A 56633-nucleotide genomic window follows, 5' to 3' on the forward strand; every position below is an offset into this window, starting at 1 on the left:
CTCGAAAAACCCGTGATCGCCGCCGTGGACGGCCCGGCCTTCGGCGCGGGCCTGAGCCTGGCGCTGGCCGCCGACTTCGTGCTGTGCACGCGGCGCGCGAAGTTCTGCGCCGTGTTCGGCCGCATCGGCCTGGTGCCCGACCTGGGCGCCATGCACATGCTGCCGCGCATCGTGGGCCTGCAAAAGGCCAAGGAGCTGGTCTTCACCGCGCGCACCGTGCAGGCCGAGGAAGCCAGGTCGCTGGGCATGGTCTACGAGATCGTGGAAGACGGCGAGGCCCTGCAGGCCGCCGCCGTGGCACTGGCGCGGCGCTTCGGCGAGGCATCCACAGCCGCCATCGGCATGGCCAAGACGGCCATGAACCAGGCCTTCGAGCTGGACGCACGCGCCATGGCCGAGCTGGAAGCCTATGCCCAGACGATGTGCCGTGGCTCCGACTACCACCAGGAGGCGGTGCAGCGCTTCAAGGACAAGCAGCCCACGCGCTTCGACTGGGACCGCGCGCCATGAGCGTGCTGTCGCCGGACGCCCTGCAAGAAAGGCTGCAGGCCCTGATCCGCCCCGGCGACACCCTGTGGTGGGGCCAGGCCACGGCCGAGCCTCTGACGCTCACGCGCGCCGTGGTCGCGCAGCGCCATGCACTGGCCCGGCACGGTGGCCAGGGCCGGCTGCGCGTCTTCGTGGGCATGGGCGCATCGGACACCCTGCAACCGGCGCATGCCGACGCCATCGACTTCTTCGGCTACGCGGCCGGCGGCCCCCACCGCGCGCTGGCGCAGGCCGGAGTGCTGGACATCCTGCCCAGCCACTACTCCCACCTGCCCGGCCTGATCGACGAGGGCCTGCTGCCTGCCGACGTGGTGCTGCTCCAGGTCTCGCCACCCGATGCACAAGGCCGCTACAGCCTGGGCCTGGTCCATGAATACCTGCCGGCCGCCATACGCAAGGCGCGCGTGCTGATCGGCGAGGTCAACCCCGCCATTCCGTGGACGCACGGCAGCCTGCACCTGCAGGCCGGCGACTTCGCCCTGCTGGTCGATGCCGAACACCCTCCGCTGGGCCAGGCGCGCAGCGCGCCCGGCCCTGCCGAGCAGGCCATTGCCGGCCATGTGGCCGCCCTCATCGAAGACGGCGCCACGCTGCAGGTGGGCGTGGGCAACCTGCCCGAGGCCGTGCTCGCCGCCCTGCACGGCCACCGCGACCTGGGCCTGCACAGCGGCGCCGTGGGCGACGGCATTGCAGCCCTGGCCGAAGCCGGCGTGCTGACCCACGCGCGCAAGAGCCAGGACCGCGGCGTGGGCATCGGCGGCATCCTCATGGGCGGCGAATCGCTCAGGCGCTGGGCCCACCGCAACCCCGCCCTGCAACTGCGCGAGACGCGCTACACGCACGACCCCGAGGTGCTGGCCGCCAGCCACCGGCTGGCTGCCATCAATTCGGCGGTGGAGGTGGACCTCACGGGCCAGATCAACTCCGAGGTGGCAGGCGGCGTCTACGTGGGCGCCGTGGGCGGCGCCGTGGACTTTCTGCGCGGCGCGGCACGCAGCCGCGGCGGCCTGCCCATCATCGCCCTGCCCGCCACGGCCAGGGGGGCCACGCGCATCGTTGCGCGGCTGTCCGGCCCCGTCAGCACGCCGCGCAGCGACGCCGGCCTCATCGTCACCGAACACGGCGTGGCCGACCTGCGCGGCCAGACGCTGTCGCGCCGCGTGAAACGGCTGATCGACATCGCGGCGCCGGAGCACCGCGCCGACCTGGAACAACAGGCACATACCCTGCTGCGCCAATGCGGCGCAGCCTTTTCCTGATCCACTGATCCACTGATCGACTGATTCCCAAGGAGACAACACCATGCGCAGAGCCGCCATCGTCACCCCCCTTCGCACGCCCGTGGGCACCTTCGGCGGCAGCCTGCGGCCGGTATCGGTCGAGGAACTGGCCGCCACCACGGTGCGCGCCGTGGTCGAGAAAAGCGGCATCGACCCCGCACGCATCGACGACGTGGTCTTCGCCCAGTCCTACGCCAGCAGCGAGACGCCCTGCGTGGGCCGCTGGGCCGCGCTGCAGGCCGGCCTGCCGGTGACGGTGCCGGGCATGCAGCTGGACCGGCGCTGCGGCGGCGGCCTGCAGGCCGTGGCCACGGCGGCCATGATGGTGCAAAGCGGCGCCGCCGACGTGGTGATCGCAGGCGGCGTGGAGAGCATGAGCAACATCGAGTACTACAGCACCGACATGCGCTGGGGCGCGCGCTCGGGCAATGTGCGCTTCTACGACCGGCTGGACCGCGGCCGCGAGCGCTCCCAGCCCGTGGAGCGCTTCGGCAAGATCTCGGGAATGATCGAGACCGCCGAGAACCTGGCGCGCGACTACGGCATCAGCCGCGAGGCAGCCGACGCCTATGCCGTGCGCAGCCACCAGCGCGCCGCCGCCGCCTGGGAGGCGGGCCGCTTCGCCGACGAGATCGTCCCCGTCAAGGTGCCCCAGCGCAAGGGCGACCCCGTGCTGTTCACGCGCGACGAAGGCTTTCGCGCCGACGCCACCACCGACAGCATGGGCAAGCTGCGCGTGCTCATGCCCAATGGAACGGTCACGGCCGGCAACGCCAGCCAGCAAAACGACGCCAGCGCCGCCTGCCTGATCGTGGCCGAGGACAGGCTGGCCGAGCTGGGCCTCACCCCCATGGCCACCCTGGTGGGCTGGGCCGCCGCAGGCTGCGAGCCCTCGCACATGGGCATAGGCCCCGTGCCCGCCGTCAAGAAACTGCTGGCGCGCCTGAACCTCACGCTGGACCAGATGGACCTGGTCGAACTCAACGAAGCCTTTGCCTGCCAGGTGCTGTCCGTGCTCAAGGGCTGGGAGTGGAACGACCAGGGCGCCATAGACCACAAGCTCAACGTCAACGGCTCCGGCATCTCCCTGGGCCACCCCATAGGCGCCACCGGCGTGCGCATCCTGGCCACCCTGCTGCACGAGCTGGAGCGCCGCAAGGGCCGCTATGGGCTGGAGACCATGTGCATCGGCGGCGGCCAGGGGATTGCGGCGGTGTTCGAGCGGGTGTGAGGAACCCGTCATGTCGACACGTCCAGTGAATCTGAGCCAGCAACAACATCGAATCGTTGAAGCTCAGACCCAAGCGACCAAGCTGGAAACGCTACGGCAAGCGGCTATGCGGGGGTGGGCGGATGTCGCCTCGGGTCACTACATTGACGTGCCGGATGAAGACTTTGACCTCTTTATCGCGGATCTGGGAAGGCAGGCAGCCAGCCGAATCAAGGCTGGTGCCTGACGGCGGCCTCCTCAATCCGCCCGCGCCCCCGACGCCTTCACGATCTCTTCCCACTTGCGGGCCTCGGCCTGGATGTAGCGCGCGAACTCGGCGGGCGTGGAGCCCACGGGCTCGGCGCCCAGGCGGCGGTATTGCGCGGCGATCTGGGGTTCGGCAAGCACGCGGCGGGACTCGGTCCACAGTTTCTGCACCACGTCCTGGGGCGTGTTCTTCGGCGCCCACAGTCCGTACCAGGTGCTGGTGCGAAAGCCGGGCATGCCGGCCTCTTCCATGGTGGGCACATCGGGCAGGGAGGGCGAGCGACTGGCCGAGGTGACGGCCAGCGCACGCAGCCGGCCCGAGGCGATGAAGGGCATGGCCGAGGGCATGGAGTCGAACATGAGCTGGATCTGCCCGCCCATCAGGTCGGTCAGGGCCGGCGAGCTGCCCTTGTAGGGCACATGCTGCATCTGCGCGCCGGTCTTCAGGCGGAACAGCTCGCCCGACAGGTGCTGTGACGAGGCATTGCCGGCCGAGCCGAAGTTCACCTGCCCGGGATGGGCCTTGGCCCAGGCGATCAGCTCCTGCACATTGCGCACCGGAAGCTGGCTGCCCACGACCAGCACCAGCGGCACATCGACCAGCTGCGTGACCGGCTCGAAATCGCGGAAGGCGTCGTAGGGCGCGCTGGCATAGACGTAGGGGTTGATGACGTGGATGGAGGCGTTGACCAGCAGCGTGTAGCCGTCGGCCGGCGCCTTGGCCACCAGGGCCGCGCCGACCATGCCGCTGGCGCCGGCCTTGTTGTCCACGACCAGCGGCTGGCCCAGCGCCTCGCCCAGCCGCGTGGTGACCACGCGCCCGACCACGTCGGTAGGCCCGCCGGGTGGATAGGGCACGACGACGCGGATGGGCGCCTTGGGATAGCCCTGGGCCCCGGCGGATGGCTGCGCGCCCGCCGTTCTCCATGCGGCCAGCGCCGCAGCGGCGCCCAGCAGGGTGCGGCGGGAAAGCGCGGGGCCTGTGCGTTGCGTTGTCATACCTTGTCTCCTTGAATGGCGAGTGCGAGCTTGCCGGTCACATTGCGGCCGTGCAGCGCATCCAGCGCAGCCGGCAGTTCATGCATGGCGAAGACCTGGCTGACCTGGGGATCGATGCATCCCCGGGCCGCCCAGTCGAGCAGCGTGGCAATGACGGGCTGCAGCTGCGCCGCGAAGGCCTGGCGCTCATCGGCCGGCGTCCAGCCGATGTAGCGGCCGTAGAAGAAGCCGTGCAGCGTGAGGTTCTTGACCAGGGCCAGGTTCATGGGCACGGCGGGAATGGCGCCGCTGGCGAAGCCCACGCTCAGCAGCTGCGCGTTCTGCGCGGCCGCGCGCAGTGCCTGCAGCAAGAGATCGCCCCCCACGGGGTCGAAGACCAGGGAGGCGCCCCGGCCCTGCGTGGCCTGCTTGACCTGGGCGGCCAGGTCCTGCGGGGTGACTGCCTGGTGCGCGCCACGGCGCAGCGCATCGGCGCGCTTGGCCTCGGTGCTGGCGCAGGCGATGACCTGCACGCCGGGCGTCTGCCGGGCCACTTCCACCGCCGCAGCGCCCACGCCCGAACCGGCGCCCAGCACCAGCACCACATCGCCTTCCTGCAGGCGCGCGCGCCAGTGCAGGGCCGTGTAGGCCGTGCCGTAGGACAGGGCAATGGGCAGGGCCTGCAGCCAGGGCATGCCCGCAGGCAGGCGGTAGACGGTGGACGCATCCACCACCGTTTCCTGCGCAAAGGCACCCCAGTCGGCAATGAAGGCCACGGCATCGCCGGGCTGCAGGTGCTGCACCGCGCTGCCGCATTCCAGCACGCGCCCCACGCCTTCGGTGCCGGGCACGAAGGGCAGCGGCGGGCGCCGCTGGTAGCGGCCCTCGATCAGCAGGCCCGTGGCGTGGCTGACGTTGGCGTAGGCCACGGCAATCCGCGCCTGGTGCGCGCCCAGGGGCTGGCCGGGCCGATCCATGGACTGCAGGCTGACCACCTCGTGCGGCGCGCCGAATTGATGGCAGACCAGGGCCTGCATTGAGGTGTCCGGGCAGGTGTCCGGGTATGTGTCCGGAGAGGTGGGTGTGAACGTGGATATGGAAGCGCTCATGCCATGACCTCCTGCGCGCACTCGTGCACCACGCCGCTGGCCATCCATTGCTCCATCTCCTGCGGCGTGCAGCCGGCCTCGGCCAGGATCTGGCGCGTGTGCTCGCCCGTGCGCGGCGCGGCGCCAAGGGATGCACCGCAGGCTGCTGCGTCTGCCGGCCAGGGTGAAGCCGCATACAGCAGCGGCCCGAACCCGGGCTGCGCCAGCGTGGCGAACGATGCGCGGTGCACGGCCTGGGGATGCGCCACCACGTCGGCCAGCGTGCGCACGCCCGCATGCAGGGCGCCCTGCGCTGCCAGGCGCTGCTCCCAGTGGGCGCGCGGCTGCTGCGCCAGCAAGGCCTGCAGCCCGGCATGCAGGACATGGCGGTGGGCCATGCGGCCCGCATTGGAGGCAAAGCGCGCGTCCTGCAGCCAGTGCGGCAGGTCCAGCGCGCGGCACAGCCGCTCGAACTGGTCGTTGTTCAGGGCCAGCACGGTGATGAAGCCATCGGCCGTGGCGAACACGCCGTTGGGGGCGCTCACGCCTTCGGCGGGCAGGCCGCCGCGCAGCGCGTCTTCGGCCAGCACCGTGGATTGCAGGGCGCAGCAGACCTCGAACAAGTTCAGCTCCACATGGCGCCCGCGCCCGCTGCGCGCCTTGCCCAGCAGGGCCGCCGTGCAGGCCTGTGCGGCGTAGACACCGGCCGCGATGTCGGCCAGCAGCAGGCCCACGCGCTGGGGCTGGCCCTGCGCGTCGCGGTTGCTGGTCATCAGTCCCGTGTCGGCCTGCATGACGGAGTCGGTGGCGGGCCGGTCGGCATACGGCCCCGTGGGTCCGTAGCCGCTGATGGAGACGTACACCGGGTCCAGGCCGGCCGCGCGCAGGCTGTCGTAGTCCACGCCCATGCGCTGCACGACCTGGGGGCGGAAGTTCTGCACCACGATGTCGGCCTCGCGCGCCAGCCGCAGCAGCAGCGCGCGCCCCTGGGCCTGGCGCGCATCGACGGCAATGCTGCGCTTGCCCGCGTTGTAGGTGGCCGACAGGCTGCTGTGCCCATCGCGCGAGATGCCCACGTGGCGCGCCCAGTCGCCTTCGGGCGGATCGACCTTGATCACCTCGGCGCCCTGGCGCGACAGCAGGTGGGTGCAGTAGGGGCCGGCCACGCCCTGGCTCAGATCGAGCACACGGTAGTGCGCCAGGGGCGCCGGCGGCGCGGTTTGCAAAGCTTCTTGGTTCACGGTCTGCGGCCTTTCGCCATGGTTTCCTCCATGCTAGGGAGGCAGGGCTGGCGCCACAATCCTCGCCAGCAGGCCAGGCCTGGTGACTCCCGATCAACAATGGCCGGCCCCGGCCCTGCAAAGAATGCCGAGATGGACCTGAACCTGTGCCGCGTCTTCATCGACATCGCCGAGGCCAAAGCCCTCACGCGGGCGGCCGAGCGCGGCGGCATGACGCGCTCCAACGTCTCGCGCCGGCTGCGTGCGCTGGAGACCGAGATGGGCGCGCAGCTGCTGCGCCGCACCACGCGCAATGTGGAGCTCACCCAGGCTGGCCAGCTGCTGTACCGGCGCTGCCTGGCCATGATGGAGGAGCTGCAGCGCGCCCGCGATGCCATCCACCAGTTGCGCTCCACCGTGAGCGGCGAGGTGGGCGTGCGCGTGCCCACCGGCTTCGGGCATTTCTATCTCAAGCCGCTGATCCTGGGCTTTTGCCGCGAGCATCCCGACATCCGCCTGCGCCTGCTGATCAACGACCAGATGGCCGACCTCGTGGCCTCCAAGGTCGATCTGGCGGTGCAGATCACCTCCGCGCCGCTGGATGATCTGGTGGCCACACGGCTGTGCGATGTGCGCTGGAACTTCGTGGCCACGCCCGCCTGCCTGCAGGCGCTGGAGCAGTCGCTGGGCCGGCCCCTGCGCGCGCCTGCCGACCTGCTGCAGGCCCGCCTCATCCTGCCGCTGGCCATGGGCGGCAGGCTGGCCTGGCTGGCCGGTAGCGGCGACGATGGCGTCGCCGCTGCCCTCGATGTGCTGCCCTCGCTGCAATCGGGCGACTACCGCCTGCTGTACGACGCCGTGCTGGACGGCCTGGGCCTGGCCCTGCTCCCGGACTACGTGACCTCGGCCGCGCTGGCCGGCGGCACCCTGGTGGCCGTGCTGGACCAGGTGGTGTTCTCCGGCCTGGGCAATGCCATGTACCTGGTGCGCATGCCCGACCGCCAGCCCACCATGGCGGCCCGCGCCTTCCAGCAGTTCCTGCGCGAGGCCATCGTCACCGCCGCGCCCAGCTGGCAGGCGGGCACCGAGGAGGCGGGCGCGGACCTGTCTTCCTAGGACGTCCTAACAGCCGGCAAACCCCGGCTTAGGCAAAAGCAGATTCCCAAGACGCGCCCGCCTGCGCACCATTGCCTGCATGTCCGGCGCAGACCGGGCGCGCCGCCGTGCAGACCACGGCAGCGCTTCATTCATCTTTTGCAGGAGACATGCACATGCCCGCCCAACACCGCCGCAAGGCCCTGGCCACCCTGGCCCATGCCCCGCTTCTGGCGTCCCTGGTGACCGCCCTGGCCACCCTCCCCGCCGCCGCGCAGGACGCGCAGCCCGTGCGCCTCATCGTGGGCTACTCGGCCGGTGGCCCCGTGGACCAGGGCGCCCGCCTGCTCAGCGTGGCGCTGACCAAGGAGCTGGGTGCCTCGGTGGTGGTGGAGAACAAGCCCGGCGCCAACGCCACCATGGCAGGCAGCGAGGTCGTGCGCGCCAGGCCCGACGGCCTCACGCTGTGGTTCGCGGCCAGCCCTACCATCACCATCAGCCCCAACGTGATGAGCAAGATGTCCTTCGACCCGGCCCGTGACCTCACGCCCGTGGCGCCCGTGCTCAGCTACTACAACGTGCTGGTGGTCAACAACAACGAGCCCTACAGGACCACGGCCGAGCTCGTGGCCTATGCCAAGGCCCATCCGCAAAAGCTCAACTACGGCTCGGCCGGCGTGGGCGGCTCCAACCACCTGGGCGCGCTGCTGTTCGCGCGGCGCAGCGGCATCGAGATGAACCACATCCCCTACAAGGGAAACGCACCGGCCATGACCGACGTGATCGGCGGCCAGCTGAGCATGATGCTGGACATCATCAGCACCGCCAGCAGCTACATCCAGGGCGGCAAGGTGCGGGCCATCGCCGTCACCTCGCCGCAGCGCAATGCGTCCCTGCCCGATGTGCCCACCTTTGCCGAGTCCGGCATCGAAGGCCTCAAGGGCTTCGACGTGGGCGGCTGGTATGGCGTCTATGGGCCCAAGGGCATGTCGCCCGAACTCGTGGCCCGCCTGAACAAGTCCATCAACGCCGCCCTGGCCCAGCCGGAGCTGCGCAAGCGCCTCAAGGAACTGGGCTACGAAGAGTGGACCGGCGCACCCCAGAAACTGGCCGAGCGCGGTGCCAAGGAGCGCGCCATGTGGGCCACCGTCACGCAAGGCATTGTGGTGGACTGAGGGATACGCGGAGCATGAGTCAACGAATACACCATCTGCTGGACCGCTGGCTGGCCGAAGCGCCGCAGCGTCCCTTCATCCACCTGCCCGACGGCAGCAGTCTGAGCTTTGCCGACCTGGGCGCGCTGGCGGACACGGCCGAGGCCGAGCTGCGCGCGCTGCAGGTGCGGCCCGGCGACCGCGTGCTGGTCGTGGCCGAGAACTGCCCCGAGCATGCGGCGCTGATCCTGGCCTGCAGCCGCGTGGGCGCCTGGTCCTGCGGCGTGAACGCACGCATGGCGCCCGGCGAGATCGATGCCTTTGCGGCCAAGGCCGATGCGCGCGTGGTGTATTTCACCTCGGCCGCATCGGACAGCGCCAGCGGCCACGCGCGGCGCTTTGGCGCAGGCGACTCGGCCCTGGCCGGCATGCAGCACAGCCCCGTGCGCGCTGAGGCGGTGGCCGAATCCGGCGCGCTGCAGGACGAGGTGGCGGCGCTGATCTTCACCTCGGGCACCACGGGCACGCCCAAGGGCGTGATGGTGGGACATGACGCGCTGACGCTGTTCGCGCGCGTCTCGGCCACATCGCGCGGGCTGGGTCCGCAGGACCGCAGCTACGCCTTCGTGCCCATGACCCATATCTTCGGGCTGGGCACGGTGCTGCTGGCCTCGCTGCATGCGGGCGCGCAGATGGTGATGCGCCCGCAGTTCGACCCGGCCGACCTGCTGGATGCGCTGGCGCGCCACGGCATCTCGCAACTGCAGGGGCCGCCTGCGCTGTACGCGCGCCTGCTGGCCCATCTGCAGGAGCAGGGCATTGCACACCCTCAGGCGCCGGCGCTGCGCTATGTCTACACAGGCGCAGGCCCGCTGGACCTGACGCTCAAGAAACGCGTGGAGGCCGCCTTCGGCCAGGCGCTGCACCATGGCTACGGCCTGTCGGAATACGCAGGGTCGGTCCACCTCACGCGACAGGGCGAGCAGCGGCCCGACACCAGCGCCGGCTACGTGGTGGAAGGCGCCGAGGTGCGCGCCGTGGACCCGGCCACGGGCCGGCCCCTGCCGGTGGGCGAGCGCGGCGAGCTGTGGATACGCGGGCGCGGCCTGATGCACGGCTACTTCCGCGATGACCAGGCCACGGCCGCCGTGATGCGCGAGGGCGGCTGGTACGCCAGCGGCGACCTGGGCGAGCTGCATGCCGACGGCGCGCTCTTCGTGGTGGGGCGGCTCAAGGAAATGATCATCCGCTCGGGCTTCAACGTGTATCCGGCCGAGGTGGAACTGGCGCTCAACGAGCTGCCCGGCGTGCAGCGCAGCGCCGTGGTCGGCCGCCCCGAAACCGATGGCAACGAGGAGGTCATCGCCTTCGTCGAACTGCAGCCCGGCGCCACGCTGGACAACGCTGCCGCGCGTGCCCACCTGCGAGAACGGCTGGCGCCCTACAAGCTGCCCGCCCGCATCGTGCCCCTGGCCGAGCTGCCCACCAGCCCCAACGGCAAGGTGCTCAAGCGCCTGCTGCAGGAACAGGCGCTGCGCGCTTGAGCCAACACGCCCGCTGAATCGTTGCGCCGGTGCCACTGCCGGTGCAACCTTTCACCCTCCCTGCCCTGAATCCCGACGCGCGCCAAGGCCATCGCCGTCGGAAACCCTTATCTGCGGCATCGATGCAACACCCCTACGCCAAGCGTGGCACAGGCCTTGCACCCCTTCTTTCATGATGTAAAACTATGGAACTTAATATCTCGATAGTTTAAAAAGATTGATTAACTGAACGCTTGCCAGGCCCGGGCTGCAGGCAGCCGCAGTGGTGCACATCCCATGTGCCTGCTCACGTCTGCAAAAAGACAAGCCCCATTTCCGCAACCATTTGAATCAAGCGAATGAAAAAAATCCTCAATCTGATTTTCGGAGGTATTTTCCTGATCGCTGCCAGCTTGGTTCATGCGGCCTGGCCAGACCGGCAGATCACGCTGGTTGTTCCTTTCCCGGCAGGCGGTGGCACCGATATCGTGGGGCGCATCATCGCCAAGGAGCTTGCACAACGCCTGCGCGTCAACGTGGTGGTGGAAAACCGCCCTGGCGCCTCGGGCAACATCGGTGCGCGCCAGGTCTCCAAGGCCCGTCCCGATGGATATACGCTGCTGATCTGCTCCACGGCCCAGACCATCTCGGGCGCGCTGTACACGCAGGCCGGCTATGACGTGGTCAACGACCTCGAAGCCATCTCCACCATCAACGACGGTCCTCTGGTGCTCATCACACGCCCGGGCCTGAAGCTGGCGTCGGTGCAGGACCTGATCGAGCTGGCGCGGCGCAGCCCCGGCAAGCTGACCTATGCCACGCCGGGCTACGGCAGCGCGGGCCACATGGCAGCCGAGGCCCTGAGCCTGGCCGCCGACATACGCATGCTGCACATCCCCTACCAGGGCGCCGCGCCCATGATGAGCGACCTGGTGAGCGGCCAGGTCGATATCGCCTTCGACCTGCTGATCACGGCCAAGCAGTATGTGCACCAGGGCAAGGTCAATCGCGTGGGCGTGGCCACGCGCGAGCGCTCGCCCCTCATGCCCGACTGGCAGACGCTCAGCGAGCAAAGCCCGGCCCGGCTCGGCAATTTCAACGAGACCTCATGGAATGTGCTCATGGCACCCAAGGGCACGCCGGCCGCGATAGTGAACGCCATCAATGCACAGATGAAAAATATCCTGACCGACGAAAAGGTGCAGAAGAAATTCATGGAGCTTGGCAGCATTCCCCTTTGGAAATCCGTGGACAACACCAAGGCATTCGTATCCGACGACGCCAGAAAATGGAGAAAGGTGGTCAGTGATGCCGGCATCGCGAAAATCTGAAATACCCCCTTCGCCGCAGAAACTGGCAGGGCCCGATGTCAATGCGCTGCACGAATTGCTCAATGCGCTGAAAAAGCACGGCATCGACATCCCCTTCGAGCGGCTGGGACCCATCCTGGCGGAGCACCAGTTGCTGATGGAGCACCGCGGCCTCGTCAACGAACTGGCGCATGAGGCGGGACCCTCGCAGATCCACACCACCATCTCCCGTCAGAGCAAGCATGAGCGGCAGTCCTGAACTTTCGATACGACAGATGGCCAGCGCGCTGCGCGCCGGCAAGACCACTTCGGAGATGCTGACCCGGGCGGCGCTGGGACGCATCCGCGCCATGGACATCGACATCCATGCCTTCACCAATCTCGATGCCAGCGGTGCCATGGAGGCTGCGCGCAACGCAGACATGGCGCGCGGAGAAAGCGCCGATCTGCCGCTGCTCCATGGCATTGCCGTGGCCATCAAGGACGTCTACGACGTGGCAGGCCTGCCGACCACCTGCCAGTCCTGGCTGAGCCTGGACTATGTGCCCGAGGAGGATTCCACGCCGGTGCGGCGCCTGCGCGACGCCGGCGCCATCATCCTGGGCAAGCTGGCCACGCACGAGTTCGCCATCGGCGCGCCCAGCCCCGACCTGCCGTTTCCCGCGGCCCGCAACCCCTGGGACCTGGCCCATATTCCGGGCGGATCGTCGTCGGGCTCGGGCGCCGCCATTGCGGCAGGCTTCACGCGGCTGGCCCTGGGCACCTGCACGGGCGGCTCCATCCTCATACCGGCCGCCTGGTGCGGCGCCGTGGGGCTGAAACCCACCTACGGCCGCGTCTCCAAGCACGGCGTGTTCCCCCTGGCCTGGACGCTGGACCACTGCGGCCCGCTGTCGCGCAGCGTGGAGGATGCGGCCATCGCGCTGCAGGTGCTGGCCGGGCACGACCCGCTGGACCCGGCCAGCTCCACCGAACCCGTGGACGACTACTGCACGGGGCTGGAGCAGGGCGTGAAGGGCCTGACCATCGGCGTGCCGCAGGACCACTTCCAGTCGTCGCCCCAGGCGTCGCCCACGTTCCTGTCGGCCTTCGACCGCACGGCCGCGCTGCTGGCCGAGGCCGGCGCCCGTCCCATCCACGTGAGCCTGCCCCACAGCCAGCAGTTCCTGGCGGCCGGCCGCGTCATCCTCAGTGCCGAGATGTTCACCATCCATGCGCAGGACCTGCGCTCGCGCCCGCTGGACTATGGCGAGCTCACGGCGGCGCGGCTGCTGCTGGGCGCCACCGTGTCCTCGGAGGACTACCTGAACGCCCTGCGTGTGCGCCGCATGCTGGCGGCCCGCGTGGACGCTGCGCTGGACCGCTGCGACGTGCTGCTGACCGCCATCACCCTGGATACGGCGCCGCGCTTCGACCCCATGCCGCATTTCCGCCACTGGCCGGTGCAGACCCATGCTTTCAACGTGACCGGGCACCCGGCCGTCAGCGTGCCGGTGGGCCTGTCACCCCAGGGCCTGCCGCTGGCCGTGCAGGTGGTGGGACGCTACTTCGACGAGGCCCGCATCCTGCAGGTGGCCCGCGCCATCGAGCGGCTGACCGGCTGGGAAAACCAGCTGCTGCCCGACGGCACCTGACCGCCGTGCTTGGCTTGGACACAGCCGCAGCAGCAGCAGCAGCCCCGGTCCTCGCTGGTCGGCCTGACCTCCTATCAGGCCTCCATGCGGATGATCTGGCGTATGGCCTCGCCACGCGCCAGGCGGTCGAAGCCCTCGTTGATCTGGTCCAGCGTCAGGTGGCCGGTCACCAGCCGGTCCACCGGCAGCCTGCCGGCCGCATGCAGGGCCAGGTAGCGGTCGATGTCGCGGCGCGGCACGCAGCTGCCCATGTAGCAGCCCTTGAGCGTGCGCTCCTCTGCCACCAGGTGCCAGACCGGCAGGCTGATGGCCTGGGCGCTGGAGGGCAGGCCCGCCGTCACGGTCTGGCCGCCGCGCCGCGTGATGCGGTAGGCCATCTCCAGTGCCTTGGCCGAGCCCACCATCTCGAAGGCATGGTCCACGCCGCCGCCCGTCAGCGCCCGCACCTGCTTGACGGCATCCTCGTCGCCGGCGTTGACGGTGTCGGTGGCGCCGAAATCGCGCGCCATGGCCAGCTTGTCCGCATTGAGGTCCACGGCCACCACGCGGGCCGCGCCCGCCGCCGCCGCGCCCATCACCGAGGACAGGCCCACGCCGCCCAGCCCCACCACGGCCACGCTCTGGCCGGGGCTCACCCTGGCGGTATTGGCCACCGCGCCCACGCCAGTCATCACGGCGCAGCCGAACAGCGCGGCCAGCTCCAGCGGCACCGACTTGTCGATGCGGTGCACGCCGCGGCGCGAGAGCACGGCATGCTCGGCAAAGGCCGAGACGCCGACGAAGTGCGAGATGGGCTGGCCATTGCGCGACAGCCGCCTGGCACCCGACAGCAGGGTGCCCGCCACGCCGGCCTGGCCTGCGGGCTCGCACAGCACGGGCCGGCCCTCGGCGCAGGGCTGGCAGTCGCCGCAGCCGGGCACGAAGAGCATGACCACGTGGTCGCCCACCTCCAGGTCGGTCACGCCCTCGCCCAGCGCCTGGATCACGCCTGTGGCCTCATGGCCGAGCACGATGGGCGTGTCGCGCGGACGGTCGCCGTTGATGATGGACAGGTCGGAGTGGCACACGCCTGCGGCGGCCACCTTGACCAGCACCTCGCCGGGGCCGGGCGGCGCCAGGTCCACCTCCCAGATCTCCAGCGGTCGGCTGTCGGCATAGGGCGCGGCTGCGCCCGTTCTCGTGAGTACGGCGGCGCGTGTCTTCATGATGTCTTCACCAGCTTGCAGCTGCTCCTGGACAGCGGGCGGAAGGCCTCGTCACCGGGGATGGTGGAGAGCACCTTGTAGTAGTCCCAGGGATATTTGGATTCCTCGGGCTTCTTGATCTGCACCAGGTACATGTCGTGCACCATGCGGCCGTCCTCGCGCACCTTGCCGTTCTGGGCGAAGAAGTCCTCGATGGGCATCTGCTTGAGCTGGCGCGCCACCGCGTTGCCGTCGTCGCCCCTGGTGGCCTGCACGGCCTTGAGGTAGTTGGTGACGGCCGAGTAGGCGCCCGCATGGATCATGGAGGGCATCTTCTTCATCTTCTCGAAGAAGCGCCGCGACCAGGCGCGCGTGGCCTCGGTGCGGTCCCAGTAAAAGCCCGTGGTCAGCACCATGCCCTGGCCGTAGCGCAGGCCCAGCGCATGCACGTCGTTGATGAACAGCAGGCTGGGCACCAGGGTCTGCCTGGGCGCGATGCCGAACTCGTGCGCGGCCTTGATGGCGTTGACCGTGTCGCTGGTGGCATTGGCCAGGTTGATCACCGAGGCCTTGGAGGCCTGGGCCTGCAGCAGGAAGGACGAGAAATCGCTGGCATTGAGCGGATGGAAGGTGGTGCCCACCAGCTTGCCGCCGCCGTCCTTCAGGAAGTCGGTCACATTGGCCGTCATGGCCTTGCCGAAGGCATAGTCCACGCCCAGGATGAACCATTCCTTCTTGCCCTGCGCAAGGATGCCGCGCACCGCGCCGTTGGCCAGCGCATAGCTGTCGTAGGTGTAGTGGATGGCCGTGGGCGCGCAGTGCTCGTTGGTGAGGATGTCGGAGGCGCCGCCGGTGTTGATCACCATCTTGCCGCGCTCGCGCGCCAGGTTGTTGACGGCGATGGCGACGGCCGTGTTGTTGATGTCCACGATCAGGTCCACGCCGTCGCGGTCGAACCAGGTGCGCGCATGGGTGGCGCCCACGTCGGCCTTGTTCTGGTGGTCGGCCCAGACCACCTCGATCTTCCTGCCCAGCACCTGGCCGCCGAAGTCGGCCACGGCCATCTTCGCGGCCTCGACGGAGCCGCGCCCCGCCGTGTCCGCGTACAGGCCCGACATGTCGCTGAGCACGCCGATGCGCACCACGTCGTCCGATATCTGCTGCGCCTGCGCCGCCGCCGTCCACAGCAGGCCGGCGCCCAGCGCGCAGCCGGCAGCGCGCGCCTTGGTCAAGCCGCCTCGCATCAAGCCTTTCCGCATATCCGTCTCCTTGTCTCGGGGTTGTTTTTCTGGATACCGGAGGCAAGCCTAAGCAGGCAGGCCCGGACCGCCTATGCGCGATTGCGAAAGACCGGGTTGCAGCGCTGCGAAGCCGGGTTTGTCCCGGGTACGGGCACGCCGCCGTGCTCAGTCCGCCTGGATGCCGGCCACCTTGACCACCTGGGCCCATTTGCGCAGCTCGCTGCTCAGGCGCTCGCGCATCTGCTGCTGGGTGCCGGGGTCGGCCTCGGCGCCGGCCGTCAGCAGGCGCTCGCGCACGGCGGCATCGCGCAGCGCGGTGTTGAAGTCGGCATTGATGCGCGCCAGCACGGCGGGCGGCGTGCGGGCCGGCGCGAACAGCGCGGCCCAGGAATAGGCCTCGTACTCGGGCAGGCCCGACTCGGCGATGGTGGGCACCTCGGGCAGCATGGCCGAGCGCTGGCGGCTGGCCACGCCCAGCACCTTGATGCGGCCCGACTTGATGTGCTGCAGCGCACTGGGCGCATCGGCAAACATCAGCTGCACCTGGCCACCCAGCAGGTCGTTCATGGCCGGCGCGCTGCCCTTGTAGGGAATGTGCTGCAGCTTGATGCCCGCATGCATGTTGAACAGCTCGCCGGCCAGGTGCGTGCCGCCGCCATTGCCCGAGGAGCCGAAGCTCAGCCCGTTGCCGGACTTGGCCAGCGCGATCAGCTCGCGCACGTTGCGGGCGGGCACCGAGGGATGGGCCACCAGGAAGACCGGGAACATGGCGGCAAAGCTCACGGGCGCGAAGTCACGCTCTATGTCGTAGGTCATCTTCGGCTGCAGCGCCGGGTTGACCGCATGGTGGATGGAGCCCACGAACAGCGTGTAGCCATCGGCAGGCTCCTTGGCTGCGAGGGCCGCGCCCACCATGCCGCCGGCGCCCGCGCGGTTGTCCACGATGCAGGGCTGCGGCCAGATCTCGCCCAGCTTCTGGGTGAAGGCGCGTGCCGTGGTGTCCACCGGGCCACCGGGCGGAAAGGGCACGATGAAGCGCACGGGCCGCGTGGGCCAGGCATCGGCCGCAAACGCCGGCCGGACTGCAGGCAAGAGGCTGCCGGCCGCCAGCGCGCCACCGGCGGACAGCAGGCGGCGGCGGCGCGAAGAGAAGGAGGAAGTGGCAGAAGGCAGGAAGGAAGACGGGGGCATGGCGAAACTCCGGGCAACGGGCGGCGGCTTGCCGCGCGGCCCATTCTGGGCAAGGCGCCCTGCGCCGTGTTTCGCGAATGTGGAAGGCGCGCTTCCAGGGCTCCCAAGCGGTGGAAACCCTGGGAAGCGGTCCACCCCGATGCAGCCTAGTGGCTGATCATCCAGGGCCGCCGCGAGGGCGCGGACTTCGCGCCGTTGGGCGCCGTCACCGTGGCGCTGCGCCGCCCCGATCCGCAGCAGCCGCAGCCTGCCGGGTGCCTGAGCCGCGCATAGTCATAGTCGCGCGAGCTGGCGGGCTCGTGGCGCGCGCGCTCGTTGGTGTCCATGGCGCGGCGCGTGCCGTCGGCCATCAGTGCCAGCCGGGGCGCGGCGGCCAGCACGCGCGCAGCCGCCGTGCCGCAGCCGGGGCAGGCCGCGGGCTCGTCGCGCAGGCGCAGCGGCCGCAGGGCCTCGAAGCCGCCGCATTGCACGCAGTCGTAGTCGTAGGTGGGCATGGGCGGGCTCCTTGGCGTCAGCGCAGGTCGGGGGACAGGGGCATGTCCACGCTGCCGTCGAACTGGACGACGGGCCCTGCGGCGTTGGGGTTGATGTCGAAGTCGAAGATGCCCGTGGGCAGCCACAGCGTGGCGCAGGAGTTGGGCACGTCCACCACGCCGCTGATATGGCCCTGCACGGGCGCCGTGCCCAGGATGGAATACGCCTGGGCGCCGCTGTAGCCGAACTTCTTCAGGTATTCGATGGCGTTCAGGCAGGCCTGGCGGTAGGCCACGTTGACATCCAGGTAGTGCTGCCTGCCGCTCTCGTCCACCGAAATGCCCTCGAAGATCAGGTAGTCGTCATAGCGCGGCGTGATGGGGCTGGGCTTGAAGATGGGGTTCTTGATGCCGTACTTGGCCATGCCGCCCTTGATGAGGCCGACCTTCATGTGCACCCAGCCGGCCATCTCGATGGCGCCGCAGAAGGTGATCTCGCCGTCGCCCTGGCTGAAGTGCAGGTCGCCCACGCTCAGGCCGGCGCCGTCCACATAGACGGGGAAGAACACCTTGGCGCCGCGCGAGAGGTCCTTGATGTCGCAGTTGCCGCCATGCTCGCGCGGCGGCACGGTGCGTGCGCCTTCGGCGGCGGCCTTGTCGCGGGCCTCGCCGCGCATCTGGCCCATGTGGGCCGTGCCGGCCGACGGCGGGTTGGCCAGGCCGGGCACGCGCTCGGGATCGGTGGCGATCAGGGCGCGCTCGCGCTCGTTCCACATCTCCAGCATGGGCCGGTCAGGCAGGCAGCCGATGAGGCCGGGATGGATGAGGCCGGGGAAGTTCACGCCTGGTATGTGGCGCGAGCTGGTGAACATGCCCTTGAAGTCCCAGATCGATTTCTGGGCCGAGGGGAAATGGTCGGTCAGGAAGCCGCCGCCATTGTTTTTGGAGAAAAAGCCGTTGAAGCCCCAGAGGCTGTCGGGCTTGGCGCCGATGTCCAGCAGGTCCACCACCAGCAGGTCGCCGGGCTGGGCGCCCTTCACGCCCACGGGGCCGGACAGGTAGTGCACCGTGGTCAGGTCGATGTCGCGCACATCGTCGGCGCTGTCGTTGTTCCTGATGAAGCCGCCGGTCCAGTCGTAGGTCTCCAGGATGAAGTCGTCGCCGGGCTGGACCCAGCAGGCCATGGGAATGTCCGGGTGCCAGCGGTTGTGGACCCTTTCGTTGTCGGTGGGCGGGCGGTTCAGGTCCACCTTGATCAGCGTATCCGTCATGTGCAAAAACCTCCTGGGTGGGTGGGGATCGACAGCGGAGAACGGGCCGGGGTGCGGCACGCCATTGCCGGCCTTCATGTGGCGCCACGCCGTGACAAAGCGGCGGCGCGCCCTCGGTGCGCCGGCAGGCGGCGCAGGGCGGGTATGAAGAAAAGGCCGGGAATGCATAAACACCATAGCAGCCGTGCCTGCCGGCCCGCCTAGGCAGCAACCCTGGGTTGACAGCCGGACGCCGGCGCTGGTGAAGCCACCCTTCCAGATTGGCGAATTGAAGCGGCCCCGCGATGCGGGCATGCTGGCGGACAGCCGCTGCCCTGCATGCCGCCGGGCGCAGCGCCAAGAACACAAAGAATGGAAACACCGCCCATGCACCTGAGCGCACAGACCCACTACCAGGCCGAACTCGATGCCGGCCGTTTCTGCATACAGCAGTGCCCGCAATGCACGCGCCATGTCTTCACCCCGCGCGAGCTGTGCCCGCACTGCGGTGCCAGCCCGCTGCGCTGGGTGCGCGCCAGCGGCCAGGGCACGGTCTACTCCACCTCCACCGTCGCACGCAAGAGCGATGCCGGCGGCGACTACAACGTGGCCCTGATCGACCTGGACGAAGGAGTGCGCATGATGGGCCGCGTCGAAGGCATTGCGCCGGCCGACGTGCGCATAGGCCAGCGCGTGAGCGCCCATGTGGCGAGCAAGGACGGACGCGGCCTGGTGCTGTTCCAGCCCGCGCTGCAACCGGCTCCACAGGCTTCCCATGGAGGTGCAGCATGAGCGCCCGTATCCCCCAATCCACCCTGGACGCCGCCGCCGTGAACCGCCCGCTGCGCGGGCGCGTGGCCATTGCAGGCGCCGCCACCTATGGCTGCGGCGAGGCACCCGGCATGGACGACATGACCCTGCTGGTGCGCGCCGCCCATGCGGCCGTGGCCGATGCCGGCCTGACCATGCAGGACATCGACGGCCTGGCCACCTGCAGCGTCAACGCCAGCATGTGGACCATGCCCGTGATCGAGCACCTGGGCATCAACCCCACCTACGTGGACGGCACGATGATCGGCGGCAGCAGCTTCATCGCCCACCTGCTGCCCGCCATCCGCGCGCTGGAGGCCGGCCAGTGCAAGGCCGTGCTGGTGTGCTACGGCAGCGCCCAGCGCTCGGCCACCTTCGGCCGCAAGGAAGGCCAGGCGGCGCGGCGTTTCCTGGACCCGCAGCCCTATGAGTTCCCCTACGAGCCCGTGCTGCCCGTGACCGCCTATGCGCTGGCGGCCGCGCGCCACATGCACGAGTTCGGCACCACGCGCGAGCAACTGGCCGAGGTGGCCGTGGCCGCGCGTGCCTGGGCCCAGCTCAACCCCGAAGCCTTCATGCGCGACCCGCTGACCATCGAGGACGTGCTCTCGGCCCGCCCCATCGCCAGCCCCTTGAGCGTGCGCGACTGCTGCCTGGTGACGGACGGCGCAGGCGCCATCGTGCTGGTGCGCGGCGAGCGCGCCCGCGACCTGCCGCGCCCCCCCGTCTACGTGCTGGGCAATGCCACGGCCATCTGGAACCGCCAGATCTCCTGCATGCCCGACCTGACCACCACGGCTGCCGCGCAGTCGGGCGTCCAGGCCTTTGCCATGGCCGGGCTCACCGCTGCCGACATGGACATGGCCCAGGTCTACGACGCCTTCACCATCAACACCCTGCTGTTCCTGGAGGACCTGGGCTTTTGCGCCAAGGGCGAGGGCGGCGCCTTCGTGTCCGGGGGCGGCATTGCGCCCGGCGGGCGGCTGGCCGTCAACACCAACGGCGGCGGCCTGTCCTGCGTGCACCCGGGCATGTACGGCATCTTTGCGCTGATCGAGGCCGTGCGCCAGCTGCGCGGCGAGGCCGGCCAGCGCCAGCTGGGACGCCACCGCACGGCCGTGGTGCACGGCAACGGCGGCACGCTGTCCAGCCAATCCACGGCGGTGCTGGGAACCGCCGAAACCCTCTGAACCGCACAGGAAGCACACCGCAATGATCCGCGACCAAGAAACCCTCGAAGCCCTGCTGGACAGCGTGCGCCGATTTGTGCGCGAGCGCCTGGTGCCCGCCGAGAACGAAGTGGCCGAGACCGACGAGATTCCCGAGTCCATCGTGCAGGAGATGCGCAACCTGGGCCTGTTCGGCATGACCATCCCCGAGCAGTTCGGCGGGCTGGAGCTGACCATGGAGGAAGAGGTGCGCGTGCTCTTCGAGCTGTGCCAGACCGCGCCGGCCTTCCGCTCGGTGATCGGCACGACCGTGGGCATAGGCTCGCAGGGCATCCTCATCGACGGCACACCCGAGCAGCAGGCGGCCTGGCTGCCCAAGCTGGCCACGGGCGAGATCATGGCCTCGTTCGCGCTGACCGAGCCCGAGGCGGGCTCGGATGCGGCCTCGCTGCGCACCACCGCCATCAGGGACGGGGACCACTATGTGGTCAACGGCAACAAGCGCTTCATCACCAATGCGCCGCATGCGGGCATGTTCACGCTGATGGCGCGCACCGACCCGGCCAACAAGGGCGCGGGCGGCGTCTCGGCCTTCATCGTGGATGCGAAGTCGCCGGGCATCAGCTTCGGCAAGAACGACGTGAAGATGGGCCAGAAGGGCGCGCACACCTGCGACGTATTCTTCGACAACGTGCGCGTGCCGGCGGCCAACCTCATCGGCCTGAAGGAAGGCCAGGGCTTCAAGACCGCCATGAAGGTGCTGGACAAGGGCCGCATCCACATCGCGGCCGTGAGCGTGGGCGTGGCGCAGCGCATCCTGCGCGACGCGCTGAACTATGCGCTGGAGCGCAAGCAGTTCGGCCAGCCCATCTGCGAGTTCCAGCTGGTGCAGGCCATGCTGGCCGACAGCCAGGCCGAGCTGTATGCGGCCGAGTGCATGGTGATCGACGCAGCGCGCCGCCGTGACGAGGGCCGCAACGTCTCCACCGAGGCCTCGTGCTGCAAGATGTTCGCCACCGAGATGGTGGGCCGCGTGGCCGACCGCGCCGTGCAGATCCTGGGCGGCTCGGGCTACCTGGCCGAGTTCGGCATCGAGCGCTTCTACCGCGACGTGCGGCTGTTCCGCCTGTACGAAGGCACGACCCAGATCCAGCAGGTCATCATCGCGCGCAACATGGTGCGCGAGGCGCGCGCCGCATGAGCCACATGAGTGCACCGCCCCCCGACCGCAATGCCTTCATGCGGCTGATCGGCGCCTCGCAGGTGCCCGCGCCGCCCGGCAAGGTCCATGTGCGCCTGCCCCACATGCGCGAGGAACTGCTCAACCAGCTGCCCGCCGCGCACGGCGGCGTGCTCATGACGCTGCTGGACTCCGTGATGTCGCGCGCCGCGGGCGAGCTGCCCGGTGCGCCATCGCAGACCGCCGTGACGGTGGAGATGAGCAGCCGCTTCCACCGCCCGGGCAAGGGCGCGCTGCTGGCCGAAGGCTGGGTGGTGCACGCCAGCCGCAGCCTGTGCAGCTGCGCGGCGCAGTTGCTCGATGAAGACGGAAAGCTCGTGGCCACGGCCACCGGCACCTTCAAATACTGGCTGGCACCGACGGTATGAACACCCCCTGAGCGGCTACGCCGCTTCCCCCTCTCTCGCTTCGCGGGAGGGGGACGACGCCCTCGCTGCGGGGCGGCCCTTGCTCGGCGTCTCGCGCTTGGAACACGCCAGTTGCGTAGGCCGTGCGCAAGCACTGAATAGTTGAGTCCAAGCTACTCCAGCGTGAGCCGGCCCTGTGCGTCGGCCACCAGCAGCTCCACCAGCTCCTGGGCGAAGGACGGCAGGGCCTCCAGGCTGCGCACGCAGATCTGCATCTCGCGCACCGACCAGGCATCGGACAGCGGCACGATGGCGATGTCCATGGAATGCGCATGGCGGCTGGCGGCCGACTCGGGCAGCACGCCCACGCCCACGCCGGACTCGATCATGCGGCAGGCCGTCTCGAAGTTGCCCACCTGGATGCGCTGCTTGATGGGCCGGTGCAGCTGGTCGCTGGCCTGGCGCAGGAAGGCGTGGATGGCGCTGGATTCGTGCAGGCCCACATGGTCCAGGTCCAGCGTGTCGGCAAAGGCCATCTGCATCTCGCCATCGAGCGCATGGCCGCGCGGCACCACCAGCACCAGGCGGTCGCGGCGGTAGGGCAGGGTCTCCAGGTTCTCGGTGCGCACCAGGCCGGCGACGATGCCGATGTCGGTCTGCCCCTCGGTCACGGCACGCACGATGTCGTGCGACAGGCGCTCGCGCAGGTCGATGTTCACGTCGGGATTGCGGCGCAGGTAGTGGCGCAGCACGGGCGGCAGGAACTCGCCCAGCGAGGTGGTGTTGGCAAACACCCGCACATGGCCCTTGATGCCGCGCACGTACTCCTGCATGTCGCCGCGCAGGTGCTCGATCTGGCCCAGCACCATGCGCGCATGGGTGACGAAGGCCTGGCCCGGCGGCGTCAGCGTCACGCCCTGGCTGGTGCGGTACAGCAGCTTGGTGCCGATGCTCTCCTCCAGGTTCTTGATGCGGGTGCTGGCCGCCGGCAGGGAGATGAAGGAGAGTTCCGCGCCACGCGTCATGCTGTTGGCGTCGGCGATGTGCACCATGAGGCGCAGATCCACAAGATCGAAATGCATGGCCATCCGGCATTGTAGAAAGCCGCAGGCTCCGGCACTGAGCCGCGCGCGTCAGTACAAACCGCAGTGCCGGCCCGTGCGCGAACGCGCGCTTTCACAAATGCGAAGCCGCAGCAGGCCCGCGCGCCGTAGCATGGGCCCATCTGCCCGGGATAGCCGCCTCAGCCCATGAACCACACAGAAACCCCCTCCCCCAGCCCCATCCACACCACGGCCACCCAGACCGCAGGAGCGCTGGGCCATCTGCGCGTGCTCGACCTCTCGCGCGTGCTGGCCGGCCCCTGGTGCACCCAGAACCTGGCCGACATGGGGGCCGACGTGATCAAGATCGAAAAGCCCGGCGAGGGCGACGACACGCGCCACTGGGGCCCGCCCTTCTTTCCCGATGCGCAAGGCAATCCCTCGGACAACGCCGTGTACTTCGCGGCCTGCAACCGCAACAAGCGATCGGTCACCGTGGACATGGCCACGGCCGAGGGCCAGCGGCTGATCCGCGAGCTGGCCATGCAAAGCGACGTGGTGGTGGAGAACTTCAAGACCGGGGGCCTTAAGCGCTACGGCCTGGACTACGCCTCGCTGAGCGCGCTGAACCCGCGCCTGATCTATTGCTCGGTCACGGGCTTCGGCCAGACCGGGCCCTATGCGCCGCGCGCCGGCTACGACCTGCTGGTGCAGGCCATGAGCGGCCTCATGAGCATCACGGGCCGCGCCGACGGCGAGCCCGGCGGCGGGCCGCTGCGCGTGGGCGTGGCCGTGATCGACCTGTTCACGGGCATGTATGCCACCACGGCCATCCTGGGCGCACTGGAGGCCCGCCACCGCACGGGACGCGGCCAGCACATCGACATGGCCCTGCTGGACGTGGCCATGGCCGTGCTGGCCAACCAGGGCGCGGGCTTCCTGAACACCGGCCATGTGCCGGGCCGCCAGGGCAACACCCACCCCAGCGTCGTGCCCTACCAGGACTTCCCCACGGCCGACGGCCGCATGCTGCTGGCCATCGGCAACGACGGCCAGTTCGCGCGCTTTTGCGAGGCGGCCGGCACGGACTGGGCGAGCGACGAGCGCTTTGCCACCAATGCCGGCCGCGTCATCCACCGCGACGCGCTGATCCCGCTGATGTCCGATCTCACGCGCAGCCGGCCCACGGCCGAATGGATCGCGCTGCTGGAGGACAAGGCCGTGCCCTGCGGCCCCATCAACCACATCGGCCAGGCCTTCGACGATGCGCAGGTGCGTGCGCGCGGCCTGCGCGTGGAGCAGGAACGCTACCCGGGCGCCACGCCGCCTGCCGGCGAGACCATCAACCGCGTAGTGACCACGGCCAGCCCGCTGCGCCTGTCGGACACGCCCACCGTGCTGCGCCATGCGCCGCCGGCCCTGGGCCAGCACACGGACGAAGTGCTGCGCCAGCGCCTGGGCCTGGATGCACAGCAGCTGCAGGCCTTGCGCGACCAGGGCGTGGTCTGAACGACCGGCATCGGCAGGCACCTGGCACACGCTGTCGCGCGGCTGTCCTGACGTCCTGAAGGCTGGGGGCCGGCCCGTCGCACCGGCGCACATGACGGCACAAATGACGGAGCGAAAGCCGGTGCGAAGACGGTGCGAAGACGGTGCGGACGGCCGTGTCGCGCGCCCGCAAACCGCTTTTAGGACACGTCCTATCAAAAATCAGATAGGAAGCATTCTCATCATCTGGCGGTGCGGAAATAATCCCCACCACAGATGCACATAGCCAATTCTTTCCTGTCCGAAATCCCTAGGACACCCATCCGCAGCACCTGGGCGCAGAAGGCGGCAGCCGCCGCCAAGCACCGGGCCGCAGCTGGCGTCCGGGCGCCAAAAGGTGTAGGCGGACGGCTCGGCATCTTCCGCATCCACCGCCCCTGCCCTGCATCAGGCCCGCGCATGGCCAGCCGCAGTCCTGCCGCCCTGGAAGGGCCTGCGCCATGAGACCCCGCATCAAGGGCCGCATCTGCCGGACCTCGGGCTGGTTCCCCCCCTGAGCGCACGCGCCGGCCTTCGTCATTGCCTTCGTTGATCCCTTTCCACCTTGCTCTGCACCGCAGGCCAGGTGTGCCCTGCTGCACGCCTTTTTTTGCTCCCTTGCCGTTCAAGGGATACGACTTCAGAACTTCGCCATGCAAGCCTTTCGCAACCTCAAGATCTCCTCCAAGCTGCTGCTGGCCTTCGTGGCCGTCCTGGCGCTGACCACCTTCGTGGGCCTCTATGCCGTGCTGCAGCTCAGCCGGATCAACCAGGCCTCCATCGATATCGCCACGCGCTGGATGCCTTCATCACGCATGCTGCTCGACATCCGCGCCACCACGGCCCGCTACCGCGTCAACGAGCTGCAGTACCTGATATCCACCAGCGAGCAGGACATCGAGGCCTTCGACAGGATCATGGGCGAGCTGTGGAAGAAGACCCAGACCAGCTACGACAACTACGCCAGCTTCATCAGCTCCGCGCCGGAGAAGGCCGCCTACGACGAACTGGGCCGGCTGCGCAACGAGTACGCCAAGGAGCACGCCATGGTCATGGCCCTGGCGCGCAATGACCGCAAGGACGAAGCCCTGGTGCTGGCCCAGGGCGAATCGCTGGAGCTGAGCCGACGCCTGTATGACCAGATCGACCGCATGGTGCAGATCGACCACGAAGGCGGACAGCAGGCCAACGACCACGCCAATGCCCTCTACCGCAGCGCACGCGGCTGGGTGGTCGGCCTGCTGGGCGCCAGCATTCTGCTGGGACTGGGACTGGCACTCACGCTGGCGCGCATCGTGGCGCGGCCACTGAACGAGGCCGTGGGCGTGGCCCAGGCCGTGGCCGAAGGCGACCTGACGCGCCGCATCCAGGCCACCACCACCGACGAAACAGGCCAGCTGCTGCACGCGCTGCACCGCATGGACCAGAGCCTCATCCACATCGTCAGGCAGGTGCGCAACGGCACGGACTCGATCGCCACGGCCTCCAGCCAGATCGCCTCGGGCAACAACGACCTGTCGCTGCGCACCGAGCACCAGGCCAGCTCTTTGCAGGAGACGGCCGCCTCCATGGAGCAGCTCACCGTCACCGTGCGCCAGAACACCGACAACGCGCGCCAGGCCAACCAGCTGGCAGCCTCGGCCTCGACCGTCGCCCAGCAAGGCGGCGAGGTGGTGTCCCAGGTGGTGGACACCATGGACGCCATCCATGCCTCCTCGCGCAAGATCGCCGACATCATCGGCGTGATCGACGCCATCGCCTTCCAGACCAACATCCTCGCGCTCAACGCCGCCGTCGAGGCGGCGCGCGCGGGCGAGCAGGGCCGGGGCTTTGCCGTGGTGGCGGCCGAGGTGCGCGCACTGGCGCGACGCTGCGCCGATGCAGCCAAGGAGATCAAGCTCCTCATCGAGGACTCCAACGGCAAGGTCAGCACCGGATCGGCCCTGGTGGCGCAGGCCGGCCAGACCATGCAGAACATCGTCAGCAGCGTGCGCAACGTGACCGACATCATGGGAGAGATCACCGCTGCCAGCGTGGAGCAGACGGCGGGCCTGGAGCAGATCAACCAGGCCATCTCCCAGATGGACCAGGTCACCCAGCAGAACGCGGCCCTGGTCGAGCAAGCCGCCGCAGCAGCACAGTCCCTGCAGGAACAGGCCTACGGCCTGCAGCAGGCCGTGAGCGTCTTCAAGCTGGAGCGCGGCATGGAACTCACCGCCCTGCCCGCCACCCCTCAGCCCATGCCGGCTCCAGACCTGGCCAGGATCACCAGCGCAGCCCAGTCAGGCCGCTGGGAAGCGCATTGATCAGAACGAATGGGCCATGCCCACGCCGAAGGCCGTGCGCGAGCTCTGGTTCTCGTAGCGCTGATGACCCAGGCTGGTGTAGAGCATGGTGCGCTTGGACAGCGCGTACTCGGCGCCCAGCGACAGCATGTTGTTGGTGTCTCGGTCCAGGCGCTGGCGCGCATAGCTGGCCTTGAGCGTGGTCGCGCCCATGCCGTAGGTGGCGCCCAGCGACACCATGCGCGACTTGTCGGGCCCCGTGCCGGGCGTGCCCGACTTGCTGCGGTCATAGGCCAGCATCACCGCTGCCGTGCCGATGCGGTATTTGCCGCCCATGTACAGGTCGGTGTCGCCGCTGCCGTTGCGCTCGTGCGCCACCATGGCCGCCACCGCGCCCTGGTCGTAGTTGACCGATACCGAACGCGCACGGCCCTGGCGGCCGGGCGCCTCGGTACGCTCGGGCGAGGCGCTCAGGTGCAGCGAAAAGCCGCCGAACTTGGGCGAGTCGTAGAACACGCCGTTGGACATGCGGCCGTACTCGGGCGAGCCGTTGTTGCTGGCGCGGTCGGTGGGCGTCAGGTAGTGGGCCATGTGCCAGGCCGGCGAGGCGATACGGTTGAAGTTGCCCCAGGGATCGAACTGCCATTCCTGGCTCCACATGGCGCTGAGCGCGCGGCCCAGTCGCAGGTGGCCCCAGTTGCCCTGCAGGCCCACGGTGGACTCGTCATGCCAGAAGGGCTTCTTCGGATAGTCCTCGGTCAGGCCCGTGTCCAGGTCGAAGCGCGTGCTCAGGCGGAAGGTGGCCTTCAGGCCGCCGCCCAGGTCCTCGAAGCCGGCAATGGCCAGGTTGCTGCGCTGAATCGTTCCCAGCTTGCTGGTCTTGTCGAAATCCCGGAACACACCCGCGTCCAGATAGCCACTGATGGTGACGTTGGAGCCGGCGCCAGATGACTGGGCGGCCACCGGCAGGGCGGCAGCGATGGCGAGAGAGGCAAGGGTCAAGCGGGAGGTACAACGCATCCTGAACGGGTTCCTGAAATGAAAGATGGCACAACACCGGCGCGGCCCGGGGGCATGCGCGAACGGCGACGGGGGCTGCCACAACGGGGGTGGCTGGAAAGGTGCGCGGCGGGCTGGTGACCAGCCGCGACTTGAAGGCAGCCAGGATGCAGATCGCAGCATGATCGCTGCACATTCGTCAAACATCCCGGCCAAAGACGTCAACCGCGCAGGTGGCGGGCAACAGGCGGCATTATGAAAGCAGGGGCCGGCGATGACCACGCCACCGTCAGGCCCGGTCAGTTTTCAGCGGCTGCGCTCGGTGCGCGACACGTCCCAGAGCCGGTTCATCTCGCTGCAAAAGGGCTGGGCACAGGGCGCGCGGCCCTCGTACTGGCAGCCTTCGGTGGTACAGAAATGCGACTGGTGCTCGAAGGCCCGGCGCTCGCGCGGCAGGGCGCCCGAAGCCTGGGCCGCCGCCATGTGCAGCCAGGGATCGTTGCGCTGCTGCAGCATCTGCTGCACCTCCTGCGCGAACGCGGGCGACAGCGACGCCACCGAGGCCAGCCCGGCCGGCGATGCCATGGCGCCACCGGGCTGGCGCAGCGGCTGCAGCTCCAGCAGCAGCAGGGCGCTGGTGCGCAGCGCATCGGCGCCACGCGGCTGCACCACCACGGCCACCGGCCCCGAGGCCAGCGATTGCAGCGATGCATCCAGCGGCAGGCGCAGGCCCGGCTCCGTGGCCTGCGCGCCCGCCAAGGGCAGCGCAGCGCCCGCAGGCAGGGCCGCCGCCGTGAAAGGGGCCGCACCCGGTGCGGAAGCCGATGCGGCCGCCAGCGCCATGGCCGCGCCCTGCGCCTGGGCCCAGGCCTGTGGCACCTGCAGGCTCAGCGTGAAGCCCCGCTCGCCCTGCGGCGTCAGCAACGTGCCCTGCTGCACCCACCAGCTTTGCAGGGCGGGCAGGGTCTGTGTGGCCCCCCCGGCAGCGCCGCCTGCAATGCCCCCTGCTGGGCGCGCCCCGGCCTGCGGCACCAGCCCGGATCCGGCCAGCAGCGCATCCATCACCTTGCCCTTGGCAGCCCCCACGGCCAGCGTCACTGCGGCAGCGGCGGGCGGCATGGAGGCCGCAGGCGTTGTCGATGCAGACGGGATGGGCGGTCCGGCCTGGGCCGATGGAGCGCTCCGGGGATCCTGCCCGCCAGGCGCCGTCGTGCCTGCCGCCAGCGCCTGGAGCAATGCCGCCGAGCCCGGCTGGGCCGCCAGCAATTGCAGGGCCTGGCCCTGCTGGGTGCCCACCTGGGCCAGCAGGGCCTGCAGCAGCCGGCCCAGCGCCTCGGACACGCCGCTGGCCGGCCACTGCGGCGCGGGCGCGCCGGGGCTGGACTGGACCTGGCGCGCCAGCTGGGCCACCAATTGCTCGAAGGCCTGCAGGCGCAGGCTTTGCAGCATCTCGGGCGACCAGCGCACGGCCGTGGCCGCTGGCGGCGTGACGGGAATGGAGGGTGAGGCGGGGGAAGCGGGTGAGGCCGGCGCCACCGCAGCGGACGGAGCCTGTGGCGCCACCGGCGCGCCAGCGGCCGGGCCGGAGACAGGCGCCGCCACGGGCAGCGGCAGCCCTGCGGCTGGGGACGGGACGGGCGGCAGCGGCGAACTCATGTCAGAGGCTTCGCCCGCGCGATCAGGCCGATTCCGGGTAGAACAGGCGGCGCGTGGGCGTGCTGCCCACGGCCTTGGCGATGGCGCCGATGTGGTCCGGCGTGGTGCCGCAGCAGCCGCCCACAATGTTGACCAGGCCTTCGGCCGCGAACTCATGCACCAGGCGGCTGGTGACTTCGGGCGTTTCGTCAAAGCCCGTGTCGCTCATGGGATTGGGCAGGCCGGCGTTGGGGTAGCAGCTGATGAAGGTCTCGGGCGCGGCCTTGTTCAGTTCCTGGACGTAGGGGCGCATCAGCGCCGCGCCCAGCGCGCAGTTCAGGCCGATGGACAGCGGGTTGGCATGGCGCACGCTGTGCCAGAAGGCCGTCACCGTCTGGCCGGACAGGATGCGGCCCGAGGCATCGGTCACCGTGCCGCTGATCATGATGGGCAGGCATTCGCCGCTTTGCTCGAAGGCCTCGTCCACCGCGAACAGCGCGGCCTTGGCGTTGAGCGTGTCGAAGATGGTCTCGACCAGGATGACGTCGGCGCCGCCCTCGATCAGCGCCAGCGTCTGCTCCAGGTAGGCCTGGCGCAGCTGCTCGAAATTCACGTTGCGCGCGCCCGGATCGTTCACGTCGGGGCTGATGCTGGCCGTCTTGGGCGTGGGACCCAGGGCGCCGGCCACGTAGCGCGGATGGCCGGGCGTGCTGTACTTGTCGCAGGCCGCGCGGGCCAGCCGGGCGCTCTCGAGATTCATCTCGCGCGCCAGATCGGCCATGTGGTAGTCGTCCTGCGCAATGGTGGTCGCGCCGAAGGTGTTGGTCTCGATCAGGTCGGCGCCGGCGGCCAGGTACTTCTCATGGATGTCGCGGATCACGTCGGGGCGGGTGAGCGACAGCAGCTCGTTGTTGCCCTTGACGTCATGCGGGAAGTCCTTGAAGCGGTCGCCCACGCTGCCCGGGCCCGTGTAGCCCTGGCCCCGGTACTGGGCTTCGCCCAGCTTGAAGCGCTGGATCATGGTGCCCATGGCGCCGTCAAGAATGACGAGGCGCTTGGCAAGGATGGCGGGAAGCTCTTTGGCGCGGGTGTACTGGGGCAGGCTCATGGGCAGCGATTGTAGGAATTCCGGGGCGGCCGTGCCGGGCACGAGGATTCCCCCAGAAAAACGGCCTGCGCCCCAAACAAGAGGCGCGACCTATGAAACTAGCGCACCCCCACGCCAGAGACACCGAGGAAGGGCCTATGCCGGCCGCGCCGCCCCGCACCGAGGGTGTCGCCCCCCTCCCGCGTAGCGAGAGAGGGCGCCGTGCAACGGGGGAAGCGGCGCAGCCGCTCAGGGGGTGCTAACCATTTCAGCTGCAGACAGAGACGACTTGAGCCGGCTGGCGGCTCAGGCTCACATACACATGGCCCACGCCGCTGTCGAAATACGCGGCCTCATGGCGGCCCAGCTCCACCGATTCGCCGTTCTCGAACAGGATGCGCACCCGGCCCGAGAGCACCATCACGAACTCCTGGCCCGCATGGCGGATGGTCTCCGAGAATTCCCCGGCCTCGCGCGCATTGATCACGGCCACCAGGGGCTGCATCTTCTTGCCCGGGAAGGCGCCGCACAGCACGCTGTAGAGGTACTGGTCGGTCTCGTAGCGCTGCACGTCCTCGAAACGGTCCTTGACCACGGTGGGCGTGTCGCCGGCCGCCTGCTGGGCGTCCCCGACCATGAACAGCCGTGTCATGTCGATGTCCAGCGCATTGCCCAGCATGAGCACCTTCTCGTAGCTCAGCGCGATCTGGCCGCGCTCGGCCTTGGAGATGGTGGACACGGCCAGGCCGCTGCTTTCGGCTACCTGCTGCAGCGTCAGGCCGCGCTCCTTGCGGGCCTTGCGCAGCTTGGCCCCCACTTCGTGCTTGCCTGCGGGCAGGGCGGCGGCCGTGCGGGCGCCCGGCAGCACGGCGGCAAGGACCTGGTCTGCCGTGGGAAGCGGACTGGAACGAGGGCTGGGGCCGGGACCAGGGGCGGGACTGGTGCGAGGACGGGGGCTGGGCATGAAGCGGGCGATCGGGGCTGGCGACCGCCCGATTCTAGGGTCAGGCCCGCTCCCTCAGGTGCCGCGCAGATCGGCCTGGGGCGCCGGCCTGCGGCCCATGCGCAGCCAGCCTGCCAGCGCGCAGGCCATGAGCGCGAAGCCGATGTAGCCATAGACCGGGTACACCATGCCCACCAGCGTGATGAAACCCGCGAAGCTGCCGCCCAGTGCCACCACGCCCGCCACGCCCGTGCCCCAGCGAAAACGCGGCGTGCCGGCCGGCAGGATGCGGGCCACGAAGGCATAGAGCATGCCCACGGCGGTGTTGAGGATCATGCCGAAGATGACCAGCGACATCAGGTGCCCCAGCCAGGGCGAGATCTGCGTGGCCAGCGCCAGCATGGGCATGGACAGGCCGCCCAGCGTGTCCATGCGCCAGACCATGGCGGCCGCGATCAGCAGCATCAGCAGGCCCAGCAGCAGCCCGCCGGCCACGCCGCCCCACAGCGCCACTCGGCGCGAGCTGGCCTGGCCGCCCATGATCACCAGGAAGGGCATGCCCGCCACCACGTTGTAGGAGACATAGAGCAGCGCGGCCACCAGCCAGTGCCCCGCACCCCGGGGCTGGGCGGCGGTGGCGGCCTCCAGCGCGGCCGGCTCGCCCTGGGGCGTCACCAGCACGTAGCCTGCGACCACCACGGTCATGAACACCAGCAGCGGCGTGACCGCGCCGATGAAGGCGATCACCCGGCCCACGTCCAGGCAGACGATGAGCACCGTGGCCACGGTGGCCAGCACGCTGCCCCAGACCTCGGGCAGGCCCAGCCACTGGTGCAGCAGCGAGCCTGCGCCCGCCAGCATGACCACCGTGATGGCGAAGAGGAAGAAGGTGATCAGCACATCGAACACCATGCCCACATGCCGGCCCAGCAGGGCCTGCACCACCTCCTTGTGCGAGCCGGCCTGCAGGCGCTGGCCCATGGTGGAGAACGCCATGGACAGGAAGACGAAGGCCAGGGCCGCCACCAGGCAGCCCGCCAGGCCGATGGCGCCAAAGCCCGCGAAGAACTGCAGTATCTCCTGCCCCGAGGCGAAGCCCGCCCCGACGATGACGCCGACGAAGGCGCCGGCAATCCTGCTCACTTCCTTGAATGCACCCATGCCTGTCTCCTTGGATTGTTGTGTGTTGCGGGGGCTGAAAAAGCGAAAAGGCAGGCGTCTCAGGCCGCGAAGCGCTCCGGACTCAGCCGCCGGGCATCGACGCCCTGGGCCAGCAGCTCGGCGGGCAGCGGCTCGCGCATCAGCAGCGCGGCCGCGGCGGCCGAGGCGCCGGCGGCCGTCTGTATGCCATAGCCGCCCTGCCCTGCCAGCCAGAAGAATCCTTCACGGCGCGCGTCCCAGCCGATCACGAAGTCGTCATCGGGCGCAAAGCTGCGCAGCCCGGCCCAGACATGGCGCGGCCGGCGTATGCGCAGGCGGGTCAGTGTCTCGATGCGGTCTATGCCCATGGCCACGTCCAGTTCCTCGGCCACCACGTCATGCGGCGGCACGGGATCGGCATTGGCGGGCGAGCCCAGCAGCTGGCCGGCATCGGGCTTGAAGTAGAAGCTCTCGTCCACGCCGATCACGGCAGGCCAGCCGTGGATGTCCTCGCCCTCCGGTGCGGCAAAGGTGAAGGCCGAGCGGCGGCGCGGCTCGATGCCCAGCGGCTGCGCGCCGCACAGCCGGGCCACGGCATCGGCCCAGGCGCCTGCGGCATTGACCACGGCGCGGGCACGGACCTGCGACCCGTCCTGCAGCACCAGGGTCCACAGGCCCTGGCCATCACCATCCACCTCGCGCTCGGCGCCGGACAGTTCGGCGCCGCAGCGCAGCCGCGCACCGGCACGCGCCATGCCGCGCAGAAAGCCCTGGTGCAGTTCGGCCACGTCGATGTCCATGGCGTCCAGGTCATGCACGGCACCCACCAGCTGACTCTCGTCCAGGCAGGGCACCAGGGTGCAGGCCTGGCGCGCGTCGATGCGCTCGGCGCGCAGGCCGTCGCGGCGGTACATGGCCAGGGCATCGTCGAGTAGGGGCTCCTGGCCGGCCGTGCCTATGTAGAGCACGCTGCGCGGCTGCAGCAGCGCGTGCTCGCAAAAACCTTCGGGCGGCGCGCTGTAGAAGGCGCGGCTGGCGCGTGTCAGCGCGCGTATCTGCGCGGTGCCGTAGCTTTCCATGAACATGGCGGCCGAGCGGCCCGTGGCGTGGTAGCCGGGCTGCGGCTCGCGCTCGAGCACCAGCACCGAGGCGCCCGCACCGGCCAGCCGCCAGGCCACAGAGGCGCCGGCCATGCCGGCACCGATCACGGCGAAATCCAGAACCTGGCTTTCCATCATCCATCGCTCCATTTTTTCCAATGAGAAAATTATCCGATAAGAAAAAAATGAGGCAAGCCCCTGGTCCTCGTGGTTTTCACCGGGTACGCCGGACAAGAAAAAAAGGGACGGCGCCTGGCCGTCCCTTTTTGCAACGCACGCCTTGTGCTCAGGCTGGCGGCAGCTTCCCGTCCCAGCCACCGGCCAAGGCCTGGTACAGCGCCACGGCAGCGCGCAGGCCGCGCGCACGGCTGTCGGCGGCGGCGTCCTGGGCCGCGTAGAGGTCGCGCTGCGCATCCAGCACTTCGTACAGGCCCACGCTGCCCAGGTGGTAGCGGCGCAGCGCCAGCTGTTCTGCGCGCTGGCGCTGCTCGGCGGCCTGGGCCAGGTGGGCATCCTCGGTGCGCGTGCGCTGCAGGCGCACCAGGGCGTTCTCGGCGTCCTCCAGCGCCAGCAGCACGGTCTGCTGGTACTGGGCCAGCGCGGCCTGGGCGCCGGCCTCGCTGGCCGCGATGCGCGCCCGCACGCGGCCCACGTCGAGGAAGGACCAGACCACGCCCAGGAACACGCTGCTGGTGGCGCTGCCGCCCTCGAACAGCGCGCCGCCATGCAGCGCCGTGCTGCCCAGCAGCCCGCCCAGCGACAGGCGCGGGAACAGGTCGGCCGTGGCCACGCCGATGCGCGCCGTGGCCGCATGCAGCCGTGCCTCGGCCACGGCCACGTCCGGACGGCGGCGCAGCAGGCCGGCCGGCGTGCCGGGGTCGATGGCCGGCGGCAGCTGCGGCAGGGCGGCAGGCACATCCAGCGCGGCGATCAGCGCATCGGGCACCTGGCCCGTGAGCACGGCCAGCCGGTGCTGGGCCATGGCGATCTGCGCCTGCAGTGCCGGGATGCGCGAGCGCGTGGCCTCCAGCTGGGCCTGGGCGCGCGCCAGGTCGAAATCGGTGCCGCTGCCGTGTGTGAGGCGCAGCTGCACCAGGCGCAGCGTGTCCTGCTGGTTGGCCGCATTGGCCTGGGCCAGGGCCAGGCGCTGCTGCCAGCCGCGCAGGTCGGCATAGCTGCCCGCGACCTGGGCCGCGATGGCCACCTGCAGCGCCGCGAGATCGGCCGCGTCGGCGCGCAGGTCGGCACGCCGCGCCTCGATGTTGCGCCGCACGCGGCCGAACACGTCGATCTCCCAGCTGGCCGACAGCCCGGCCGTGTAGCTGCGCTGGCTGCGCGGCCCGTAGAAGGCCTCGCTCTCGCTGCGCTTTTGCTGCGTGGCCTGGCCCGACATCGTGACCGTGGGGAACTGGTCGAAGCGGCTTTCGCTCAGCAGCGCCTGGGCGCCGTCCAGCCGTGCCAGCGCCACCTGCAGGTCCTGGTTGCCGCCCAGCGCCTGCTCCACCAGCCGCGTCAGCTGCGGGTCCTGGAACTGGCGCCAGAAGGCGGCATCGGGCTCGGCCTGCGGGGTGGCCGGTGCAGGCTCGGCCCGCGCGAACTGTGCTCCGGCCTGCGGCGCCGCAGGCGCCTTGAAGTCGGGGCCGACCGCGCAGCCGGCCACAAGCCCGGCAGACGCCAGCGCCAGCGCGTGTCGGCTCAGGGATTTGCGGATTTCAGACATGGTGGGGCTCCAGGGGTGCGGCTTTGTCGGAGGGTGGGGAGGCAGGCGCGGCATGTGCAGGCGCATGCCCCGTCAGCGCCCGGCCCGAGAGCCGGCGCAGCGTGACGTAGAACACCGGCGTGAGGAACAGGCCGAACAGGGTCACGCCCAGCATTCCGGAGAACACCGTCACCCCCGTGGCCGCGCGCACCTCGCTGCCCGCGCCGCCGCCGATGAGCAGGGGCACGGCACCGGCGATGAAGGCGATCGAGGTCATGACGATGGGCCGCAGCCGCAGGCGGCAGGCCTGCAGCGCGGCATCGACGATGCCCACGCCGCGCAGCTCCAGCTCGCGCGCGAACTCCACGATCAGGATGGCGTTCTTGCAGGCCAGCCCCATCAGCACCACCAGCCCCACCTGCACGAAGACGTTGTTGTCGCCGCCGGCCAGCCAGACGCCGAACAGCGCCGCGCAGATGCACACGGGCACGATGAGGATGACGGCCAGCGGCAGCGTCCAGCTCTCGTAGAGCGCGGCCAGCACCAGGAAGACCAGCATCACGGCGATGGCGAAGACCACGGCCGCCGCATTGCTCTGCTCCACCTGCTGGTAGCTGAGGTCGGTCCAGGCCAGCTCGATGCCGCGCGGCAGCGTGCGCTGCGCGATCTCCTGGAGCTTGGTCAGCACCTCGCCCGAGGACAGCACGCGCGGGTCGGAGTCGCCGATCAGGTCGGCCGCCGGGAAGCCGTTGTAGCGCAGCACCGGGTCGGGCCCGAAGCTGGGCACCACGGTGACCATGGAGCCTATGGGCACCATCTCGCCGCGCGCATTGCGCGTGCGCAGCCGCGCGATGTCCTCCACGGCCTGGCGGTGGTCGGCATCGGCCTGCAGCATCACGCGCCAGACGCGGCCGAAGGCGTTGAAGTCGTTGACGTAGACCGAGCCCAGGTAGGCCTGCAGCGTCTGGAACAGGTCGGTCAGCGCCACGCCCTGCGCCTTGGCCTTGGTACGGTCCACCTTGACTTCGAGCTGCGGGATGTTGGACTGGTAGCTGCTGACCGGATAGGTCATGCCCGGCGTTTTGGCGATCTCGGCCTGGAAGGCCTGCAGCGCCTGCTGCAGCGCCGCGTAGCCCAGGCCCGCGCGATCCTGCAGGAACAGCGAGTAGCCCGAGCCGTTGCCCAGGCCCTGGATGGGCGGCGGCATCAGCGCGTAGGCGAAGCCGCCCTCGATCTGCGCGAACTTGGCGCCCAGCTCGGCATTGATCTCCTCGGCGCTGCGCGTGCGCTCGCCGAAGGGCTTGAGCATGATGTAGGAGCTGGTCAGGTTGGGCGTGGTCGTGGTCTGCAGCGCATTGAAGCCTGCGAAGGCAGCGACTTTGTCCACGCCCTCCACGCTGTGGGCCAGCTCCACGATCTGGCGCGTCACCTCGGAGGTGCGGCCCAGCGAGGCGCCCTCGGGCAGCTTGGCGCCGCCGAACAGGTACAGCTTGTCCTGCAGCGGGATGAAGCCGCCCGGCACGGCCTGGAACAGCACGGCCGTGCCCGCCAGCAGCGCCGCGTAGACCGCAAACACCAGGCCGCGGCGGCGCAGCGACTGCCCCACGGAGTTCTGGTAGCCGTGCGCGCTGCGGTCGAAGAAGCGGTTGAAGGGCCGGAAGAACCAGCCCAGGCTGCGGTCCAGCCCGCGCGACAGCAGATCGCGCGGCGCGCCGCGCGGCTGCAGAAGCTTGGCCGCCAGTGCAGGCGACAGCGTCAGCGAGTTGATGGCCGAGATCACCGTGGAGATGGCGATCGTCACGGCGAACTGCTTGTAGAACTGGCCCGTCACGCCGCTGAGGAAGGCCATGGGCACGAAGACCGCGCACAGCACCAGGGCGATGGCGATGATGGGGCCCGAGACCTCCTTCATCGCCAGGTGCGCCGCCTCCAGGGGCGTGTGGCCCTCCTCGATGTAGCGCTCCACGTTCTCCACCACGACGATGGCATCGTCCACCACGATGCCGATGGCCAGCACCAGTCCGAACAGGGTCAGCGTGTTGATGGAGTAGCCCAGCAGGTACAGCCCCGCGAAGGTTCCGACGATGGACACGGGCACGGCCAGCAGCGGAATGATGGAAGCACGCCAGGTCTGCAGGAAGACGATGACCACCAGCACCACGAGGATCACCGCCTCGATCAGCGTGCTCTGCACCGCCTTGATGGAGTCGCGCACGAAGACCGTGGGGTCCCAGACGGTCTCGAAGTTCACGCCTTCGGGCAGATCCCTGGACAGGCGCTCCATGGTGGCGTAGACCTCCCGCGCCACGCCCAGCGCATTGGCGCCCGGCGACAGGAAGATGCCCACGGCCGCCATCTGCCGCGTGTCGCTGAGCGAGCGCATGCTGTAGTCGCTGGCGCCCAGTTCGATGCGCGCCACGTCGGACAGGCGCACGACCTGGCCGTCGGCACCACCCTTGAGCACGATGGAGCCGAACTCCTCGGCCGTCTTCAGGCGGCCGCGCACATTGATGGACAGCAGCTTGTCCGAGCCCTTGGGGCTGGGCTCGGCGCCCAGCTGGCCGGCCGATACCTGCACGTTCTGCTCGCGGATGGCGGCGATCACCTCGGCAGCGGTGAGCTGTCGTGCGGCCACCTTGCTGGGATCCAGCCAGACGCGCATCGCATAGTCGCCTGCGCCGTACAGCGCCACCTCGCCGATGCCGGGGATGCGCGCCAGCTCGTCCTTGATCTTGAGCGTGGCATGGTTGCGCAGGTACAGCGCATCATGGTTGCCGTCGCTGGAGGTCAGGCCCGCATACATCAGCGGCGTGGACGAGCGCTTTTGCGTGGTGACGCCGTACTGGCGCACTTCCTCGGGAAGGCGGCTCTGCGCCTGGCTCACGCGGTTTTGCACGCGCACGGCTGCCGTGTCGGGGTCCACGTCGGCGCGGAAGGTGGCCACCACCTGCAGGCTGCCGTCCGAGGCCGCGACCGACTTCAGGTAGATCAGGCCTTCGACGCCATTGATCGCCTCCTCCAGCGGCACGGCCACCGACTCGGCGATCTCCTTGGGATTGGCGCCCGGATAGGTGGCGCGCACCACCACGCTGGGCGGCACGACCTCGGGATACTCGCCCACGGGCAGCTGCGGAATCGCAACCAGGCCCACGGCGAACAGGATGATGGAGAGCACGACCGCGAAGATCGGGCGGTCTATGAAGAATTTGGAGAAATCCATGGTGCGTCCCGGTTCACTGCGCGGCCACGGCCGACCCCTGGGCCACCGCCGCCTGCCCATCGCCGGGAGCAGGCTTGGGGCTGACCGGCATGCCGGGGTAGTAGATGCGCTGCAGGCCGCCGACCACGAGGCGGTCGCCCGCCGCCAGCCCCTTGTCCACCACGCGCCGGCCATCGACCATGCGGCCCAGCTCCAGGTCGCGGCGCTCGGCCTTGTTGCCCTCGCCCACCACATAGACGTACTTGCGGTCCTGGTCGGTGAGCACGGCCTTGTCGTCGATCAGCAGCGTCTGCCGCTCGCCGCCCAGGCCCTGCGCGTCTTGCAGTTGCACACGCGCGAACAGGCCCGGCGTCAGCAGGCGGTCGGGATTGGGCAGGCGGGCGCGCATGCGCACCGTGCCCGTGCCCGCGTTGAGCTGGTTGTCGGTGAAGTCCAGGCTGCCCGCATGCGGAAAGCCTTCGTCGCCAGCCAGCCCCACACGCACGGGCCGCTGCACGCCGGGCCGCCCCTTGGTGTTCTTGACGGCCTGCTGCTGCCGCAGGAAGCTGTGCTCATCCGCATCGAAGTAGACATACACCGGGTCCTGCGAGACCACGGTGGTCAGCACGCTCTGGTCGGCCTGGGCCAGGTTGCCCACGGTGAGCAGGGCGCGGCCCGCGCGGCCGGAGACCGGCGCGCGCACCTCGGTGAAATCCAGGTTGAGCCGCGCGGCCGCCAGCGCGGCCTCGGCGGCACGCACCTGGGCGGCGCTCTGGGCCATGGCGCCGGCACGCGTGTCGGCTTCCTCGCGCGAGACGGCATGCTCGGCCACCAGCTGGCGGGCACGCTGGTCCTGGGTGCGCGCCAGGGCGGCGCCGGCACGCGTGCGCTCCAGCTCGGCCTCGGCGCTGGCCAGGGCCGCGCGGTAGGGCCGCTGGTCGATCACGAACAGCAGCTGGCCCTTCCTGACCTCCTGCCCCTCGCTGAAGGCAATGCGCTCGATATAGCCCGACACGCGCGGGCGCAGCTGCACGGAGTCCACGGCATCGATGCGGCCGTTGAACTCGTCCCAGACACGCACGCTGGCCGGCACGACCTCGCTCACCAGCACCTCGGGCGCAGGCGGCGGGCCGTCGCTGGCATGGGCATCGCCCACGGCCTGCGGGCGGCAGCCGGCAAGCAGGGCCAGCGCCGCCAGGGCGCCTCCGAACAGGGCACGCCGCAACGGCGGCGGGGGAAGAACTGGCATGGATCGACTCTCCTTGAGGGGGATGGGCAAGGCCCTGCTGCCGGGGTCGGTGCAGGGCCGGAAAAAGGGGGCTGTACCGCAGGCTCTGAAGGCCTTGCCGGCGGCTGCTCACAATGGGTTGCATTCTTCAAGTTCAAGTGAACTTGAAGTCAAGATCCAGCCACAAAGACACCACGAAAATTGAGGACGGTTTGCCAGGGGAATCAATGGCCGGATCGGACAAGCGCAGCGGCCATCGGCACTGCGGCGGGCACGCGGCGGGCGGCGCCCGCAGGGCATCGAGGCACTACACTGCGATGCCATCTGACCCTGCGTTGGCCAGTGGGAAACGACGGCCGCGAACACTTTGCGGCCCCGGTTGGTCCCGCCAGCCAACCCCATATGGAAAAGCACTGGATGCCTGCCGCATGAACCTGCTTGCTCAAGCCGTACTGTCCCGCCCGCAGGGACGCAATGAACGCATCAGCACCGTGACGTTGGTGGCCCTGGACCCGCAGGGGCGCGACGCGGCGGCGCGCCATGTCGTGACCTTGCAGGTCACGCAATGGAAGGCCGGAGTCGTCGCGCAGGTCGATGACAGCACGCTGACCCCGTTGCCGCTGGCACTGGAGCCTGCACGCCAGCGCGCACTGGCCTATCTGCGCCAGCGCCTGGCGGCCGGCGATGTGCTGCAGTCCCAGCAAGGTTTTGCCGAGCTGGATGGCGTGCAAGCCTTGCCCTTGGCTGGCCACGCCCAGGAACCGGCGCCGCAGCCGCCACAGCTGCCGGAGTCGCCCGTGCAGGCCGCCGCCATACCGGCCCTGTGCCGGCGCCTGGACGGCAATGCCTGGCGGCTGATGCCCGCAGGCCAGCAGGCGCGCCTGGTGTGGCGCCTGGCGGAATATGCGGATGCCGCGCGCGGCGGCGGCGCCCAGCGCCTGCTGCATGCGCAGGTGCCGCGCCTGGTGGCCCTGCTGGGCACAGGCGACGACCTGCTCGACTACTGCCTGGCCTATCTGGTGGGCCGCCTGGGCGATGGCGGCGCGGCGGTGGCCATGCAGGCGCTGTCGCAGCGCGGCGCCAGCGAGGCCACGCGCGACCTGGCGCACCAGGCCTGGCTGGCGCTGCTCGCGCCGCAGGAGCGCCAGGCGGCGCTGCAGGAGCACCGGGATCAGTGGGAGCAGTGGGTACAAGGGGAGCAAGGGGCACAGGGGGAACAAGAGACACGCACCGCCCCGCCGGAGGACGGCCCGCAGGCGCAGCATGCCGTGTTCAACGCCCTCACGCCCCAGGCGCTGCTGGCGGCCGATACGCTGGGAGCGCACGATGGCGCCGTCCACCGGCAGCTGCTGGCCTGGATGGAGCGCATCCCTTTCACACGCCCCTGGTGGCCTGCCATACGGCGCATCCACAAGCGTGCCGAGTGGCGGCGCGACCACGCCCTGCTGGCCGTGCTGCATGCCCGCTTCGATGGCCCGCGCGACGAGGGTGCCGTCTTCAGCCGCGACACCTCCCTGTACCTGCGCCTGCGCGGCTGGCGCCAGCTGCGGCGCATGGTCTCGGCCGGGCACAGCGAAGGCGCCGCGCAGGCCACGGCCCTGCTCCAGGCCATGGACCGCCGCTGCGCGGGCCAGGCTGCCTCGCGCTCCGGCCGCCTGCCCGAATCGCGCTGGCTGCTTGCCGCCCGGCTGCTGCTGCCGCGCTGGCCGCAGCTGCATGCCTCGGCACGCGCCCATGGCTGGTACACCGACGAGCCGCTGGACCTGCAGCAGCTGCCCGCGCAGCGCGTGGAAGGGCTGTCGCCCCTGTGGGACGCCCACCCCGAGCGGCTGCTGCAGCTGGTGGGCCGCTCGCAGTCCACGCTGCTGCTGTGGTCGCTCACGCGCGCCCTGCAGGACCAGAAGGCCTTTCTGGACAGCCTGGATGCGGCGGCCGCCGCGCCGCTGCTGCACCAAACCTATGCGCCCGCCGCCGCCTTGGGCCTGGAGATTGCCCAGCAGCGCATGGTCGCTCTCACCGACGATGCGGCGCGCCGCCCCTGGCTGCTGGCGCTTGCGCAATGCGGCGAGGGGCCGGCCGCCCGCTACCTGGGCGCCTGGCTGTCGCGCGACCGCGCAGCCGCCGCGCGCGATGCCGAGCTGGTGGCGGCCCTGCTGCTGTCGCCCGCCGCCAGCTCGCGCACGCAGGCACTGGCCCTGCTGCTCTATGCCGATGGCGCCGCCGTGGCCCTGGCCCTGCTGGCGGCGCTGCCCACGCTGGATGCGGACGGCGCTGCGCTGGCCGACATCCGCGATGCGGTGCAGGCCCTCTTCGCGGACAAGGCACCGCTGGTCGCGCACGCGCCCGGCGTTCCGGCCCCGCCGCTGCACCACCTGCTGGCGCATTCGGTGACGGCACTGGTGGAGATGGCGACCGCCTGGCTGCTGGCGCACCCGCAAGGCCTGCGCACCCTGCCTGCGGCGGCGCTGCGCGGGCTGCTGGAATCCGAGGAACCTGCGCGCATGGCCTGCGGCATACGGCTCATGGGCAGCCTGGCCGACGATCTGCTGTGCGAGCAGGCCGACATGCTGGCCGGGTTCGCGGTATCGCCCCATGCCGCCTTGCGCGCAGCGGCCGCGCCCCTGGTCGAGCGCCTGGCCGGCACCCCTCTGTACAACGCGCGCTGCAACGCCCAGATCGCCGAACGCCTGCACGAGGTGCTGTTCCGCGCGGAAAAGGCCGAAGGCGTCCACGACGCGGCGCTGCGCCTGCTCACCGGCCCGCTGGCCGCCGTGGCCCCGGCCCGCGAAGCCTCGGGCATCTGGCGCGCCCTGCAGGCCCAGGCCACGGGTGCGCAACGCTACGGCGCCTGGGGCCTGAAGGCGCTGGACATCCAGGCCTACACCCTGCGCCAGTGGTCCACGCTGGCGCGGCATGCCGATGCCGATGTGCGCGCACTGAGCCGCCAGAGCATCGACACGCGCCTCACGCCCATGGAACAGACCCGGCCCGAGCAGGCGGAACAACTGCTGCCGCTGGCCGACGCCCTGTTCGCCGACACCCAGCAGTACGCACGCGAGATGTTCGGCCAGCGGCTGCCGGCCAATGCGCTCACGCCCGAGCTGCTGATCGGCTGGGTGGACCATCCCCAGTCCTGGGTACAGGCCCTGGGCCGCCAGCGGCTCGAGCAGCACATGAGCGCGCCCGAGGCCAGCCTCTACCTCGCGCGCCTGGCCCAGCACCCGGCCCCCGGCGTGCAGCTGTTCGTCACGCAATGGCTGCTGGCCCTGCCCGACGAGCCCGCGCCCCAGCGCGCCACGCGCCTGCAGGAGCTGCAGCCCTACTTCCTGGCCGTGCTCAGCCAGGTGCACCGCGCGCGCGCCAGCAAGACGCGCGTGCTGCATTTCCTGCGCGGCCAGGTCGATGCGCCCGAGACTGCGGCCGTGGTCGCGGCCATCTTCGCGCGGCAGGTGGTCAGCGCCAGCCAAGCCGACCAGCCCGACTATGTGGCCGGGCTGCGCGACATCGTGCAGCGCCATCCCCATCTGGCGCAAAGCTTCATGCAGCCCCTGGCGGCGGAGCGGCGCGGCCAGGCCCCGTCTTCCACCTGAGCGCCTGTTCACAGCACGGAGTCGAACGGACATGGAATTTCGCTATCAGTACTACGGCAGCACGCAGGTCAGCGACACGGCCACGCAACAGGCGTTTTCCTTCGCGCCCGACCTGCTGCGGCCTCCCACGCGCTTCGACGGCCTGCTCCGGCGCGACGGCCCGGCCTTCCTGCAGGTGCGCGAAGGCCTCAGCGCGCTGCACAGCGTGGTGGTCAGCGACATGCGCACGCGCGGCCGCGACAAGACGGCCTACCGCGAATGGCTGCAGGAGCATGAGTCCCAGCTGCTGGCCGGCTTCATGGCCGACACCGGCGGCGCCCAGGCGCGCGCCAAGGAAATCAGCGCCGAACTCAAGGACCTGCGCGAGACCCGCAACCAGGTGCTCGCGCCCTTCTACAAGGCGCAGCGCAAATACTTCGACTGGCTGTACCAGGCCAACCGCGATGCCTGGTACGTGCTCGACCCCGTGATCACCGTGCACCCGGACCGGCTGCTGTTCGAGGCCTTCAGCCAGGACGAGTCCAGCTACTGCGCGGTCAGCATCCGGCACGAGGCCTTCGAGCATGCGGGCGAGCGCATCTGCGGCACCACCAACATCGACTACTCGGCCAGCCTCTACGAAGAATTCCAGAAGATCCGCAGCTACCGGGACACGCGGCTGACGCTGGACCCGGCCGGCTTTGCCGTGCAGGTGGGCGCCGATCCGGCACTGCGCGAGGAAAAGATCGACCTGCCCGACAGCTGGCTGCGCGGCTTCGTGCAGGTCTCCAGCGCCATGGCCCTGCCCGCCACCGTGGTGGAACTGCACCCCATGGACCTGTTCAACATCTGCGCGCGGCTGCGTGCCCGGCGCGAGCGCCATGGCCCGCGCGCGCTGCGCTTCGAGCTGACGCCGGGGCAGCCGCCCGCCGTGGTGTTCGAGCCCTGGGAGGAACGCCTGGCCACCCGGCGCTCGCACGTCGTCAGCGATGCCTTGGGCACGGGCGGCGGCACCATCCGCCTGTGGGGGCGCCGGCGCCTGCTCACGCTGGAGCGGCTGATCCCGCAGGCCACGCGCGTGCGCGTGCACCTGCTGGGCAGCGGCATGCCCAGCTTCTGGGTGGTGGAGCTGGGCCAGGTCACGGTCACGCTGGGCCTGTCGGGCTGGAGCGCCAACGACTGGGCCGCCAGCGCGCGCTTTCACCTGATGGCGCCGCAGGCCGAGGTCACGCCCGCCCAGGTCGAGGCCGTGGGCCGGCAACTGCAGTCGTGCTGGCAGGCCGGCGCGCAGGAACTGGCCCAGGCCACGGGCCTGGTTCCGGCCCAGGTGCACACGGCCATGACACGCTGGATGCAGGCCGGGCGCGCGGTCTACGACCTGGACGCCGGGCGCTACGCCTGGCGCGAGCTGCTGCGCGAGCCGCTGACGGCGCAGCAATTGCAGCCCGCCAACCCCGAGGAGGACAAGGCGCTGGCCCTGGTGCGCGGCAAGGCCATTGCCCCGCCGCGCATCGACCGCAAGGACGGCTTCAGCCGCATCACCGGCCAGATACCGCGCGCCGATGGCAAGCGCCTGTTCGACACCCAGCTCGAACTCAACGCGGACGAGCGCCTGACCGATGCGCGCTGCAGCTGCAACCACTACCAGCAGCACCGGCTGCGCCAGGGGCCCTGCGAGCACATGATTGCGCTGCGCCTGGTGGCGCAGGCCCAGCTCGATGCCGCACGCCAGCCGGCAGGCCCGCAGCAGGCGGCCGCAGCAGGACAAGGAGAAATCGCGTGAACCGCCTCAATTGCTCTACACTGCCACGCGGAGCGACGCGCAGGCTCTTGCAACCCGGGTGGTGTTTCGCCACCCTTGTGAACTGCCGTTTCATGCACCACGGGCGCCGTTTTCACTGTGCCACCCCAGCGACGGTATGCGTTTTCCTGAGTGGCTTGCTACAAGCGAAACACGCATACCGTCGCGGGGTGGCGTCGAGCGAACAGCTCCCGTCCCGTGAGCCCTGCGGGCTCTTCGACGAGAAGCGCGTCGCTCCACCTTCTTGCCCGCCTCGCACCGGCCGGGCCCGCCTTGCAGGGGTTGCCGCATGAGCCAGCCGCAACCCACGCGCGCCGAGATCTACGAGCGCATCAAGGCCTCCAGCAAACAGGAAGTCATCCTCGAGGAAATGCAGCGCCTGGGCTTCTGGCCCAAGGGCGAGGGACAGCCGCAGCTGGCCGCCGCCCACATCCAGCGCGAAGGCGAGCTGCAGCGCGAGCTGGCCGAGCTGCGCCAGCAGATCGCCGTGCGCCAGAACCCCGAGCGCGCACTGCGCCAGATGCGCAAGGAGCGCATGCAAAAGGCGCTGGCCCAGCGCGAGGAAACCAAACGCCGCCAGGCCCAGGAACGCCATGACAAGGCGCTGGCCTGGCATGCCAGGCGGTCCACGCGCGTGGGCTATCTGGGCCCCGGCGTCTCCGCGGCCCTGCAGGATGCCGCCCGGGATGGCACGGAGCGCTGGCAGGCCGATCCGCAGCGGCTCGCCCGGCATGGCCTGCCGCAGCTGGCCGATGCCGCCCAGCTGGCGCAGGCCATGGGCATCACCGTGGCCGAGCTGCGCTTCCTGGGCTTTCACCGCGAGGTGGCCCGCACCCACCACTACCACTCGTTCACCCTGCCCAAGAAGACCGGCGGCGAGCGGCTGATCTCCGCGCCCATGCCGCGCCTCAAGCGCGCGCAGTACTGGGTGCTGGACAACATCCTCGCCAAGGTGCCCGCGCACGATGCCGCGCACGGCTTCCTGGCCGGCCGCTCCATCGTGAGCAATGCCGCGCCGCATGCGGGCCACGACGTGGTCATCAACCTGGACGTGAAGGACTTCTTTCCCAGCATTGCCTTCGGCCGCATCAAGGGCGTGTTCCGGCATCTGGGCTACGGCGAGGCCATGGCCACCCTCCTGGCCCTGCTGTGCAGCGAAAACCGCGCCCAGGCCTGGCAGGTGGATGGCGAGAAGCTCTTCGTCGGCGGCAAGGCGCGCGAGCGCGTGCTGCCCCAGGGCGCGCCCACCAGCCCCATGCTCACCAACCTGCTGTGCCGCCGCCTGGACCGCCGCCTGCTGGGCCTGGCCAGGCAGCTGGGCTTTGTGTACACGCGCTATGCGGACGACCTGACCTTCTCGGCCTCGGGCGAGGCCGCGCGCGACAACGTGGGCCGGCTGCTGGGCCGCGTGCGCTGGATACTGCGCGACGAAGGCTTCACGCCCCACCCCGACAAGGAGCGCGTGATGCGCAAGGGCCGCCGCCAGGAGGTCACGGGGCTGGTGGTGAACGCGGACAAGCCCGGCGTATCGCGCCAGACGCGCAGGCGCCTGCGCGCCGCCCTGCACCGCGCCACGCAGGCCGGGACAGGCCTGCCCGGCCTGCCAGGCCAATCTGTCCAGCCTGCCCAGGCGCCCCACTGGCAAGGCCAGCCGGCCCATGCCTCGCAGTTGCTGGGAATGGCGCAGTTCGTCCACCAGGTCGATCCCGTGCAGGGCGGGCCGCTGCTGGCACAGGCCCGGCAGCTCACGCGCAGCCCTGTGGACCGGGCGAACGACGCCCTGCTCGAGGCCAGCCGGCAGGACCGCGCCGCCGCGCGCGCCAAGCCCCCCGCAAACGCCACGTTCCGGCGCCTGGCAGCCAGCGGGCAGGCACCTGCGCTGGCCAGCGGCAAGCCATGGTGGCAGCCGGCCGCACCCGCAGCGCCCGTGCTGGAGAAGACCGACCAGCAGCGGCGCGAGCAGCGCCAGGAGGAACGGCAGGCCGCCCGACAGGCGGCTGGCCCTGCCCCCGGCGCCGCAAGCACCCTGCCCGCGGCATCGCCATCACCGGCCGCACCGGACCCGAATCCGCCCGCATCGAAAAGGCCGCCGATGGCCGGCCTGCTCACCTACTGGGCGCAGATCGTGATCTGCTTCCTGCTGGGCACCGTGTTCCAGGCCCGGCTGATCACGCTGATCGGCATCGTCCTGGTCGTCATCCTCAGGTACCGGCGCATCCAGCGCTGGGATGTCTTCGGGGCGGCGATGGTGGTGGCCGTGCTGGTCGGCCTGGGATTGCGGCTTTCGTAGCGATCAGCGCACCGCGCTGCGCAGTGCCAGAAAGCGGCGCGGCGAGGTGCCCACGGCCTTGCGGAACATGGTCACGAAGGCCGGTGCGCTTTCGTATCCCAGGGCATCGGCCACGGTCTGGATGCGCAGCCCCTGGGACAGCTGCTGCAGCGCGGTGAGCACATGCAGCTGGCGGCGCCACTGGTTGACGGTGAGGCCGGTCTCGGCCAGGAACAGCCGCGTCATGCTGCGCTCGCTCATGCCGATGCGCTGGGCCCAGTCGGCCAGCCGCGCCTGCAGCTGGGGCTGCTCGCACAGGGCGCCGGTCATGCGGCGCAGGCGGCGGTCGCGCGGCAGGGGCAGGTGCAGGCCCTCGGGCTGCGCGTTCTGGATTTCATCGAGCAGGACCTGCATGAGCCGGCCATCGCCGCTGTCGGGCTCGTAGTCCTGCGGCAGGCCCTGCACGCGCTCCAGCAGGGCATGCAGAAAGGGCGAGACGGCCAGCGCATGGCAGGGGCCGGGCGCGGGGCGCGCCGCGCCGGATTCCACAAAGACGATATGGCCGCTGGCCGCACCGCTGCAGCTGACGCGGTGCAGCGTGCCGCCCGGAATCCAGGCGGCGCTGCGCGGCGGCACCACGCAGACGCCGGCCTCGGTCTCCAGCGTGATCAGGCCCGCATTGGTGACCATGAGCTGGCTCTTGCGGTGGGCATGGAAGTCCATTGCCCAGTCACCCGGGCCCGAGCGCATCGGCAGGACGATCACGGGACGGTCCACATGGTCGGGATCCCACCTCTCGGGCAGGACTTTGAGCAGGGCGGAATCCACGGCATTCATGGTGTTTCTCTCAGTTCATGTCAATCGGTCATCAATCGGACCCGAGCAGCTCCCGTGCACGCTGCTGCGCCTCCTCGGGGGAGGCCACCAGCAGCATGGGATAGCCCCAGGCCTTGCCGAACATCTGTGCGAAGGCCTCGGCCTCGGCGCGCTTGTGCGCATCGGGCTCGGCGTGGACCAGGGCGCGCACCAGGCTTTTGAGCTCGGGGCGGCGGGCCTTCATCCACAGCACGACCTGCTTGCGCTCCTCGGGTGAGCGCTCCTCCTGGGCCATGTCGCCGTCGCTGAAGAAGACAAAGGCCTGGCCGCGGGCCAGCAGGGCCGAGAAGTCCTCCAGCAAGCGGTCCACGGGCACGGCCTTGTCGCGCTCGTAGCCCATGCGGACCAGGGGAAAGCTGCTGCTGTCGATGTACATGGAAACCTCCGGCCGATGCCATTCAATACAAATGAGACCCATTACTGTATGAATGAACGGCAGCTGCGTCATTGCAGCACTCGGCCAAAGAATTTCGCAGTCCGGCCAGGACGCTCGCATGGGCGGTACAGACCCGGTTGCCCTGTTCCTGCGCTTTCGCTCAGAATGGCCGCATTCTTCGAGTTCAAGTGAACTTGAAGTCAAGCCACGAAGGAAAGCCACCATGAAAACCGAGGATGATCCGCTGCTCAGCATCGGCGACGTGGCGCAGCGCAGCGGGGTCAAGGCCTCGGCGCTGCGCTTTTACGAGTCGCTGAACCTGATCGAGTCCGTGCGCAGCGCCAGCGGCCACCGGCGCTACCACCGCTCGTCGCTGCGGCGCATCGCCTTCGTGGTGTTCGCCCAGCGCATCGGCTTCACGCTGGAGGAGATCGCCGAGCAGTTGGCCAAGCTGCCCAGCCGCCATGTCCCCACGGGCGGGGACTGGCAGAAGATGTCGCGGGTCTGGAAGCAGCGGCTGGACGACCGCATAGGCGAGCTGCAGCGGCTCAGCGAGAGCCTGGACCAGTGCATTGGCTGCGGCTGCCTCTCGCTGCGCCACTGCGTGCTGCACAACCCCGGCGACCTGTGCGCACAGAACGGCCCCGGGCCACGCCGCTGGCTGGGCGACCCGCCGCCCGTGGCCATGGGCGGGCCCTGCCCGGGCCACTGCCACGACGAAGGCTGATCAGGACACGCGCCGTGTCGTGACGAAGTCCAGCGGCAAGCGCTGGTGGCAGCCCGCCACCCCGACCGCGCCCGTGCTGGAGAAGACCGGCCAGCGGCGGCGGCCATTCCGTCATATAGATCCATGCCTGCATTCAGAAAAAAAATTAAGCAGCCACATGGAACTTCAAATTCATTTACTTACATTTATAAGATTATTCTGAAGAAGTCCTCATGATCGATTGATCTCAATCTTGTCTATGATCCCTTCCATCGAAAAGACCAGGTAGGTCGCCCATCGAAGGCAGTTCATAAAATGGAATGCCGATTCAGTACAGTGCAAACCATTAAATCGAGGATTGACGGCTGAGGCGAGGCGCGAAGCAGCAACGTATCAATGGTTTTTCAGCGGCTCTAAGAAAAGAAATCTTTATGGCTACCAAACGTCCGGCCTTCAGCCAAGCATGGCATGCCTTCATGGCAGTGCGCATTCCCGTTAAAGAGGTCGGCCGAAAGATCGGCGGCATGGTTCAAAAGAACACCGAGCTCGACCCAAAGCTTGGAGGCTTTGAGAATGCCTGTCCGATCCGGATGAGCTATGTGCTCAACATGACGGGATTTCCAATTCCGAAGGGCAGCACCTACAAAACCGTGAGTGGGGCTGACGGTAGACAGTACATGTACAGAGTGGCAGAAATGATGGCGTATTTGGAAAAGACTTTTGGCAAGGCTGAAAAAACCGTGCGTTCGCCGAAGACGACCGACTTTATTGGTATGAAGGGAATCATCGTCGTCAAGGGCCACGGATGGGGCAATGCAATCGGCCATGTGACCCTATGGAACGGCACGGAATGCTCTGACACTTGCCACTTGATGTCGGACCCTGACAACGGCACGTTCGTGCCCGACATTGCATCCATTTGGGTATTGCCATGAAGCCCTCAGTCCTGCTATGGGTCTTGGCTGGTATCGCTTGCGCAACGGTGCAGGCGCAGACGCTCCCGCAAACAAGCAAGTACAGCCAGAAGACCCTTCTGAAGAATTGGGCGCTCAGCATTTGCTTGGCGCAAGTGGCTCAGGACGAGCGCACTGCCAGGGACGCCGGGTCCACCGCCGGAGCCTACCTGGAATTTGGTCAACAAGACTTGGCCGTGTATGACGACCTCCGGGCTCTGGTTGCCAAGTATGTTGCCCTGAAATACGGCGGTTCAGTGCCCTCGGAATTCAACACAATGAAGTGCATTGACCTGTTTCACAGCAAGGAGCTAGACCGGATCACCTCCAAGGCAGTGAAGACTGTAAGGGTCAGGTAGGCCGGGACACAGAAAGGGCCAGCCGGTCAACGCTGCAAGGCAAAACGCCCAAGCAGACGATGAATATCTGCGGCCCCGGCGCGGCGCCGTGTCAGGTCGGCTTGCGCACGAAGTCCAGCACCGCCTGCAGCATGCGCTGCAGCGTGGGCTGGATCTGTTCGGCGCGCTCGGGCAGGTAGTCGAAGGGCAGCGCTTCCTGCATGTAGCTGCACTGCGTCATCTCCAGCTGCACGGCGTGGATGCCGGCCTCGGGCTGGCCGTAGTGGCGCGTGATGTAGCCGCCCGTGAAGCGGCCGTTGAGTATGGCGGTGTGGCCCGGCGCGGTCTGCGCAATGGCCAGCAGATGCTCGGCCAGTTCCAGCGCGCAGCTCGTGCCCTTGCCGGTGCCCAGGTTCAGGTCGGGCAGCTTGCCTTCGAAGAAACGCGGCAGCACCGAGCGGATGGAGTGCGCGTCCCACAGCGCCACGGTGCCGTGCACGGCCTTGAGGCGGTCCAGTTCGGCGCGCAGCTGTGCGTGGTACGGGCCCCAGATGGCCTCGCGGCGCGCGGCGATCTCGGCGTCTGCGGGCACATCGGCCGGGTCGGCGTACAGCGGCGTGTCGTCGAAGGTGTCCACGGGGCACAGGCCGGTGACGCTCTGGCCCGGGTAGAGGCTGGCGCCATCGGGCGGACGGTTCAGGTCCACCACATAGCGCGAATGCGTGGCCACGAGGATGGAGGCGCCCATGGCCCTGGCGAACTCGTACAGGCGCGGCAGGTGCCAGTCGGTGTCGGGCACGTGGCGGGCTTCCTCGGTCAGGCGCGCGGCGATGTCGGGCGGCACATGGGTGCCCGCATGCGGCATGGAGATCAGCAGCGGCGCCGTGCCCTGGTGGAAGACGAAGGGAGGGGGAGCGGTATCGGTCATGGCGTGATTCTGGAACGTTTCTGGCGGGTTTCGCGGGCCCATGGCATGCGGGGGCCTCAGGATTGCAGGGTGGCCGCGCGGGCCGCGACAAAGCCATGGGCTGCCGCCTCGTGCAGCGCATGCCGTCCCGCCTGCACGCGGCGCTCGCCCCCCACCCACAGGCTGTGCAGCGCGCTGCTGCGGTGGCTGCCGAAGACATGGGCCGAGACCATGGCCTGCACCGGCAGGCCGGCCAGCGCCACATGGTCTGCGTCCAGCGCCAGGAAGTCGGCCTGCTGGCCCACGGCCAGCCCGGCCACGGGGCGGCCTGCGGCCTGGGCCCCCCCCTGCACGGCGGCGGTCCACAGCGCGGTGCCCACCTGCGGGTCGGGGCCGGCCAGCACGTTGCGCTGGCGCAGCGACAGGCGCTGGCTGTATTCGAGCATCAGCAGTTCCTCGGCCGCGTTGACGCAGGCATGGCTGTCCGAGCCCACGCCCCAGGCGCCGCCGTGGCCCAGCCATTGCGGCATGTCGAAGATGCCATCGCCCAGGTTGGCCTCGGTGGTGGGGCAGATGCCGGCCACGGCGCCGCTGCGCGCGGCGCCCGCGTATTCGCCGGGCGTCATGTGGGTGGCGTGGACCAGGCACCAGCGTGCGTCCACGGGGGCGTGCTCCAGCAGCCATTGCACGGGGCGCTGGCCGCTCCAGGCCAGGCAGTCGTCCACCTCCTGGGTCTGCTCGGCAATGTGGATGTGGAGGGGCGCGCGCGCGTCCAGCGCCGTCAGGCCCTCCACGGCCACGCGCAGGCTGTCGGGCGGCACGGCGCGCAGCGAGTGGGGCGCCAGGCCCAGGGCCGCGCCTTGTGCGCGCGCCTCGGGCAGCAGGCGCTGCAGCAGGGCCAGCATGTTGTCGGTGCTGCGGATGAAGCGCGCCTGGTCGGCGCGCGGCGGCTTGCCGCCGAAGCCGCTGGTCTGGTAGAGCACGGGCAGCAGGGTGATGCCCATGCCGGCCTTGCGCGCGGCGCGCAGCAGGGCCAGGGACAGCGTGGCGTCGTCGGCGTAGGGCCGGCCATCCCGGTCGTGGTGCACGTAGTGGAATTCGCAGACCGAGGTGTAGCCGGCCTCCAGCATCTCCACGTACAGCCAGGTGGCGATGGCCTCCAGCGACTCGGGCGTGATGCGCGCGGCAAAGCGGTACATGAGGTCGCGCCAGCTCCAGAAGCTGTCCTGGGCCTCGGCGCGGTATTCGGTCAGGCCTGCAAAGGCGCGCTGGAAGGCATGCGAGTGCAGGTTGGGCATGCCGGGCAGCACGGGGCCGGGCGCGCGCGGCGCGCTGCCGGGCGGGGCGTCGGCCTGTACGGCCAGCAGGCGCCCTGCGCCATCCCAGCGCAGCAGCACATTGCGCGCCCAGCCCGTGGGCAGCAGCGCGTGCTCGGCGAACAGCGTGCGGCTGTCGGAAGTCTGGTCGATGCCGCTCATTGCCCGGCCTCCAGGATCTCGGCCAGCGCGCGCACGAAGCGAGCGTTGTCGGCCTCCGTGCCCACGGAGACGCGAATGAAGTGCTCGAAGCCCGGCTCCTTCCAGGGCTTGACGATCAGGCCCCGGGCCAGCAATGCCTCATTCACGGGACCGTTGGGACGGCCGATATCGATGAACAGGAAGTTGGCCGCCGAAGGCGCTATCCGAAGTGCGGGCAGTGCAGGCAGGGCGGCCAGCCGCTGCGCCAGCACATCGCGCAGGCGCACGGTCTCGGCCACGCCGCGCTGCATGAAGTCCTCGTCGCCCCAGGCCGCCAGCGCCGCCGCCTGGGCGGCCTGGTTGACGTTGAAGGGCGTGCGCACGCGGTCCAGCAGTTGCACCAGGGCCGCGTCGCTGGCCAGTCCGTAGCCCACGCGCAGGCCCGCCAGGCCCCAGGCCTTGGAGAAGGTGCGCAGCACGATCCAGGGCATGGCGCGGCCGCGCAGCAGGGCCAGCACGTCGGGGTAGCCTTCTGCGTGCAGGGCGTACTCGTAGTAGGCCTCGTCCACCACCAGCAGGGTCTGCGGCGGCGTGGCGTCCAGCAGGCGCGCGAAATCGCGGGCGCTGAACATGCAGCCCACGGGATTGGAGGGATTGGCCAGCATGGCGATCTTGGGGCCGCGCGCCAGCGCCTGGCACCAGGCATCGACATCGAAGCCCAGCGCGGGCGTCAGCTCCAGCAGCTCGACGCGGGCGCCCATCATGCGCGGGTAGATCTCGTGCAGGCCGAAGGCCGGGCGCTGGGTGAGCACGCGGTCGCCGGGCGAGAGAAACGCCTGGCAGAGCATCTGCAGGATGTCCTCGGAGCCGTTGCCCACGGCAATGGCCTCGGCCGGCACGCCGGTGCGCGCCGCGATGGCCGCGCGCAGCGCCGTGCATTGCGCATCGGGATAGGTGCCCACGTGCAGGGCCAGGTCGGCCAGGGCGCGGGCCACGGCGGGGCTGGCGCCAAAGGGGTTCTCGTTGCTCGCCAGCCGCGCGATCTCGGTGACGCCGTAGCGCGCCCGCACGGCCTCGGAGGACAGGCCTGCGTTGTAGGGCGGCAGCGGCGGCACTTCGGGGCGTGCCAGGGTGTGGATCGCGTGGAGGGCGGGAGCGTTCATAGGTCGAATACCTTGCCGGGGTTGAACAGATGCAGGGGGTCCAGCGCCTGCTTGATGGCGCGCATGACGGCCAGTTCGGCCGGGGTGCGGCTGGCGCCGAGATAGGGCTTCTTGTGCAGGCCGATGCCGTGCTCGGCCGAGACGCTGCCGCCGAACTCGCCGACCAGGTGGTACAGCGCGGCCTCGACGCCTTCGCAGTCGCCGTTGGCGGTGGCACCGTCCACCGAGACATGCAGGTTGCCGTCGCCCACGTGGCCGAAGAACAGCGTGTGGTGGCCGGGCCAGCGCGCGTCGAATGCGGCGCGGCAGGCATCGGCGAAGCGGCCGATGTTGGCCTGGGGCAGGCTGACGTCGAAGTTGACGGGCGGATGCATGTTCGTGTTGAGCTCGGCCGGCGCCTCGCGCAGCTTCCACAGCTGGCGCGCCTGTGCCACGGACTGGGCGATGACGGCATCGGCCACCTCGCCGGCCTCCATGGCCTCGCCCAGGGCCTCTTCCACGTCGGCGCGCAGCGTGGCCTCGTCCTTGCCGTCCACATCGATCAGGGCCAGCAGCGCATGCGCCTGGCCAAAGGGCGGCTGCAGCTTCTGCCAGCGGATGGAGGCCTGGATGAAGCTGTCCCACATCAGCTCGAAGGCCGCCACGCCGTTGCCAAAGCGCGATTGCATGCGCGCGAGCACGGACAGCGCCGCATCGAAGTCCGGCACGGCCACCAGGGCCGTGGCGCGGGCCTGTGGCGCGGGACGCAGGCGCAGCAGCACGCGCGTGACGATGCCCAGCGTGCCCTCCGAGCCGATGAAGAACTGCTTGAGGTCGTAGCCCGTGTTGTTCTTGAGCATGGGGCGCAGCATGGGCAGCACCGTGCCGTCGGCCAGCACCACCTCCAGGCCCAGCACCTGCTCGCGCATCATGCCGTGCTGCAGCACGCCGTTGCCGCCCGCATTGGTGGCCACGTTGCCGCCGATCTGGCAGCTGCCGCGCGCGCCCAGGTCCACGCCGAAGACCATGCCTGCGGCCACGGCCGCCTCCTGCACGGCCTGCAGCGTGGCGCCGGCCTGCACGGTCATCAGCGCGGTGCGCGCGTTCACGTCCTCGATGGCATTCATGCGCTCCATGGAGACGGCCACGGCACCCGCCACGGGCACGGCCGCACCGGCCAGGCCCGTGAGCCCGCCCTGGGGCACGACAGGCACGCGGTGGGCCGTGCACAGGCGCATGAGCGCGCTGACCTCGTCGGTGCTGCGCGGGCGCACCAGGGCCAGCGGGCGCTGGGGCGGCGTGCCGCTCCAGTCGGTGTGGTAGCGCTCGGGCACATCGTCGCCGCGCTGCGCCACTTCGGCGCCCAGGGTGGAAATCAATTCATCGAGAAACAGTGCATGGGGCATGGGACAGGCTTTCAGTGGCTCCCCTGCCCGCGGGTCCGCACGATGCGGCCCTGTCGCACGATGGTGCAGTCAGGCTTGCTGCCGAACCAGTAGGCCAGCTCGGCCGCATGGCGCACGGGCCAGAGCACGAAGTGGGCGGGACGGCCGGCCGCGATCAGGCCATGCTCGTCCTGCAGGCCCAGGGCGCTCGCGGCATGGCGGGTGATGCCCGCCAGGGCCTCGGGCACGGTGAGCCGGAACAGGGTGCAGGCCATGTTGGCCATGAGCAAAAGGCTCAGGCAGGGGGAGGTGCCCGGATTGTGATCGGTAGAGACGGCCATGGGAACGCCCGCGGCGCGCAGGCCCGCGATGGGCGGCATGTGGGTGTCACGCAGCGTGTAGTAGGCGCCGGGCAGCAGCACGGCCACGGAACCCGCGCCGCGCATGGCGGCAATGCCGGATTCGGACAGGTGCTCGATGTGGTCGCAGGACAGCGCGCCATAGCGGGCCGCGAGGGCCGCCCCCTCCATGTTCGACAGCTGCTCGGCATGCAGCTTGACGGGCAGGCCCAGGCGGCGTGCGGCCTGGAAGACCTGCTCGGTCTCGGCCAGCGAGAAGGCGATGCGCTCGCAGAACACATCGACCGCATCGACCAGGCCCTCGGCCGCCAGCGCGGGCAGCATGGTGCCGGCGACCAGGTCGATGTAGTCCTGGCTGCGCCCTGCGTACTCGGGCGGCAGCGCATGCGCGCCCAGG

General features: G+C 69.7%; 47 protein-coding genes (2 of these 47 running past the window's edge). 22 read left to right on the plus strand and 25 right to left on the minus strand.

Annotated features, from left to right (window positions below; all coding sequences use genetic code 11):
• The 4 genes in view from PO605_RS15770 to PO605_RS15785 are tightly spaced (at most 43 nt apart) and all read left to right on the plus strand, a layout consistent with a single transcriptional unit that may run on beyond the window.
• Positions 1–510 carry the 3' portion of an enoyl-CoA hydratase/isomerase family protein gene (locus tag PO605_RS15770; RefSeq protein ID WP_012202133.1) on the plus strand. Its footprint begins 288 nt before the window's first position, so 510 of the gene's 798 nt are visible here — the last part of the coding sequence; its start codon lies beyond the left edge, outside the window; the stop codon is at positions 508–510.
• Entirely contained in the window at positions 507–1808 is a 1302-nt protein-coding gene (locus PO605_RS15775; protein ID WP_272206619.1) for an acetyl-CoA hydrolase/transferase family protein, read from the plus strand. The genes PO605_RS15770 and PO605_RS15775 overlap by 4 nt, the downstream gene beginning before the upstream one ends.
• 43 nt (positions 1809–1851) lie before the next feature.
• The gene (locus PO605_RS15780) at positions 1852–3060 is read left to right on the plus strand and encodes an acetyl-CoA C-acetyltransferase (protein ID WP_013800084.1); all 1209 of its coding nucleotides are present in this window, start codon (positions 1852–1854) and stop codon (positions 3058–3060) included.
• 10 nt (positions 3061–3070) lie between these two features.
• The gene (locus tag PO605_RS15785) at positions 3071–3286 is read left to right on the plus strand and encodes a hypothetical protein (RefSeq protein ID WP_047474923.1); all 216 of its coding nucleotides are present in this window, start codon (positions 3071–3073) and stop codon (positions 3284–3286) included.
• 11 nt (positions 3287–3297) lie between these two features.
• On the opposite strand, the gene PO605_RS15790 is transcribed toward PO605_RS15785, so the two are convergent.
• From PO605_RS15790 to PO605_RS15800, 3 genes are all read right to left on the minus strand, one after another.
• Positions 3298–4305: a Bug family tripartite tricarboxylate transporter substrate binding protein gene (locus PO605_RS15790; protein ID WP_034397674.1), complete on the minus strand. Its 1008-nt coding sequence runs from the start codon at positions 4303–4305 to the stop codon at positions 3298–3300.
• On the minus strand, positions 4302–5321 hold the full coding sequence (locus PO605_RS15795) for an NADPH:quinone oxidoreductase family protein (RefSeq protein ID WP_047474924.1): 1020 nt from the start codon (positions 5319–5321) through the stop codon (positions 4302–4304). The genes PO605_RS15790 and PO605_RS15795 overlap by 4 nt, the downstream gene beginning before the upstream one ends.
• Positions 5322–5389: 68 nt before the next feature.
• Positions 5390–6613: a CaiB/BaiF CoA transferase family protein gene (locus PO605_RS15800; RefSeq protein WP_197065203.1), complete on the minus strand. Its 1224-nt coding sequence runs from the start codon at positions 6611–6613 to the stop codon at positions 5390–5392.
• Positions 6614–6712: 99 nt separating this feature from the next.
• Between PO605_RS15800 and PO605_RS15805 the strand changes: the two genes are divergently transcribed.
• From PO605_RS15805 to PO605_RS15830, 6 genes are all read left to right on the plus strand, one after another.
• The gene (locus PO605_RS15805; RefSeq protein WP_442874723.1) at positions 6713–7708 is read left to right on the plus strand and encodes a LysR family transcriptional regulator; all 996 of its coding nucleotides are present in this window, start codon (positions 6713–6715) and stop codon (positions 7706–7708) included.
• Positions 7709–7863: 155 nt separating this feature from the next.
• Entirely contained in the window at positions 7864–8862 is a 999-nt protein-coding gene (locus tag PO605_RS15810; protein ID WP_016450253.1) for a Bug family tripartite tricarboxylate transporter substrate binding protein, read from the plus strand.
• 14 nt (positions 8863–8876) lie between these two features.
• A complete protein-coding gene (locus PO605_RS15815; RefSeq protein ID WP_047473182.1) occupies positions 8877–10385 on the plus strand; it encodes a class I adenylate-forming enzyme family protein in 1509 nt (502 codons plus the stop codon).
• Positions 10386–10723: 338 nt separating this feature from the next.
• The gene (locus PO605_RS15820) at positions 10724–11695 is read left to right on the plus strand and encodes a tripartite tricarboxylate transporter substrate binding protein (protein ID WP_126311593.1); all 972 of its coding nucleotides are present in this window, start codon (positions 10724–10726) and stop codon (positions 11693–11695) included.
• Complete coding sequence (locus PO605_RS15825; RefSeq protein WP_016450256.1) at positions 11673–11933, plus strand: hypothetical protein; 261 nt, start codon at positions 11673–11675, stop codon at positions 11931–11933. Before PO605_RS15820 ends, PO605_RS15825 begins: the two co-directional genes overlap by 23 nt.
• Positions 11917–13308 carry an amidase gene (locus tag PO605_RS15830; RefSeq protein ID WP_047473185.1) on the plus strand — a complete coding sequence of 464 codons (1392 nt, stop codon included), beginning with the start codon at positions 11917–11919 and terminating at the stop codon, positions 13306–13308. The genes PO605_RS15825 and PO605_RS15830 overlap by 17 nt, the downstream gene beginning before the upstream one ends.
• Positions 13309–13382: 74 nt before the next feature.
• On the opposite strand, the gene PO605_RS15835 is transcribed toward PO605_RS15830, so the two are convergent.
• The 5 genes from PO605_RS15835 to fmdA all read right to left on the minus strand — a co-directional run bounded on the left by PO605_RS15835 (position 13383) and on the right by fmdA (position 18668).
• The gene (locus tag PO605_RS15835) at positions 13383–14513 is read right to left on the minus strand and encodes a zinc-dependent alcohol dehydrogenase family protein (protein ID WP_047473187.1); all 1131 of its coding nucleotides are present in this window, start codon (positions 14511–14513) and stop codon (positions 13383–13385) included.
• The gene (locus tag PO605_RS15840) at positions 14510–15751 is read right to left on the minus strand and encodes an ABC transporter substrate-binding protein (protein ID WP_047473189.1); all 1242 of its coding nucleotides are present in this window, start codon (positions 15749–15751) and stop codon (positions 14510–14512) included. The genes PO605_RS15835 and PO605_RS15840 overlap by 4 nt, the downstream gene beginning before the upstream one ends.
• Before the next feature lie 147 nt (positions 15752–15898).
• Positions 15899–16924 (minus strand): tripartite tricarboxylate transporter substrate binding protein, encoded by a 1026-nt coding sequence (locus tag PO605_RS15845; RefSeq protein WP_016450260.1) that lies wholly within the window; start codon positions 16922–16924, stop codon positions 15899–15901.
• A gap of 146 nt (positions 16925–17070) precedes the next feature.
• On the minus strand, positions 17071–17418 hold the full coding sequence (locus PO605_RS15850; protein WP_099732541.1) for a zinc ribbon domain-containing protein: 348 nt from the start codon (positions 17416–17418) through the stop codon (positions 17071–17073).
• 17 nt (positions 17419–17435) lie between these two features.
• Positions 17436–18668, minus strand: coding sequence for a formamidase (fmdA, locus tag PO605_RS15855; RefSeq protein ID WP_272206621.1), 1233 nt, complete (start codon positions 18666–18668; stop codon positions 17436–17438).
• A gap of 366 nt (positions 18669–19034) precedes the next feature.
• Here fmdA and PO605_RS15860 point away from each other — a divergent pair, with 366 nt between their 5' ends.
• Genes PO605_RS15860 through PO605_RS15875 form a run of 4 tightly spaced genes read left to right on the plus strand, consistent with a single transcriptional unit; the run spans position 19035 to position 22234 of the window.
• Positions 19035–19439 (plus strand): Zn-ribbon domain-containing OB-fold protein, encoded by a 405-nt coding sequence (locus PO605_RS15860; RefSeq protein ID WP_034365598.1) that lies wholly within the window; start codon positions 19035–19037, stop codon positions 19437–19439.
• Positions 19436–20647 carry a thiolase gene (locus tag PO605_RS15865; RefSeq protein WP_047473013.1) on the plus strand — a complete coding sequence of 404 codons (1212 nt, stop codon included), beginning with the start codon at positions 19436–19438 and terminating at the stop codon, positions 20645–20647. Before PO605_RS15860 ends, PO605_RS15865 begins: the two co-directional genes overlap by 4 nt.
• A gap of 22 nt (positions 20648–20669) precedes the next feature.
• Entirely contained in the window at positions 20670–21827 is a 1158-nt protein-coding gene (locus tag PO605_RS15870) for an acyl-CoA dehydrogenase family protein (protein ID WP_013800068.1), read from the plus strand.
• A gap of 5 nt (positions 21828–21832) precedes the next feature.
• Positions 21833–22234, plus strand: coding sequence for a PaaI family thioesterase (locus PO605_RS15875; protein ID WP_047473018.1), 402 nt, complete (start codon positions 21833–21835; stop codon positions 22232–22234).
• Positions 22235–22386: 152 nt separating this feature from the next.
• Here the strand turns inward: PO605_RS15875 and PO605_RS15880 are convergent, their stop codons facing one another.
• Entirely contained in the window at positions 22387–23301 is a 915-nt protein-coding gene (locus PO605_RS15880) for a LysR family transcriptional regulator (protein ID WP_012202113.1), read from the minus strand.
• 162 nt (positions 23302–23463) lie between these two features.
• Here PO605_RS15880 and PO605_RS15885 point away from each other — a divergent pair, with 162 nt between their 5' ends.
• Together PO605_RS15885 and PO605_RS15890 are read left to right on the plus strand one after the other, a co-directional pair.
• Positions 23464–24765, plus strand: coding sequence for a CaiB/BaiF CoA transferase family protein (locus PO605_RS15885; protein ID WP_047473014.1), 1302 nt, complete (start codon positions 23464–23466; stop codon positions 24763–24765).
• Positions 24766–25436: 671 nt separating this feature from the next.
• Positions 25437–27089, plus strand: coding sequence for a methyl-accepting chemotaxis protein (locus PO605_RS15890; protein WP_047473015.1), 1653 nt, complete (start codon positions 25437–25439; stop codon positions 27087–27089).
• Here the strand turns inward: PO605_RS15890 and PO605_RS15895 are convergent, their stop codons facing one another.
• From PO605_RS15895 to PO605_RS15935, 9 genes are all read right to left on the minus strand, one after another.
• The gene (locus tag PO605_RS15895) at positions 27090–28088 is read right to left on the minus strand and encodes a porin (RefSeq protein ID WP_047473016.1); all 999 of its coding nucleotides are present in this window, start codon (positions 28086–28088) and stop codon (positions 27090–27092) included.
• Between the two features lie 285 nt (positions 28089–28373).
• Complete coding sequence (locus PO605_RS15900; protein WP_272206622.1) at positions 28374–29723, minus strand: Fe-S oxidoreductase; 1350 nt, start codon at positions 29721–29723, stop codon at positions 28374–28376.
• Positions 29724–29745: 22 nt separating this feature from the next.
• Positions 29746–30810, minus strand: coding sequence for a homocysteine S-methyltransferase family protein (locus tag PO605_RS15905; RefSeq protein ID WP_017406622.1), 1065 nt, complete (start codon positions 30808–30810; stop codon positions 29746–29748).
• A gap of 247 nt (positions 30811–31057) precedes the next feature.
• The gene (locus tag PO605_RS15910; protein ID WP_016447398.1) at positions 31058–31753 is read right to left on the minus strand and encodes a helix-turn-helix domain-containing protein; all 696 of its coding nucleotides are present in this window, start codon (positions 31751–31753) and stop codon (positions 31058–31060) included.
• A 54-nt stretch (positions 31754–31807) separates the two neighbouring features.
• A complete protein-coding gene (locus PO605_RS15915) occupies positions 31808–32893 on the minus strand; it encodes a YkvI family membrane protein (protein ID WP_016452210.1) in 1086 nt (361 codons plus the stop codon).
• A 59-nt stretch (positions 32894–32952) separates the two neighbouring features.
• A complete protein-coding gene (locus PO605_RS15920; RefSeq protein ID WP_272206623.1) occupies positions 32953–34107 on the minus strand; it encodes an NAD(P)/FAD-dependent oxidoreductase in 1155 nt (384 codons plus the stop codon).
• A 151-nt stretch (positions 34108–34258) separates the two neighbouring features.
• On the minus strand, positions 34259–35692 hold the full coding sequence (locus PO605_RS15925; RefSeq protein WP_272206624.1) for an efflux transporter outer membrane subunit: 1434 nt from the start codon (positions 35690–35692) through the stop codon (positions 34259–34261).
• Positions 35685–38891: an efflux RND transporter permease subunit gene (locus PO605_RS15930; protein WP_047217597.1), complete on the minus strand. Its 3207-nt coding sequence runs from the start codon at positions 38889–38891 to the stop codon at positions 35685–35687. Before PO605_RS15930 ends, PO605_RS15925 begins: the two co-directional genes overlap by 8 nt.
• Positions 38892–38904: 13 nt before the next feature.
• On the minus strand, positions 38905–40119 hold the full coding sequence (locus PO605_RS15935) for an efflux RND transporter periplasmic adaptor subunit (RefSeq protein WP_272206625.1): 1215 nt from the start codon (positions 40117–40119) through the stop codon (positions 38905–38907).
• Positions 40120–40526: 407 nt separating this feature from the next.
• Between PO605_RS15935 and PO605_RS15940 the strand changes: the two genes are divergently transcribed.
• From PO605_RS15940 to PO605_RS15950, 3 genes are all read left to right on the plus strand, one after another.
• Positions 40527–43688, plus strand: coding sequence for a hypothetical protein (locus tag PO605_RS15940; protein ID WP_272206626.1), 3162 nt, complete (start codon positions 40527–40529; stop codon positions 43686–43688).
• Positions 43689–43719: 31 nt separating this feature from the next.
• Positions 43720–45450 carry an SWIM zinc finger family protein gene (locus tag PO605_RS15945; protein WP_272206627.1) on the plus strand — a complete coding sequence of 577 codons (1731 nt, stop codon included), beginning with the start codon at positions 43720–43722 and terminating at the stop codon, positions 45448–45450.
• Between the two features lie 307 nt (positions 45451–45757).
• Positions 45758–47758, plus strand: a complete 2001-nt coding sequence (locus PO605_RS15950) for a reverse transcriptase family protein (protein WP_272206628.1) — start codon at positions 45758–45760, stop codon at positions 47756–47758.
• 3 nt (positions 47759–47761) lie between these two features.
• On the opposite strand, the gene PO605_RS15955 is transcribed toward PO605_RS15950, so the two are convergent.
• Both PO605_RS15955 and PO605_RS15960 read right to left on the minus strand, forming a co-directional pair.
• Complete coding sequence (locus PO605_RS15955; RefSeq protein WP_016447389.1) at positions 47762–48574, minus strand: AraC family transcriptional regulator; 813 nt, start codon at positions 48572–48574, stop codon at positions 47762–47764.
• A 31-nt stretch (positions 48575–48605) separates the two neighbouring features.
• Entirely contained in the window at positions 48606–48989 is a 384-nt protein-coding gene (locus PO605_RS15960) for a hypothetical protein (protein ID WP_047473663.1), read from the minus strand.
• A 223-nt stretch (positions 48990–49212) separates the two neighbouring features.
• Here PO605_RS15960 and soxR point away from each other — a divergent pair, with 223 nt between their 5' ends.
• The 3 genes from soxR (at position 49213) to PO605_RS15975 (ending at position 51007) form a co-directional block, all read left to right on the plus strand.
• Positions 49213–49716 carry a redox-sensitive transcriptional activator SoxR gene (gene soxR, locus PO605_RS15965; RefSeq protein WP_012202096.1) on the plus strand — a complete coding sequence of 168 codons (504 nt, stop codon included), beginning with the start codon at positions 49213–49215 and terminating at the stop codon, positions 49714–49716.
• A gap of 410 nt (positions 49717–50126) precedes the next feature.
• Positions 50127–50630 carry a type VI secretion system amidase effector protein Tae4 gene (locus PO605_RS15970; RefSeq protein WP_047473662.1) on the plus strand — a complete coding sequence of 168 codons (504 nt, stop codon included), beginning with the start codon at positions 50127–50129 and terminating at the stop codon, positions 50628–50630.
• On the plus strand, positions 50627–51007 hold the full coding sequence (locus tag PO605_RS15975) for a T6SS amidase immunity protein Tai4 family protein (RefSeq protein ID WP_047473661.1): 381 nt from the start codon (positions 50627–50629) through the stop codon (positions 51005–51007). Before PO605_RS15970 ends, PO605_RS15975 begins: the two co-directional genes overlap by 4 nt.
• Before the next feature lie 91 nt (positions 51008–51098).
• Here PO605_RS15975 and hutG read toward each other — a convergent pair whose 3' ends face one another.
• The 5 genes in view from hutG to hutI are tightly spaced (at most 14 nt apart) and all read right to left on the minus strand, a layout consistent with a single transcriptional unit that may run on beyond the window.
• Positions 51099–51956, minus strand: a complete 858-nt coding sequence (gene hutG / locus PO605_RS15980) for an N-formylglutamate deformylase (protein ID WP_082001600.1) — start codon at positions 51954–51956, stop codon at positions 51099–51101.
• A 14-nt stretch (positions 51957–51970) separates the two neighbouring features.
• Positions 51971–53371, minus strand: coding sequence for a formimidoylglutamate deiminase (locus PO605_RS15985; RefSeq protein ID WP_272206629.1), 1401 nt, complete (start codon positions 53369–53371; stop codon positions 51971–51973).
• Positions 53368–54513, minus strand: a complete 1146-nt coding sequence (locus PO605_RS15990) for a histidinol-phosphate transaminase (protein WP_272206630.1) — start codon at positions 54511–54513, stop codon at positions 53368–53370. Before PO605_RS15990 ends, PO605_RS15985 begins: the two co-directional genes overlap by 4 nt.
• Complete coding sequence (locus tag PO605_RS15995) at positions 54510–55898, minus strand: FAD-binding oxidoreductase (protein WP_047470623.1); 1389 nt, start codon at positions 55896–55898, stop codon at positions 54510–54512. Before PO605_RS15995 ends, PO605_RS15990 begins: the two co-directional genes overlap by 4 nt.
• A gap of 11 nt (positions 55899–55909) precedes the next feature.
• Positions 55910–56633, minus strand: the 3' portion of a protein-coding gene (gene hutI, locus PO605_RS16000) for an imidazolonepropionase (RefSeq protein WP_047470621.1). 584 nt of this gene lie beyond the right edge of the window; the window shows 724 of its 1308 coding nt (coding positions 585–1308); the start codon falls outside the window, past its right edge — the gene reads right to left on this strand; its stop codon occupies positions 55910–55912.

This window comes from Delftia sp. DT-2, assembly GCF_028401915.1.
Lineage (GTDB): Bacteria > Pseudomonadota > Gammaproteobacteria > Burkholderiales > Burkholderiaceae_C > Comamonas > Comamonas tsuruhatensis.

Coding starts and splice junctions, on each gene's coding strand:
- PO605_RS15810 (WP_016450253.1), top strand. CDS start 7,864: ATGCCCGCCCAACACCGCCGCAAGGCCCTGGCCACCCTGGCCCATGCC.
- PO605_RS15930 (WP_047217597.1), bottom strand. CDS start 38,891: ATGGATTTCTCCAAATTCTTCATAGACCGCCCGATCTTCGCGGTCGTG.
- PO605_RS15805 (WP_442874723.1), top strand. CDS start 6,713: ATGGCCGGCCCCGGCCCTGCAAAGAATGCCGAGATGGACCTGAACCTG.
- PO605_RS15970 (WP_047473662.1), top strand. CDS start 50,127: ATGGCTACCAAACGTCCGGCCTTCAGCCAAGCATGGCATGCCTTCATG.
- PO605_RS15865 (WP_047473013.1), top strand. CDS start 19,436: ATGAGCGCCCGTATCCCCCAATCCACCCTGGACGCCGCCGCCGTGAAC.
- PO605_RS15955 (WP_016447389.1), bottom strand. CDS start 48,574: ATGAATGCCGTGGATTCCGCCCTGCTCAAAGTCCTGCCCGAGAGGTGG.
- PO605_RS15830 (WP_047473185.1), top strand. CDS start 11,917: ATGAGCGGCAGTCCTGAACTTTCGATACGACAGATGGCCAGCGCGCTG.
- hutG (WP_082001600.1), bottom strand. CDS start 51,956: ATGGGCCCGCGAAACCCGCCAGAAACGTTCCAGAATCACGCCATGACC.
- PO605_RS15985 (WP_272206629.1), bottom strand. CDS start 53,371: ATGAGCGGCATCGACCAGACTTCCGACAGCCGCACGCTGTTCGCCGAG.
- PO605_RS15895 (WP_047473016.1), bottom strand. CDS start 28,088: ATGCGTTGTACCTCCCGCTTGACCCTTGCCTCTCTCGCCATCGCTGCC.
- PO605_RS15840 (WP_047473189.1), bottom strand. CDS start 15,751: ATGCGGAAAGGCTTGATGCGAGGCGGCTTGACCAAGGCGCGCGCTGCC.
- PO605_RS15995 (WP_047470623.1), bottom strand. CDS start 55,898: ATGCCCCATGCACTGTTTCTCGATGAATTGATTTCCACCCTGGGCGCC.
- PO605_RS15915 (WP_016452210.1), bottom strand. CDS start 32,893: ATGGGTGCATTCAAGGAAGTGAGCAGGATTGCCGGCGCCTTCGTCGGC.
- PO605_RS15860 (WP_034365598.1), top strand. CDS start 19,035: ATGCACCTGAGCGCACAGACCCACTACCAGGCCGAACTCGATGCCGGC.
- PO605_RS15820 (WP_126311593.1), top strand. CDS start 10,724: ATGAAAAAAATCCTCAATCTGATTTTCGGAGGTATTTTCCTGATCGCT.
- PO605_RS15910 (WP_016447398.1), bottom strand. CDS start 31,753: ATGCCCAGCCCCCGTCCTCGCACCAGTCCCGCCCCTGGTCCCGGCCCC.
- PO605_RS15845 (WP_016450260.1), bottom strand. CDS start 16,924: ATGCCCCCGTCTTCCTTCCTGCCTTCTGCCACTTCCTCCTTCTCTTCG.
- PO605_RS15850 (WP_099732541.1), bottom strand. CDS start 17,418: ATGCCCACCTACGACTACGACTGCGTGCAATGCGGCGGCTTCGAGGCC.
- PO605_RS15825 (WP_016450256.1), top strand. CDS start 11,673: ATGCCGGCATCGCGAAAATCTGAAATACCCCCTTCGCCGCAGAAACTG.
- PO605_RS15945 (WP_272206627.1), top strand. CDS start 43,720: ATGGAATTTCGCTATCAGTACTACGGCAGCACGCAGGTCAGCGACACG.
- PO605_RS15925 (WP_272206624.1), bottom strand. CDS start 35,692: ATGTCTGAAATCCGCAAATCCCTGAGCCGACACGCGCTGGCGCTGGCG.
- PO605_RS15885 (WP_047473014.1), top strand. CDS start 23,464: ATGAACCACACAGAAACCCCCTCCCCCAGCCCCATCCACACCACGGCC.
- PO605_RS15775 (WP_272206619.1), top strand. CDS start 507: ATGAGCGTGCTGTCGCCGGACGCCCTGCAAGAAAGGCTGCAGGCCCTG.
- PO605_RS15900 (WP_272206622.1), bottom strand. CDS start 29,723: ATGAGTTCGCCGCTGCCGCCCGTCCCGTCCCCAGCCGCAGGGCTGCCG.
- PO605_RS15920 (WP_272206623.1), bottom strand. CDS start 34,107: ATGGAAAGCCAGGTTCTGGATTTCGCCGTGATCGGTGCCGGCATGGCC.
- PO605_RS15975 (WP_047473661.1), top strand. CDS start 50,627: ATGAAGCCCTCAGTCCTGCTATGGGTCTTGGCTGGTATCGCTTGCGCA.
- PO605_RS15780 (WP_013800084.1), top strand. CDS start 1,852: ATGCGCAGAGCCGCCATCGTCACCCCCCTTCGCACGCCCGTGGGCACC.
- PO605_RS15905 (WP_017406622.1), bottom strand. CDS start 30,810: ATGAGCCTGCCCCAGTACACCCGCGCCAAAGAGCTTCCCGCCATCCTT.
- soxR (WP_012202096.1), top strand. CDS start 49,213: ATGAAAACCGAGGATGATCCGCTGCTCAGCATCGGCGACGTGGCGCAG.
- PO605_RS15790 (WP_034397674.1), bottom strand. CDS start 4,305: ATGACAACGCAACGCACAGGCCCCGCGCTTTCCCGCCGCACCCTGCTG.
- PO605_RS15880 (WP_012202113.1), bottom strand. CDS start 23,301: ATGGCCATGCATTTCGATCTTGTGGATCTGCGCCTCATGGTGCACATC.
- PO605_RS15960 (WP_047473663.1), bottom strand. CDS start 48,989: ATGTACATCGACAGCAGCAGCTTTCCCCTGGTCCGCATGGGCTACGAG.
- PO605_RS15785 (WP_047474923.1), top strand. CDS start 3,071: ATGTCGACACGTCCAGTGAATCTGAGCCAGCAACAACATCGAATCGTT.
- PO605_RS15870 (WP_013800068.1), top strand. CDS start 20,670: ATGATCCGCGACCAAGAAACCCTCGAAGCCCTGCTGGACAGCGTGCGC.
- PO605_RS15795 (WP_047474924.1), bottom strand. CDS start 5,321: ATGCAGGCCCTGGTCTGCCATCAATTCGGCGCGCCGCACGAGGTGGTC.
- PO605_RS15875 (WP_047473018.1), top strand. CDS start 21,833: ATGAGTGCACCGCCCCCCGACCGCAATGCCTTCATGCGGCTGATCGGC.
- fmdA (WP_272206621.1), bottom strand. CDS start 18,668: ATGACGGATACGCTGATCAAGGTGGACCTGAACCGCCCGCCCACCGAC.
- PO605_RS15835 (WP_047473187.1), bottom strand. CDS start 14,513: ATGAAGACACGCGCCGCCGTACTCACGAGAACGGGCGCAGCCGCGCCC.
- PO605_RS15950 (WP_272206628.1), top strand. CDS start 45,758: ATGAGCCAGCCGCAACCCACGCGCGCCGAGATCTACGAGCGCATCAAG.
- PO605_RS15890 (WP_047473015.1), top strand. CDS start 25,437: ATGCAAGCCTTTCGCAACCTCAAGATCTCCTCCAAGCTGCTGCTGGCC.
- PO605_RS15935 (WP_272206625.1), bottom strand. CDS start 40,119: ATGCCAGTTCTTCCCCCGCCGCCGTTGCGGCGTGCCCTGTTCGGAGGC.
- PO605_RS15990 (WP_272206630.1), bottom strand. CDS start 54,513: ATGAACGCTCCCGCCCTCCACGCGATCCACACCCTGGCACGCCCCGAA.
- PO605_RS15940 (WP_272206626.1), top strand. CDS start 40,527: ATGAACCTGCTTGCTCAAGCCGTACTGTCCCGCCCGCAGGGACGCAAT.
- PO605_RS15815 (WP_047473182.1), top strand. CDS start 8,877: ATGAGTCAACGAATACACCATCTGCTGGACCGCTGGCTGGCCGAAGCG.